Source organism: Phenylobacterium sp. (genome assembly GCF_016124325.1).
GTDB lineage: Bacteria > Pseudomonadota > Alphaproteobacteria > Caulobacterales > Caulobacteraceae > Phenylobacterium.
Window position 1 is genome coordinate 57,672 of the sequence record NZ_WGNY01000017.1, and the last position, 54,553, is coordinate 112,224.

61 protein-coding genes, 4 tRNA genes and 1 pseudogene (2 of these 66 only partly in view) are annotated in these 54,553 nt (G+C 69.2%); 50 read left to right on the forward strand and 16 right to left on the reverse strand.

Features of this window, described 5'->3' with window-relative positions; translation table 11 throughout:
• Positions 1-879: the 5' portion of a flagellar motor protein MotB gene (locus GC203_RS09560; protein ID WP_293453678.1), read on the reverse strand. The gene continues 18 nt to the left of window position 1, outside the view; only the first 879 of its 897 coding nucleotides appear in the window; its start codon is at positions 877-879; the stop codon falls past the left edge of the window.
• 77 nt (positions 880-956) lie between these two features.
• On the opposite strand from GC203_RS09560, the gene GC203_RS09565 reads away from it, so the two are divergent.
• The 3 genes from GC203_RS09565 to GC203_RS09575 are packed head-to-tail and all read left to right on the forward strand — an operon-like array spanning position 957 to position 3,095.
• Complete coding sequence (locus tag GC203_RS09565) at positions 957-1,466, forward strand: GNAT family N-acetyltransferase (protein WP_293453680.1); 510 nt, start codon at positions 957-959, stop codon at positions 1,464-1,466.
• Entirely contained in the window at positions 1,463-2,335 is an 873-nt protein-coding gene (locus GC203_RS09570) for an alpha/beta hydrolase (RefSeq protein WP_293453682.1), read from the forward strand. Before GC203_RS09565 ends, GC203_RS09570 begins: the two co-directional genes overlap by 4 nt.
• A gap of 52 nt (positions 2,336-2,387) precedes the next feature.
• The gene (locus GC203_RS09575) at positions 2,388-3,095 is read left to right on the forward strand and encodes a Coq4 family protein (RefSeq protein ID WP_293453683.1); all 708 of its coding nucleotides are present in this window, start codon (positions 2,388-2,390) and stop codon (positions 3,093-3,095) included.
• Here the strand turns inward: GC203_RS09575 and GC203_RS09580 are convergent.
• Positions 3,092-3,475, reverse strand: a complete 384-nt coding sequence (locus tag GC203_RS09580) for an NUDIX domain-containing protein (RefSeq protein WP_293453685.1) — start codon at positions 3,473-3,475, stop codon at positions 3,092-3,094. The two genes, GC203_RS09575 and GC203_RS09580, sit on opposite strands and share 4 nt — an antisense overlap.
• Before the next feature lie 213 nt (positions 3,476-3,688).
• Here GC203_RS09580 and GC203_RS09585 point away from each other — a divergent pair, with 213 nt between their 5' ends.
• The 3 genes from GC203_RS09585 to GC203_RS09595 all read left to right on the forward strand — a co-directional run bounded on the left by GC203_RS09585 (position 3,689) and on the right by GC203_RS09595 (position 7,314).
• Positions 3,689-4,135 (forward strand): 2Fe-2S iron-sulfur cluster-binding protein, encoded by a 447-nt coding sequence (locus tag GC203_RS09585; RefSeq protein ID WP_293453687.1) that lies wholly within the window; start codon positions 3,689-3,691, stop codon positions 4,133-4,135.
• A gap of 36 nt (positions 4,136-4,171) precedes the next feature.
• A complete protein-coding gene (locus tag GC203_RS09590; protein ID WP_293453689.1) occupies positions 4,172-6,355 on the forward strand; it encodes a molybdopterin cofactor-binding domain-containing protein in 2,184 nt (727 codons plus the stop codon).
• Positions 6,356-6,432: 77 nt separating this feature from the next.
• Positions 6,433-7,314, forward strand: coding sequence for an SMP-30/gluconolactonase/LRE family protein (locus GC203_RS09595; RefSeq protein ID WP_293453691.1), 882 nt, complete (start codon positions 6,433-6,435; stop codon positions 7,312-7,314).
• 6 nt (positions 7,315-7,320) lie between these two features.
• On the opposite strand, the gene hemB is transcribed toward GC203_RS09595, so the two are convergent.
• On the reverse strand, positions 7,321-8,337 hold the full coding sequence (gene hemB, locus GC203_RS09600; protein ID WP_293453692.1) for a porphobilinogen synthase: 1,017 nt from the start codon (positions 8,335-8,337) through the stop codon (positions 7,321-7,323).
• Positions 8,338-8,384: 47 nt separating this feature from the next.
• On the reverse strand, positions 8,385-8,999 hold the full coding sequence (locus GC203_RS09605; protein WP_293453694.1) for a hypothetical protein: 615 nt from the start codon (positions 8,997-8,999) through the stop codon (positions 8,385-8,387).
• Between the two features lie 119 nt (positions 9,000-9,118).
• Here GC203_RS09605 and GC203_RS09610 point away from each other — a divergent pair, with 119 nt between their 5' ends.
• The 5 genes from GC203_RS09610 to hemA all read left to right on the forward strand — a co-directional run bounded on the left by GC203_RS09610 (position 9,119) and on the right by hemA (position 14,458).
• The gene (locus tag GC203_RS09610) at positions 9,119-10,258 is read left to right on the forward strand and encodes an isobutyryl-CoA dehydrogenase (RefSeq protein ID WP_293453696.1); all 1,140 of its coding nucleotides are present in this window, start codon (positions 9,119-9,121) and stop codon (positions 10,256-10,258) included.
• Positions 10,259-10,315: 57 nt separating this feature from the next.
• Positions 10,316-11,365 (forward strand): enoyl-CoA hydratase/isomerase family protein, encoded by a 1,050-nt coding sequence (locus GC203_RS09615; protein ID WP_293453698.1) that lies wholly within the window; start codon positions 10,316-10,318, stop codon positions 11,363-11,365.
• A gap of 43 nt (positions 11,366-11,408) precedes the next feature.
• Complete coding sequence (locus GC203_RS09620) at positions 11,409-12,149, forward strand: methyltransferase (protein WP_293453700.1); 741 nt, start codon at positions 11,409-11,411, stop codon at positions 12,147-12,149.
• 18 nt (positions 12,150-12,167) lie between these two features.
• Entirely contained in the window at positions 12,168-13,067 is a 900-nt protein-coding gene (gene mmsB / locus GC203_RS09625; protein WP_293453702.1) for a 3-hydroxyisobutyrate dehydrogenase, read from the forward strand.
• 161 nt (positions 13,068-13,228) lie between these two features.
• Positions 13,229-14,458 carry a 5-aminolevulinate synthase gene (gene hemA / locus GC203_RS09630; RefSeq protein WP_293453703.1) on the forward strand — a complete coding sequence of 410 codons (1,230 nt, stop codon included), beginning with the start codon at positions 13,229-13,231 and terminating at the stop codon, positions 14,456-14,458.
• Between the two features lie 169 nt (positions 14,459-14,627).
• Here the strand turns inward: hemA and GC203_RS09635 are convergent, their stop codons facing one another.
• Positions 14,628-15,059, reverse strand: a complete 432-nt coding sequence (locus tag GC203_RS09635) for a MucR family transcriptional regulator (protein ID WP_293453705.1) — start codon at positions 15,057-15,059, stop codon at positions 14,628-14,630.
• A 189-nt stretch (positions 15,060-15,248) separates the two neighbouring features.
• On the opposite strand from GC203_RS09635, the gene glyA reads away from it, so the two are divergent.
• The 8 genes and pseudogenes from glyA to GC203_RS09675 all read left to right on the forward strand — a co-directional run bounded on the left by glyA (position 15,249) and on the right by GC203_RS09675 (position 22,727).
• Entirely contained in the window at positions 15,249-16,538 is a 1,290-nt protein-coding gene (glyA, locus tag GC203_RS09640) for a serine hydroxymethyltransferase (protein WP_293453908.1), read from the forward strand.
• Between the two features lie 32 nt (positions 16,539-16,570).
• A complete protein-coding gene (gene nrdR, locus GC203_RS09645; protein ID WP_293453707.1) occupies positions 16,571-17,044 on the forward strand; it encodes a transcriptional regulator NrdR in 474 nt (157 codons plus the stop codon).
• A gap of 385 nt (positions 17,045-17,429) precedes the next feature.
• Positions 17,430-18,683 (forward strand): hypothetical protein, encoded by a 1,254-nt coding sequence (locus GC203_RS09650; RefSeq protein ID WP_293453709.1) that lies wholly within the window; start codon positions 17,430-17,432, stop codon positions 18,681-18,683.
• A 107-nt stretch (positions 18,684-18,790) separates the two neighbouring features.
• The gene (locus tag GC203_RS09655; RefSeq protein ID WP_293453711.1) at positions 18,791-19,363 is read left to right on the forward strand and encodes a hypothetical protein; all 573 of its coding nucleotides are present in this window, start codon (positions 18,791-18,793) and stop codon (positions 19,361-19,363) included.
• Between the two features lie 209 nt (positions 19,364-19,572).
• Entirely contained in the window at positions 19,573-20,037 is a 465-nt protein-coding gene (gene ribH, locus GC203_RS09660; protein WP_293453713.1) for a 6,7-dimethyl-8-ribityllumazine synthase, read from the forward strand.
• Positions 20,034-20,498: a transcription antitermination factor NusB gene (nusB, locus tag GC203_RS09665; RefSeq protein WP_293453715.1), complete on the forward strand. Its 465-nt coding sequence runs from the start codon at positions 20,034-20,036 to the stop codon at positions 20,496-20,498. Before ribH ends, nusB begins: the two co-directional genes overlap by 4 nt.
• Positions 20,497-21,420 (forward strand): annotated as a pseudogene (gene thiL, locus GC203_RS09670) (thiamine-phosphate kinase); the annotation flags it as partial. The gene nusB and the pseudogene thiL, both read left to right, overlap by 2 nt.
• 35 nt (positions 21,421-21,455) lie before the next feature.
• Positions 21,456-22,727, forward strand: a complete 1,272-nt coding sequence (locus tag GC203_RS09675) for a sulfatase (protein ID WP_293453717.1) — start codon at positions 21,456-21,458, stop codon at positions 22,725-22,727.
• Here the strand turns inward: GC203_RS09675 and GC203_RS09680 are convergent.
• On the reverse strand, positions 22,724-23,665 hold the full coding sequence (locus GC203_RS09680; protein ID WP_293453718.1) for a retroviral-like aspartic protease family protein: 942 nt from the start codon (positions 23,663-23,665) through the stop codon (positions 22,724-22,726). The two genes, GC203_RS09675 and GC203_RS09680, sit on opposite strands and share 4 nt — an antisense overlap.
• A gap of 106 nt (positions 23,666-23,771) precedes the next feature.
• Between GC203_RS09680 and GC203_RS09685 the strand changes: the two genes are divergently transcribed.
• Together GC203_RS09685 and GC203_RS09690 are read left to right on the forward strand one after the other, a co-directional pair.
• Positions 23,772-24,212, forward strand: coding sequence for a hypothetical protein (locus tag GC203_RS09685; protein ID WP_293453719.1), 441 nt, complete (start codon positions 23,772-23,774; stop codon positions 24,210-24,212).
• 183 nt (positions 24,213-24,395) lie between these two features.
• Entirely contained in the window at positions 24,396-26,537 is a 2,142-nt protein-coding gene (locus GC203_RS09690) for a sodium-translocating pyrophosphatase (protein WP_293453720.1), read from the forward strand.
• 83 nt (positions 26,538-26,620) lie between these two features.
• Here the strand turns inward: GC203_RS09690 and bamE are convergent, their stop codons facing one another.
• Positions 26,621-27,115 carry an outer membrane protein assembly factor BamE gene (gene bamE / locus GC203_RS09695; protein WP_293453722.1) on the reverse strand — a complete coding sequence of 165 codons (495 nt, stop codon included), beginning with the start codon at positions 27,113-27,115 and terminating at the stop codon, positions 26,621-26,623.
• Between the two features lie 123 nt (positions 27,116-27,238).
• Here bamE and GC203_RS09700 point away from each other — a divergent pair, with 123 nt between their 5' ends.
• The 6 genes from GC203_RS09700 to GC203_RS09725 all read left to right on the forward strand — a co-directional run bounded on the left by GC203_RS09700 (position 27,239) and on the right by GC203_RS09725 (position 31,212).
• Positions 27,239-27,766: a ubiquinol-cytochrome C chaperone family protein gene (locus GC203_RS09700; protein ID WP_293453724.1), complete on the forward strand. Its 528-nt coding sequence runs from the start codon at positions 27,239-27,241 to the stop codon at positions 27,764-27,766.
• Entirely contained in the window at positions 27,763-28,278 is a 516-nt protein-coding gene (locus GC203_RS09705; RefSeq protein WP_293453725.1) for a DUF177 domain-containing protein, read from the forward strand. Before GC203_RS09700 ends, GC203_RS09705 begins: the two co-directional genes overlap by 4 nt.
• Positions 28,279-28,351: 73 nt before the next feature.
• Positions 28,352-29,404 (forward strand): phosphate acyltransferase PlsX, encoded by a 1,053-nt coding sequence (plsX, locus tag GC203_RS09710; RefSeq protein WP_293453727.1) that lies wholly within the window; start codon positions 28,352-28,354, stop codon positions 29,402-29,404.
• Positions 29,391-30,386 (forward strand): beta-ketoacyl-ACP synthase III, encoded by a 996-nt coding sequence (locus GC203_RS09715; protein WP_293453729.1) that lies wholly within the window; start codon positions 29,391-29,393, stop codon positions 30,384-30,386. The genes plsX and GC203_RS09715 overlap by 14 nt, the downstream gene beginning before the upstream one ends.
• A 100-nt stretch (positions 30,387-30,486) precedes the next feature.
• The gene (locus tag GC203_RS09720; protein WP_293453910.1) at positions 30,487-30,786 is read left to right on the forward strand and encodes an integration host factor subunit alpha; all 300 of its coding nucleotides are present in this window, start codon (positions 30,487-30,489) and stop codon (positions 30,784-30,786) included.
• Positions 30,787-30,804: 18 nt separating this feature from the next.
• A complete protein-coding gene (locus tag GC203_RS09725) occupies positions 30,805-31,212 on the forward strand; it encodes a MerR family transcriptional regulator (RefSeq protein ID WP_293453731.1) in 408 nt (135 codons plus the stop codon).
• Between the two features lie 30 nt (positions 31,213-31,242).
• Here the strand turns inward: GC203_RS09725 and GC203_RS09730 are convergent.
• Together GC203_RS09730 and GC203_RS09735 are read right to left on the reverse strand one after the other, a co-directional pair.
• Positions 31,243-31,319 (reverse strand) — tRNA-Pro (locus GC203_RS09730).
• Positions 31,320-31,376: 57 nt separating this feature from the next.
• Complete coding sequence (locus tag GC203_RS09735; RefSeq protein ID WP_293453733.1) at positions 31,377-31,574, reverse strand: DUF2842 domain-containing protein; 198 nt, start codon at positions 31,572-31,574, stop codon at positions 31,377-31,379.
• 90 nt (positions 31,575-31,664) lie between these two features.
• Between GC203_RS09735 and GC203_RS09740 the strand changes: the two genes are divergently transcribed.
• The 8 genes from GC203_RS09740 (at position 31,665) to msrB (ending at position 37,557) form a co-directional block, all read left to right on the forward strand.
• Positions 31,665-32,696 (forward strand): COX15/CtaA family protein, encoded by a 1,032-nt coding sequence (locus GC203_RS09740; RefSeq protein WP_293453735.1) that lies wholly within the window; start codon positions 31,665-31,667, stop codon positions 32,694-32,696.
• A 62-nt stretch (positions 32,697-32,758) separates the two neighbouring features.
• Positions 32,759-33,739, forward strand: a complete 981-nt coding sequence (locus tag GC203_RS09745) for a GlxA family transcriptional regulator (protein WP_293453736.1) — start codon at positions 32,759-32,761, stop codon at positions 33,737-33,739.
• An 81-nt stretch (positions 33,740-33,820) separates the two neighbouring features.
• Positions 33,821-34,405: a cytochrome P460 family protein gene (locus GC203_RS09750; RefSeq protein WP_293453738.1), complete on the forward strand. Its 585-nt coding sequence runs from the start codon at positions 33,821-33,823 to the stop codon at positions 34,403-34,405.
• Between the two features lie 162 nt (positions 34,406-34,567).
• A complete protein-coding gene (gene rplM, locus GC203_RS09755; RefSeq protein WP_293453911.1) occupies positions 34,568-35,041 on the forward strand; it encodes a 50S ribosomal protein L13 in 474 nt (157 codons plus the stop codon).
• Positions 35,041-35,529 (forward strand): 30S ribosomal protein S9, encoded by a 489-nt coding sequence (rpsI, locus tag GC203_RS09760; RefSeq protein WP_293453740.1) that lies wholly within the window; start codon positions 35,041-35,043, stop codon positions 35,527-35,529. Before rplM ends, rpsI begins: the two co-directional genes overlap by 1 nt.
• A 75-nt stretch (positions 35,530-35,604) precedes the next feature.
• Positions 35,605-36,585 (forward strand): N-acetyl-gamma-glutamyl-phosphate reductase, encoded by a 981-nt coding sequence (gene argC / locus GC203_RS09765; protein ID WP_293453742.1) that lies wholly within the window; start codon positions 35,605-35,607, stop codon positions 36,583-36,585.
• Positions 36,582-37,028, forward strand: a complete 447-nt coding sequence (locus GC203_RS09770; protein WP_293453744.1) for a GNAT family N-acetyltransferase — start codon at positions 36,582-36,584, stop codon at positions 37,026-37,028. The genes argC and GC203_RS09770 overlap by 4 nt, the downstream gene beginning before the upstream one ends.
• A 31-nt stretch (positions 37,029-37,059) precedes the next feature.
• Complete coding sequence (msrB, locus tag GC203_RS09775) at positions 37,060-37,557, forward strand: peptide-methionine (R)-S-oxide reductase MsrB (protein WP_293453746.1); 498 nt, start codon at positions 37,060-37,062, stop codon at positions 37,555-37,557.
• Here msrB and GC203_RS09780 read toward each other — a convergent pair.
• The 5 genes from GC203_RS09780 to phaC form a co-directional block, all read right to left on the reverse strand.
• Entirely contained in the window at positions 37,554-38,318 is a 765-nt protein-coding gene (locus tag GC203_RS09780; protein ID WP_293453748.1) for a DUF2807 domain-containing protein, read from the reverse strand. The two genes, msrB and GC203_RS09780, sit on opposite strands and share 4 nt — an antisense overlap.
• An 18-nt stretch (positions 38,319-38,336) precedes the next feature.
• On the reverse strand, positions 38,337-39,176 hold the full coding sequence (locus tag GC203_RS09785) for a DUF2807 domain-containing protein (protein ID WP_293453749.1): 840 nt from the start codon (positions 39,174-39,176) through the stop codon (positions 38,337-38,339).
• A gap of 19 nt (positions 39,177-39,195) precedes the next feature.
• The gene (locus GC203_RS09790) at positions 39,196-39,756 is read right to left on the reverse strand and encodes a DUF1700 domain-containing protein (RefSeq protein ID WP_293453750.1); all 561 of its coding nucleotides are present in this window, start codon (positions 39,754-39,756) and stop codon (positions 39,196-39,198) included.
• Positions 39,753-40,082, reverse strand: a complete 330-nt coding sequence (locus GC203_RS09795; RefSeq protein ID WP_293453751.1) for a PadR family transcriptional regulator — start codon at positions 40,080-40,082, stop codon at positions 39,753-39,755. Before GC203_RS09795 ends, GC203_RS09790 begins: the two co-directional genes overlap by 4 nt.
• A gap of 127 nt (positions 40,083-40,209) precedes the next feature.
• Positions 40,210-42,066 (reverse strand): class I poly(R)-hydroxyalkanoic acid synthase, encoded by a 1,857-nt coding sequence (phaC, locus tag GC203_RS09800; protein WP_293453753.1) that lies wholly within the window; start codon positions 42,064-42,066, stop codon positions 40,210-40,212.
• On the opposite strand from phaC, the gene GC203_RS09805 reads away from it, so the two are divergent.
• The 14 genes from GC203_RS09805 (at position 42,044) to GC203_RS09870 (ending at position 52,436) form a co-directional block, all read left to right on the forward strand.
• Positions 42,044-42,688 (forward strand): hypothetical protein, encoded by a 645-nt coding sequence (locus tag GC203_RS09805; protein ID WP_293453755.1) that lies wholly within the window; start codon positions 42,044-42,046, stop codon positions 42,686-42,688. The two genes, phaC and GC203_RS09805, sit on opposite strands and share 23 nt — an antisense overlap.
• A gap of 160 nt (positions 42,689-42,848) precedes the next feature.
• Positions 42,849-44,069 carry an LL-diaminopimelate aminotransferase gene (locus GC203_RS09810; RefSeq protein ID WP_293453757.1) on the forward strand — a complete coding sequence of 407 codons (1,221 nt, stop codon included), beginning with the start codon at positions 42,849-42,851 and terminating at the stop codon, positions 44,067-44,069.
• A complete protein-coding gene (locus GC203_RS09815) occupies positions 44,066-45,355 on the forward strand; it encodes a homoserine dehydrogenase (RefSeq protein WP_293453759.1) in 1,290 nt (429 codons plus the stop codon). The genes GC203_RS09810 and GC203_RS09815 overlap by 4 nt, the downstream gene beginning before the upstream one ends.
• A gap of 50 nt (positions 45,356-45,405) precedes the next feature.
• The gene (gene glpX / locus GC203_RS09820) at positions 45,406-46,359 is read left to right on the forward strand and encodes a class II fructose-bisphosphatase (RefSeq protein ID WP_293453761.1); all 954 of its coding nucleotides are present in this window, start codon (positions 45,406-45,408) and stop codon (positions 46,357-46,359) included.
• 234 nt (positions 46,360-46,593) lie between these two features.
• Positions 46,594-47,343, forward strand: a complete 750-nt coding sequence (locus tag GC203_RS09825; RefSeq protein ID WP_293453763.1) for a PEPxxWA-CTERM sorting domain-containing protein — start codon at positions 46,594-46,596, stop codon at positions 47,341-47,343.
• A 150-nt stretch (positions 47,344-47,493) separates the two neighbouring features.
• On the forward strand, positions 47,494-49,290 hold the full coding sequence (gene recJ / locus GC203_RS09830; protein ID WP_293453765.1) for a single-stranded-DNA-specific exonuclease RecJ: 1,797 nt from the start codon (positions 47,494-47,496) through the stop codon (positions 49,288-49,290).
• A 63-nt stretch (positions 49,291-49,353) separates the two neighbouring features.
• Positions 49,354-49,428: transfer RNA gene (locus tag GC203_RS09835), tRNA-Glu, on the forward strand.
• A gap of 144 nt (positions 49,429-49,572) precedes the next feature.
• Positions 49,573-50,157, forward strand: coding sequence for a cold-shock protein (locus tag GC203_RS09840; protein WP_293453767.1), 585 nt, complete (start codon positions 49,573-49,575; stop codon positions 50,155-50,157).
• Between the two features lie 35 nt (positions 50,158-50,192).
• Positions 50,193-50,690, forward strand: a complete 498-nt coding sequence (locus GC203_RS09845; RefSeq protein ID WP_293453769.1) for a DUF192 domain-containing protein — start codon at positions 50,193-50,195, stop codon at positions 50,688-50,690.
• Positions 50,683-51,105: a PaaI family thioesterase gene (locus GC203_RS09850; protein ID WP_293453771.1), complete on the forward strand. Its 423-nt coding sequence runs from the start codon at positions 50,683-50,685 to the stop codon at positions 51,103-51,105. The genes GC203_RS09845 and GC203_RS09850 overlap by 8 nt, the downstream gene beginning before the upstream one ends.
• A 47-nt stretch (positions 51,106-51,152) precedes the next feature.
• Positions 51,153-51,229, forward strand: a tRNA-Pro gene (locus GC203_RS09855).
• A gap of 28 nt (positions 51,230-51,257) precedes the next feature.
• A complete protein-coding gene (locus tag GC203_RS09860) occupies positions 51,258-51,566 on the forward strand; it encodes an ETC complex I subunit (protein ID WP_293453773.1) in 309 nt (102 codons plus the stop codon).
• A 12-nt stretch (positions 51,567-51,578) separates the two neighbouring features.
• Positions 51,579-51,655: transfer RNA gene (locus GC203_RS09865), tRNA-Arg, on the forward strand.
• Between the two features lie 19 nt (positions 51,656-51,674).
• Positions 51,675-52,436, forward strand: coding sequence for a pseudouridine synthase (locus tag GC203_RS09870; RefSeq protein WP_293453775.1), 762 nt, complete (start codon positions 51,675-51,677; stop codon positions 52,434-52,436).
• Here GC203_RS09870 and GC203_RS09875 read toward each other — a convergent pair.
• Positions 52,433-53,290 (reverse strand): kinase, encoded by an 858-nt coding sequence (locus GC203_RS09875; RefSeq protein ID WP_366501648.1) that lies wholly within the window; start codon positions 53,288-53,290, stop codon positions 52,433-52,435. The genes GC203_RS09870 and GC203_RS09875 overlap by 4 nt on opposite strands.
• Positions 53,283-54,449 carry a cystathionine beta-lyase gene (gene metC / locus GC203_RS09880; protein WP_293453779.1) on the reverse strand — a complete coding sequence of 389 codons (1,167 nt, stop codon included), beginning with the start codon at positions 54,447-54,449 and terminating at the stop codon, positions 53,283-53,285. The genes GC203_RS09875 and metC overlap by 8 nt, the downstream gene beginning before the upstream one ends.
• Before the next feature lie 84 nt (positions 54,450-54,533).
• On the opposite strand from metC, the gene GC203_RS09885 reads away from it, so the two are divergent.
• On the forward strand, positions 54,534-54,553 hold the 5' portion of the coding sequence (locus GC203_RS09885) for an amino acid ABC transporter substrate-binding protein (RefSeq protein WP_293453781.1). Its footprint extends 1,081 nt past the window's final position; the window shows 20 of its 1,101 coding nt (coding positions 1-20); its start codon is at positions 54,534-54,536; the stop codon falls past the right edge of the window.

The window sequence follows — 54,553 nt, forward strand, 5'->3', positions numbered from 1 at the left end:
CGGCAGCACAGGCGCCTCGCGCAGGAGCACGATCGCGAGGCGGCGGTTTCCGGGCAGCGTCGGGTCGTCGGGATAGAGGGGCTCGGAGCCAGCCTTTCCCGACACCTGATAGATTCGGTCGGCGTCGACGCCGGCGCTTTGGAGCACCTGGCGGGAGGCGTTGGCGCGGCCGGCGGAGAGTTGCCAGTCGCTCTCCGGCCGCGAGCCGTCCGAGTTGGCGCTGGTGTGGCCGTAGAGGCTGATCCGGTTGGGCAGCTGGTTGATCACCTTGGAGATCGCCCGCAGCAGCAGCTTCGCGCGGTCGTTCGGCTGGACGCTGTTGGGGGCGAACATGGACCGGCCTTCCTGGTCCACGAGCTGGATGCGCATGCCCTCGGGCGTCTCGTCGATGATGATGTTCTTGGACAGCTCGGCCAGTTCCGGCATGTCCTGCAGCGCCTGGCGCAGCGACTGGGCGGCCGAGTGGAAGGCGGCCTCTTCGCGCTTCAGGTCGGCGTCGATGTCGGGATCGGCGGGCGCCTGGGCCTTGCTGCCCTCGCTGCTGTCGCCGTCGTTCGGATTCTGGGAGCTCGGAGCCAGCTCCTCGATCACGGCGCTGGAGCCCGAGCTCTTGGAGCCGTCGCTGCCGAGGGCCGTGCCCGCCAGGATGCCTCCGGCGCCCGAGGAGGTCTCGGAGACGCTGGCCGGCGCGAAGTAATCGGCGATGCCGCGCTTCTGCTCGGGGCTGGTGGTGTTGATGAGCCACATCAGCAGGAAGAAGGCCATCATCGCGGTCACGAAGTCGGCGTAGGCGACCTTCCACGCGCCGCCATGGTGGCCGCCGCCGCCGCCCTTCTTGATCTTCTTGATGAGGATCGGCTGGTCGCTGCCCGCGGCCATGGTTCATCCGCCTTAACGCTGTTTGGCGGGCAAGTTGCGCCGGACGCCGTTAAGATGGCGTTGCGGAGGGAGAGGGCGTGTCCAGAACCATACTCAAGACGGAGCGGCTGGTGTTGCGCGAGGCCGAGGCGCACGACGCTTCGTTCGTGCTGGAGCTGCTCAACTCGCCGGGGTTCCTCGAGAACATCGGCGATCGAGGCGTGCGCACGGTCGAAGAGGCCGAGGCCTACATCCGTGATCGGATGATCGCCGGCTATGACAACCTGGGATTCGGCATGTGGCTCGCGGTCCAGCACGATGGCCGGCCCGTCGGCATGGCGGGCCTCGTCCGGCGCGAGGGCCTGGACATGCCTGACGTGGGCTACGCCTTCGTCCCCGACGCGTGGGGGCGCGGCTACGCCCAGGAGGCCGCCGCCGCGGTGGTGGCCCACGCCCGCGACCAACTGGGCGTCGACCGGCTGGCGGCGGTCACCTCGCCTGAGAACTTCGCCTCCATGGCGGTCCTGCGGAAGATCGGCTTCACCCTGCAGGGCATGATCACCCTTCCCGGCGCCGAGCGCGAAAGCACCTATTTCACCTACCCATGACGATCACCACCCGCACCGTGGAGGCCAACGGCTTCCGTTTCGCCGTCGACGAGGCCGGGGAGGGCGACCGGCTGGCGCTTTGCCTGCACGGCTTTCCCGAAAGCCGCTTCTCGTGGCGCTACCAGCTCCCGCTGCTGGCCGAATTGGGCTATCGCGCCTGGGCGCCGGACCTGCGCGGCTATGGCGAGACCGAGCCCAAGCCGCGCGAGGTCAAGGCCTACCTCATCGATCGGCTCATGGAGGACGTGGCGGCGATCATCGACGCCAGCGGCGCGAAGACCGTCACCCTGATCGGCCACGACTGGGGCGCGGGCCTGGCCTGGACCTTCGCGGCCAACCGCGTGCGGCCGCTCGAACGCCTCGTGATCATGAACGTGCCGCACCCGGCGGTGATGAGCGCCGTGCTGCGCCGGTCCTTCAGCCAGCTCGCCAAGAGCTGGTACATGTTCTTCTTCCAGATCCCCGGCCTGCCCGAGTGGGTCACCACCGCGAACGACGCCAGGGCCGTGCGGCGCGCGTTTCACGACATGGCCGTCGACAAGGCGAACTTCACGCCCGAGGTGCTGGACCACTACGCCCGCAACGCCCAGCGGCCCGGCGCGATCACCGGCATGATCAACTGGTACCGCGCCGCGTTCCGCCTGCAGGGCAAGCTCGCCGGGCCCTGGGACCCCATCGAGGTTCCGACGCTGATCGTCTGGGGCGAGGCCGACGCCGCGCTGGGGCTGGAGCTGCTGGACGGGACCGACGCCTACGTCCGCGACCTGACGATCCACCGCCTGCCGGGGGTCTCGCACTGGGTCCAGCAGGAAGCGCCCGAGAAGGTGAACGCCATTCTCAAGGATTGGCTGGGCGGACAAGGCGACTAAACTCGCCCCCGACAACGCACGCCGAATGGCGGCGCGCCCAAGGGAGGCGGCCATGGATGCAACGGTCACCCGAGATCTGGCCCAGGATCGCGCCGCGCGGCGCAAGCCGGACTGGAAGCGGGCGAGGGCGGCGGCGCGGATTCTGCGCGACGATCCGAACCGCACCGAAATGGCGTTCGAGGTCATCCAGGCCCTGAACCCGGACGGGAACGAGCGCGGCTTCGCGCGGATGATGACGGTCCCCGCCGGCCGCCGGCTCTACGAACGCCGTCCCGACCTCATGGCGGCGCTCCAGGATCGCGCCGCGCTGGAGGCGACCCCCGAGGGCAGCTTCGGCCGCGCTTTCCTGGCCCACATCGACCGCTGGAGCCTGTCGCCCACCAAGCTTGTCGAGCTCGGCCGGCAGGCGCGCGGGGGACGCGTTCCCCAGGACGGGCCCGCGTGGTTCGGCGAGCGCAACATCCTGATCCACGACCTGCGCCACGTGCTGACCGGCTACGCCGCCGATCCCCGCGGCGAGACGCTGCTGCTCTGGTTCAGCCATGGGTTGAGCGGTGGCCGTTCGAACCGGTTGCTGATGGTCTCGTCGCTGCAGGCGCGGCTGCGCAGCGAGGGGCCGGGCTACGTTCTCGAATGCCTGCGCGCCTGGTTCCGCGGCCGCAGGGCGAGGGGCCTGGATCTGCTGCCCTTCGAAGACCTGCTGGCGCTTCCACTCGCCGAGGTGCGTCGGATGGCGCGGGTGACGCCCGAGGCGGCCTAGGCCCGAAGCCGGGGCAGGATCTGCTCCGCCAGCAGCGGGGCGAGCGGGACGTCCGGCAGGGCGGCCGGATCGATCCACCGCAGGTCCTCGATCTCGGCGGCCGCGGCGATGTCGCCATCGATTTCCGCCTGGTAGACCGATGACCTGACGCGCGCGCCCGGTTCGTTGGCGGCCTCGGCCTCGAACCGTCCAAAGGGCTCGGCGGCGACGAGGCGCACGCCAAGCTCCTCCGAAAGCTCCCGGGCGAGCGCCGTCAGGTCGTCCTCGCCGGGTTCGCGCTTGCCCCCCGGCAGCATGAACCTGCGCGCGCCGCGCTTGCGGACGGTCAGGATGCGCCCTGCGCCATCGCCGATGATCGCGCCGACGACCTCGACGATCACGTCCGAATGCCACCCTTGAGAAGCCCGGGAGCGCTCGCCTGCAAGGGGAGATGCGTCATCTCGCCGCACACAAGGGTTCCATATTGCTGATCGTTGCGGAAACTTCGCCTTCTACTTCGGTAAACGAGTCGACTGCTCGAATTAACAATCATTCTCAATAAACGACTCAAAGCTTGGCTGTAACAAGTCTCGTATATACAGGAGTCTGAAGGTATGTCGACGAAGATTTCCTTGAACGTGAATGGCGTCGTCCGAACCGCGACCGTCAGTAGCACCGATATGCCTCTGCTCTGGGTGTTGCGGGATGTCCTCGGCCTGACGGGCACGAAGTACGGGTGCGGCATCGAGGTTTGCGGGGCCTGCACCGTGCTGGTGGACGGCCAGCGGGAACACTCCTGCGTCTTCGACGTGGGCTCCGCGATCGGAAAGAAGATCGTCACGGTCGAAGGTCTCTCGACGGACGCGGAGGGCAAGAAGGCCCAGGCCGCCTGGGTCGAACACCAGGTGCCGCAATGCGGCTACTGCCAGCCCGGAATGCTGACGGCGACCGTCGCGGCGATGAAGGGCGGTCACCACGGCAAGGAGATTTCCTCCGAGGTGAATCACCTCTGCGTCTGCGGGACCTACCCGCGGATCAAGGCGGCGCAACAGGGCCTCTAGGCGCCCGACCCAATCAAGACATTCGGAGGGACGTTCATGGAAACGCTTGATCGGCGCGCCATCCTGGCTGGCGGCGCCGCGGCTCTTATGGTGCCTGTCGGCGCGGGCCTGGCGAAGCTCGGCGCCCCGCTCAGCGGCGCCTCGGGCGCGACGGGGACGGCGAGCGCGGCGGCCGCGCTGCCGACGACGGACCTCGGGGCCTATCTCAGGATCGACGGCGCGAACGACGTCACCCTGCTGATCGGCGCGACCGAGATGGGGCAGGGGATCATGACCGGCCTGGCCCAGCTCATCGCCGAGGAGCTGATGCTCGACTGGACGCAGGTGAAGGTCGAGCACGCCGACGCCTTCGCCGGCCAGCCCAATCCGTTCGCCAACCCGCTGTTCCGCGCCCAGCTGACGGGCGGCAGCACGAGCATGCGGGGCTGGTACACGCCGCTTCGCAAGGCGGCGGCCGTCGCGCGCGAACTTCTCCTGGCGGCCGCGGAGACCCTTACGCCCGGCGGAGGCTGGAGCCTGGCCCCGGGCGGGAAGGCGACGAACGGGGTCAAGACCTACAGGTTCAGCGAACTCGTGGAGACGGCGGCCGGCCTGCCGGCGCCGGCCTCGCCGGCCCTGGCGACCACGCGCAACGTGATCGGCAAGCCGATGGCGCGCACCGACATTCCGGCCAAGGTCGACGGTTCGGCCGTCTTCGGCTCGGACGTGCAGGTCCCCGGAATGGTCTTCGCGTCGGTCGTCCACTGTCCGACCTTGGGCGGGACGGTCGCGAGCCTCCCCTCGAAGCCGTCCGGCGCGCTCGCGATGGTCGATCTCGGCAACGCCGTGGCGGTCGTGGCGAACGACACCTGGAGCGCCATGCGGATGGCGGAGTCGCTCGCGTCCAAGATCAGGTGGAACCTGCCGGCGGACACCTCTTCGCGCGACTCGACCAGCATCATGGCCAACGCCCGCGCCCTGGCCACATCGACGTCGGCCGCGCCGCGGATCTACGAGACGACGGGCGGCGTCGACCCGGCCATAGCCCTGGCGGACGCCGCCGTCCGCCTCGACGCCACCTACGAGCTTCCCTATCTCGCCCACGCCTGCATGGAGGTGCTGAACTGCACCGCCGTGGTCACCGCCGACTCCGCGGAGGTCTGGGCGCCCACCCAGGGCCAGCAGCTCTGCATCCCCACCGTCATGGCGATCACCGGCCTGCCTGCGACGGCGATCAAGGTTCACACCACCTTCCTGGGCGGCGGGCTGGGCCGGAAGATCGAGCAGGACTACGTCGGCCAGGCGGTGAAGGTCGCCAAGGCGATCGGCAAGCCCGTCAAGCTGACCTGGTCGCGCAAGCAGGACTTCCAGAACGACATGTACCGGCCGTGCGCGGTCATCCGGGTGCAGGCCGGGCTCGACGCGAACCGGAACCTGTCGGCGATGATCTACCGCAACGTCTCGCCCTCGATAAACATCCAGCGCAACACCAAGCCGGGCAACAATCCCGAGGACACCGGCGCCGTCGCCGGGGCCCAGGGCCTTCCCTACGCGATCGCCAACCGGCGGATCGAGTTCGTTCCGCTGCCGGCGGACATCCCCCTCGGCTACTGGCGCTCGGTCGGGGAGTCGTACAACACCTTCGCCGTCGAAAGCGCCATCGACGAGCTGGCCGGCGCTTTGGGCGCCGATCCGCTGGCGTTCCGCCGGGCGGCGCTGGCCGGGGACCCGCGGGCCGTCGGGGTCATCGACGCCGTCGACGCCCTCAGCGGCTGGTCGACGTCCTCGCCCCGATCCGGCCGGGCGCGAGGCGTCGCCTTCCTGAAGGGCTTCGGCAGCTACATCGCCATGGTCGCCGAGGTCTCCCAGAGCTCGGGGAAGATGCGCCTCAACACGCTCTATTGCGCCATCGACTGCGGCGTGGCGGTCAATCCCGACCAGATCGAGGCGCAGATTCAGGGCGGGGTGATCCACGGACTGTCCGCCGCGATGTGGGGGCAGGTGCTGTTCGCCGGCGGGAAGGCGAACGTCACCAACTTCAACAACTACCGGCTCGCCAAGGCCGGCGATGTTCCGGACATCAAGGTCAGCATCGTGGCGAGCGAGGCCGCCCCGGGCGGCGTGGGCGAGACAGGCGTCCCCTGCGTCGCGCCGGCCATGGCCAACGCCTACGCCAAGCTCACCGGACAGCGGCTCCGCAAGCTGCCCTTCTATCCGGGCGCGACGATGGGCGGCCTTTAGGGAAGATCCGTCCGGCGGGATGACACGCCGGTCCGGCTCAGCGATCTTCCCCCGACGAAAGCCAGGGGAAGATCGTCATGGTTCGGAAGACGCGGGTGCTCACGGGCGGGCTCTACTTCGGCGAGGGGCCCCGGTGGCGCGACGGCCGGCTTTGGTTCAGCGACTTCTACGCGCACGCGGTGAAGTCGGTGTCGCTGGCGGGCGACCTCCGAACCGAGTTCGAGATCGACGACCAGCCCTCGGGACTCGGCTGGCGGCCGGACGGCTCCATGCTGATCGTCTCCATGACCAAGCGCCGGCTCCTGCGCCGCGACCTCGACGGCAAGATTTCCGTGCACGCCGACCTGGGCCACATCGCCACCTTCCACTGCAACGACATGGTGGTCGATGCGGCGGGCGGCGCCTACGTCGGCAATTTCGGTTTCGATCTCGACGCCGAGATGGCGGCGCGCGGCGCTCCGTCGGTGATCGCCGAGCATCCGACCGCCAAGCTGGCCTACGTCACGCCGGACGGAGAGGCTCGGGTCGTCGCCGACGACATGCACTTCCCGAACGGTCCCGTCATCACCCCCGACGGCAAGACCCTGATCGTGGGCGAATCGCTGGCGGCCGCCCTGACGGCGTTCGACATCGGCCCGGACGGGAGCCTTTCGAACCGGCGCGTCTGGGCCTCGACCCAGCCCTCGCTGCCCGACGGCATCTGCCTCGACGCCGAGGGGGCCATCTGGATCGCCAACCCCATCGCCCCGGAGTGCGTGCGCATCGGCGAGGGCGGCAAGGTGCTGGAGACCATCGAGACCGACGGCCAGCCCTGCTTCGCCTGCATGCTGGGCGGCGATGACGGCAAGACGCTGTTCATGATGGTGGCGGGCGGGTCCGACCACGAGGAAGCCGCACGCGAGATGGTGGGCCGGATCCTGGTGGCGCAGGTCGACGTTCCCCACGCGGGGCGGCCCTGAGGAAGATCAGGCCCCCAGCATCCGCGCGGCGCGCGGCGCGAAGTAGGTGATGATCCCCGCCGCGCCGGCCCGCTTGAACGCGCCCAGGCTCTCCAGGATCGAACGCTCTTCGTCCAGCCAGCCGTTCTGGGCGGCGGCCATGATCATCGCGTACTCGCCCGAAACCTGGAACGCGAAGGTGGGCAGGGAGAAGGCGTCGACCACCTGGCGGACGATGTCGAGGTAGGGCATCCCCGGCTTCACCATCACCATGTCGGCGCCTTCGGCGATGTCGAGGGCCACTTCGCGCAACGCCTCGGCGTGGTTGGCCGAATCCATCTGGTAGGTCTTCTTGTCGCCGGGGTTGTCGACCGAACCGGTCCCCAGCTTCCCGGAGCCGATCGCCTCGCGGTAGGGGCCGTAGAAGGCCGAGGCGTACTTGGCCGCGTACGACATGATCATCACGTCCTGCAGGCCTTCGGCCTCCAGCGCCGTGCGCAGCGCGCCGCAGCGGCCGTCCATCATGTCGGACGGCGCGAGGATGTCGCAGCCGGCCTTGGCCTGCATCAGCGCCTGCTGGACCAGCACCTCCACAGTGGCGTCGTTGACGACGCGGCCGTCCTCAAGCACCCCGTCGTGGCCGTGGTCGGTGAACGGATCGAGCGCCACGTCGCACATGATCCCGACCTCGGGGGCGGCGTCCTTCATGGCCTTCACCGCGTTGGCGACCAGGCCGTTCGGATCGAGCGCCAGCTTGCCCGAGGCGTCCTTCTTGGCGCCGTCGATGTGCGGGAAGACGGCGATGGCGGGGATTCCGAGGCTGCGGGCTTCCTTGGCGGCCGCCGCGGCGTCCTTCACCGACAGGCGGCTGATCCCGGGCATCGAACCCACCGGAATCTGGCCCTCGCCCTCATGCACCACCATCGACCAGATCAGGTCGGACGGCGTGAGCACCGTCTCGCGGACCATCCGGCGGATCCAGTCGGCCTGGCGCAGGCGGCGCATGCGCAGCGCCGGGAAGGGGGCGAGGGGAGCTTTGGTCATGCGGCGCGTTTGGACCCACGCGCGCGCCGAGGCAAGGGGGGGATCGGTCAGCAGCGATGGAGCAGCGCGCAGCGCAGGCCCGGATAGCCCGACGTGCCCGGCGCGTCGTGATAGTCGCGCATGGCCCCCTTGTGGCGGGCTTCGCGGGCGAAGTCGTCGTCGCCGTTCTGCGGGTCGTTGTTGCGGTCGATCGCGCGGGCCACGGCCAGCTCGCGCCGGCACGCCGCCTTCGCCGCGGAGGAGTCATCCCAGGGGTCGCACTTGGGACGTCGCAGCGAGGGCGGCGGCGTTGGGCGAGGCCATTGCCCGTCCTTGAACACGGGCGGGTTCAGGTCGACCCGCCAGCGCGGATCGACGGTGTCCGCGTCCTTGGCGGCCGCTTCCTTCGATGGCGGCGGGGGAGCCGGCGGCGCGGCGGTTGGCGCTTCCGTGCTGACGCGCCCGGCTGGATCGCGGCGAGGCGGCTCGCGCCGCGGCCGGGCGGGTGGAGCGAGCCTCACGATCTGGATGCTCAGCGCTGGAACCTCCGCCGCGGGCTCTCCCGGCGCGCGCCGGAACGCCAGCCAGCCCAGGACGACCATGTGCAGCGCGATCGACGCGAGCACGATCAGCGCACGGCGTTCGCCAGGCCCCAGACGAGCGATGCCGGCGGCCACATGCATGGATTGTCCTCCCGCCTGCAGCCAAGCTGTGGATGAGGGCCGCGATGTGGCGGTCCCGAGGCGCAAGGGCGCCGCTACGGACCGTTGACACCCCGCACGCGGCGGGCGACCCAGCGGCCATGGATTTCGACCTGACCGAGGACCAGCGGGCGATCGAGGACGCTGCACGGGCGTTTTCCGCCGCCGAGCTGGCTCCGAACTCGGCCCGCTGGGACGAGGACAAGCACTTCCCGGTCGACGTGCTGAAGAAGGCCGCCGAGCTGGGGTTCGCGGGGCTCTACGTTCGCGAGGACGTGGGCGGCTCGGCGCTCAGCCGGCTCGACGCCTCCATCGTCTTCGAGGCGCTCAGCTACGGCGACGTCTCGGTGGCGGCGTTCATCTCGATCCACAACATGGCCTCGTGGATGATCGACCGGTTCGGCGGCGAGGACCTGCGCCGGCGGTTCCTGCCGAAGCTCACCTCGATGGAGCTGATCGCCTCCTATTGCCTGACCGAGCCGGGCTCGGGTTCGGACGCCGCGGCGCTGAAGACCACGGCTGTTCGCGATGGCGACCACTATGTGCTGAACGGGTCGAAGGCCTTCATTTCCGGGGCCGGGACTTCGGACGTCTATGTGGTCATGGCGCGCACGGGCGGAGCGGGGGCCAAGGGCGTCTCGGCGATCATCGTCGAGAAGGACACGCCCGGCCTGTCGTTCGGCGCCCAGGAGAAGAAGATGGGCTGGAACGCCCAGCCCACCGCGCAGGTGAACTTCGACGACTGCCGCGTTCCGGTGGAGAACCGCATCGGCGAGGAGGGCGAGGGCTTCAAGTTCGCCATGGCCGGGCTGGACGGCGGGCGCATCAACATCGCCTCGTGCTCGCTGGGCGGGGCGGGGCTCGCGCTCGACACCGCCAAGGCCTACCTGGAGACCCGCAACCAGTTCGGCCAGGCGTTGAAGGAATTCCAGGGCCTGCAGTGGCGGCTCGCCGACATGGCGACCGACCTGGACGCCGCGCGCCTGATGGTGCGCCGCGCCGCCCATGCGCTGGACCACAAGAACCCGAAGGCGACGCAGTACTGCGCCATGGCCAAGCGGTTCGCCACCGACGCCGGCTTCGAGGTGGCCAACCAGGCGCTGCAGCTGCACGGCGGCTACGGCTATCTGCGCGACTATCCGCTGGAACGCATCGTGCGCGACCTGCGCGTCCACCAGATCCTCGAAGGCACCAACGAGATCATGCGGGTGATCACTGCGCGGGAGCTGTTCCGGCCATGAGCGCGCAAAAATCCTCTCCCCCGACACGAAGTGCGGGGGGAGAGGCGGAGGCGATCGATGTCTGAACCCGAAGCCATCTGCCGGATCGACGGCCGGGTCGGGCGGATCACGCTGAACCGGCCCAAGGCGATCCACGCCCTGACCACCAACATGATCGGCCTGATGACCGAGGCGCTGCTGGCGTGGCGGGACGATCCGGCCGTCGAACTGGTGATGTTCGACCACGCCGGCGAGCGCGGCTTCTGCGCGGGCGGCGACATCCGCATGCTGGCCGAAAGCGGCGCCGGCGACGGGTCGAAGGCCCGTGCGTTCTTCTTCGACGAATACCGGCTGAACGAGCTGCTGTTCCGCTATCCCAAGCCGACGCTGGCGATCATGGACGGGATCACCATGGGCGGCGGCGTCGGCATCGCCATGCCCTGCCGCTACCGGGTGGCGACCGAGCGCACCACCTACGCCATGCCCGAGACCGGGATCGGCCTGTTCCCCGACGTGGGCGGCGGCTGGCACCTGTCGCGCATGCCCGACCATCTGGGCCTGTGGCTGGCCCTGACCGGCGCGCGGGTGAAGGCGGCCGACTGCGAACTGCTGGGCATCGCCACCGACTATCTGGAGAGCGGCAAGGTCGACGCCCTGAAGGCGGGCGTGCTGGCCGATCCCGCCGCGATCGAAACGCTGCTGACGGAGATGGAAGGCGACGCCGGCCGCCCGCCCGTCGCCCAGCATCAGGACGAGATCGCCCGCACGTTCGGCGGCGACAGCGTGGAAGCGATCGTGGCGGCGCTGAAGGCCTCTGACAGCGACTGGGCGAAGGAACAGCTCGCCGTGCTGGCGACCAAGTCGCCGCAGACGATGAAGGTGGCCTTCCGCCAGTTGAAGACCAGCGCGGGCCTGAAGAGCTTCGCCGACAACATGGCCATGGAATACCGGATCGGCGCGCGGGTGGTTCAGCGCCACGACTTCATCGAGGGCGTGCGCGCGGTGATCGTCGACAAGGACAATGCGCCGAAGTGGAATCCGCCGACCCTGGAGGCCGTCGGCGACGACATCCTCGACGCCATATTTGCGCCCCTGCCTTCCGATCAGGAGTGGTCGCCTCTACCTTGAGAGGCAAGGCGGCCGGTGTGCGGCCGCGGGAGGGATCACCACCATGAAGACCCGAATTCTGCTGGCCGCCGCCGCGGCCATGGCGCTCTCGGCGGGCGCCGCGCTCGCCGCGCCGTCGCCGGCCGTCACAGCCGCCATCGCCGACGCCAACCGGCCCGCCGCCGACACCGAACTGGACGCGGTCCGCAAGCCGGCCGAGATGCTCGAATTCTCGGGCGTGAAGCCGGGCCAGACGGTGATCGACCTGATCCCCGGCGGCGGCTACTTCACCCGCCTGTTCGCCAAGGCCGTGGGGCCGAACGGAACCGTCTACGCCGTCGGCGGTCCGGCGCGCGACCCGGCCAAGCCGCCGGCCCAGGACACCCTCGCCGCCGATCCGGCCTATTCCAACGTCAAGTCGATCCACGTGGCGCTGACGGGCGGGGTCGCGGTCCCGACCAAGGCCGACATCCTCTGGACCTCGCAGAACTATCACGACGTCAAGAACATCCCGAACGTCGATATGCTGGCGTTCAACAAGTCGATCTACGACGCCCTGAAGCCCGGCGGCGTCTACATCGTGCTCGACCACGTGGCCAACGCCGACACGGCGAACGCCACCAGCACCGTGCACCGGATCGATCCGGCCGTCGTGAAGCGGGAGGTCGAGGCCGCCGGCTTCAAGTTCGTCGGCGAGAGCGACGCGCTGCGCAACCCGGGCGACGATCACACCAAGGGCGTGTTCGACCCCTCGATCCGTCACCACACGGACCAGTTCGTCTACAAGTTCAAGAAACCAGCCTAAAGCACGGAAGAAGAGCACATGACCCGCGTCGCGTTCATCGGCCTCGGCAATATGGGCGGCGGCATGGCCGCCAATCAGGCGAAGGCGGGGCGCGAGGTCATGGCGTTCGACCTCTCCGCGGCGGCCCTGGACCGCGCGCGCGGGCAGGGCTGCAAGGCCGCGCCGTCGGCGTCGCAGGCCGTGGCCGGCGCGGACGTGGTCATCACCATGCTGCCGGCGGGGGCCCACGTCCGGAAGGTCTACGCCGAGGACATCCTGCCGCACGCGCCAAAGTCGGCGCTGCTGGTCGACTGCTCGACCATCGACGTGGACAGCGCCCGCGCCGTGGCCGCCCAGGCCAAGGCGGCCGGCTTCCGGTTCGCCGACGCGCCGGTCTCCGGCGGCACGGCCGCGGCCGACGCCGGCACCCTGGCCTTCATGGTGGGCTGCGACGAGCCCGACTTCGCCGCGGTCGAGGCGGCGCTGGAGCCGATGAGCCGAATCACGATCCGCGCCGGCGACCACGGGGCGGGGCAGGCGGCCAAGATCTGCAACAACATGGTCCTGGGCATTTCGATGATCGGGGTCTGCGAGGCCTTCGCCCTGGCCGAGAAGCTGGGCCTGGACGGCGAGCGCTTCTTCGAGATCGCCTCGAAGTCGTCCGGCCAGTGCTGGAGCCTGACCAGCTATTGCCCGTGGCCGGGCCCGGTGCCCGCCGCGCCGTCGAATCGCGGCTACGAGGGCGGGTTCGCCACCGCCATGATGCTGAAGGACCTCAAGCTCGCCCAGGAGGCGGCCGCCAAGGCCGGCGCGGCTGCGCCGCTGGGGGCCGCGGCCGAAGGGCTCTACGCCCTGTTCGATCGGCTGGGCGGCGGCGGCAAGGATTTCTCGGCCATCCTGGAGATGCTGCGCGGCCATGCGCCGCCCCCGGCCGCTTGATCCGGATCAAGGCGCGTTCCACTCACGGATTCTATGCCCGCTTTCACGAAAGCCGCGCCTGACGGGGCGTTCATTTTATGGACATCCGCAAGTCAGGGCGCCAAAAGGCGGTCGTATCCGAAGGTCTGGCAGAGCGCGAAGGCGCCACGGGATTGACGTCGATGGATTACAGGGAAGCTTTCCGCACGGCCCTTGAGCGCGTCCGCTCGGAAGGACGCTACCGCGTCTTCGCCGACCTCAAGCGTCACCGCGGCGAGTTCCCCCGGGCCACCTGGACCAAGGGCGACGGCTCCACCAGCGACGTCACCGTCTGGTGCTCGAACGACTATCTCGGCCAGGGCCAGAACCCCGTCGTCCTCGACGCCATGCATCAGGCCATCGAAGAGGCCGGCGCGGGCTCGGGCGGCACCCGCAACATCTCGGGCACCACCCACTATCACGTGGAGCTGGAGGCCGAGCTGGCCGACCTGCACGGCAAGGAAGCCGCGCTGCTCTTCACCTCCGGCTACGTCTCCAACGAGGCGTCGCTGTCGACCCTCTACAAGATCCTGCCCGGCCTGATCGTCTTCTCCGACGAGCTGAACCACAACTCGATGATCAGCGGCATCCGCGCCGGCAAGCGAGAGCAGCGCCGCGTGTTCCGCCACAACGACCTGGAACACCTCGAACAGCTGCTGATGGAAGCCGATCCGGACGCGCCGAAGGTGATCGCCTTCGAGAGCGTCTATTCCATGGACGGCGACATCGCCGACATGCGCGGCACGGTGGCGCTGGCCAAGAAGTACGGCGCCATGACCTACCTCGACGAGGTGCACGCGGTCGGCATGTACGGCCCCCGCGGCGCGGGCGTGGCCGAACGCGACGGCGTGATGGCCGAGATCGACATCATCGAAGGCACGCTGGGCAAGGCGTTCGGCGTGATGGGCGGCTACATCGCCGCCGACGCGGTGATCTGCGACGCGATCCGCAGCTGGGCCGACGGCTTCATCTTCACCACCTCGCTGCCGCCGGCGCTCGCCGCCGGCGCCGTGGCCTCGATCCGCTACCTCAAGGCGCACAACGAGGTCCGGCTGGCGCACCAGGAGCGTGCCGCCACCCTGAAGGCCAAGTTCCGCAAGGCGGGCCTGCCGGTCATGCCCAGCGTCAGCCACATCGTGCCGGTGCTGGTGGGCGACCCCATCCACTGCAAGATGATCTCCGACATCCTGCTCGAGGATCACGGCGTCTACGTCCAGCCGATCAACTTCCCCTCCGTGCCGCGCGGCACCGAGCGCCTCCGCTTCACGCCGTCGCCGGCGCATACCGACGGCATGATGGACGAGCTGGTCGAGGCCCTCGAAGCCCTCTGGGTCCGCTGCAACGTCAAGCGCGTGGGCGGCTACGCCGCCTAGGCCGGCGACGGCCGCCGCCTGCGACATTCCGCGCCGCGGCGTTTTGGCCTGCACTCGAATCCGTCGAAGCGTGCTCAACTCCAGATCGGGATCCGATCTGGCCCACAACCCGACACAGGCGGTTCCCGGACGCCCCTCGCGAGAGGGGCGTCCTGTTTTCCGGGAAGCCTCAGTTGCGGCGGCGCACGCCGCGACCCAGGCCGATCTTCTTGGCGAATTCGGACCGCCGCGCGGCATAGGCCGGCGCCACCATCGGATAGTCGGGCGCGAGGCCCCAGCGGCGGCGATAGTCGTCCGGGCTCATGTCGTAGCGCGAGCGCAGGTAGCGCTTGAGCATCTTCAGCTTCTTCCCGTCCTCCAGGCACACGATGTAGTCGCGCTGGATCGAGCGCCCGACCGGCACGGCCGGCTTGGGGCGTTCCTCGGCCACCACCGGAGCCGGGTCGGCGAGCTGCCGCAGGGCGGTGTGGACCGAGCGTATGATGTCCGGGACGTCGTCGGTCGTGACCGGGTTGCGGCTGACGTAGGCCGCCACGATTCCCGCGCCCAGCCGCATCAGGTCCTCGCCCGACAGTTCGCTCGAATCGGGAGCTACGCTCATGACTTCCCCTTCTCGACAGACAGCCGCCCGCGCTGACGCCATGGCGCCGCGCCGTCGTCTTTCCGGGTCAACGCTGGGCGGGCGCGATAGTTCCCCCGGCGCGGTTGGAGCGAGGGGCGTTCGGGAGTAAAGGAGGCGCTCCGCGCCCCCGGGATTCATTCGTCCGCCAGAAAGGTCTCGCCCTTGAACCTGCACGTCCAAGCACAGCCCGCATCCGCCGACTTCTTCAACCAGGGCGTCGGCCAGGCCGATCCTGAACTCGCGGGCGTCCTGCAGGGCGAGCTGAAGCGGCAGCAGGATCAGATCGAGCTGATCGCCTCGGAGAATATCGTCTCCAAGGCCGTGCTGGAGGCCCAGGGCTCGGTGCTGACCAACAAGTACGCCGAGGGCTATCCGGGCAAGCGCTACTACGGCGGCTGTGAAGTCGTGGACGAGGCCGAACGCCTGGCCCAGGAGCGCGCCAAGCAGCTCTTCGGCTGCGAGTACGCCAACGTCCAGCCGCACTCGGGCAGCCAGGCGAACCAGGCGGTGTTCATGGCCACCATGGCGCCGGGCGACACCTTCATGGGCATGAACCTGGACCACGGCGGGCACCTGACCCACGGCAAGAGCGTCAACCAGTCGGGCAAGTGGTTCCATCCCGTGGCCTACGGCGTGCGGACCCAGGACCACCTGATCGACTACGATGAGGCCGCCGCCGTGGCGCGCGAGCACAAGCCGAAGGTGATCATCGCCGGCGGCTCGGCCTATTCGCGGGCCATCGACTTCGCCCGCTTCCGCGCCATCGCCGACGAGGTGGACGCGCTCCTGATGTGCGACGTGGCCCACTACGCCGGCCTGATCGTGGCGGGGGAATATCCCAACCCGTTCCCGCACGCCCACGTGGTCACCACCACCACCCACAAGACCCTGCGCGGCCCCCGGGGCGGCATGGTCATGACCAACGACAAGAAGCTGGCGAAGAAGATCGATTCCGCCGTCTTCCCGGGCCTCCAGGGCGGGCCGCTGATGCACGTGATCGCCGCCAAGGCGGTGGCGTTCGGCGAGGCCCTGAAGCCCGAGTTCAAGACCTATGCGAAGCGGGTGATCGAGAACGCCCGCGCCCTGGCCGACGGCCTGCAGGACGCCGGCTTCAAGATCGTCTCGAACGGCACCGACAGCCACCTCATGCTGGTGGACCTGACCCCCAAGGGCGTCAGCGGCGCGGTCGCCGAGGTCGCGCTGGAGCGCGCCGGCATCACCACCAACAAGAACTCGATCCCCGGCGACCCGCTGCCGCCGATGCAGACCTCGGGCCTGCGCGTCGGCTCCCCGGCCGGAACCACCCGCGGCTTCGGCCCGGAGGAGTTCCGCAAGATCGGCCACTGGATCGGCGAGGTGCTGGACGCCGTGGCCACCGGCGAGGACTCCTCGGCCGTCGAGGAAAAGGTCCGCGGGGAGGTCCTGGAGATGACGAGACGCTTCCCCATCTACAGCTGATAGCGTTTATTGGCCGCATAGGGGGCTAGATCATGCGCTGCCCGTTCTGCGGCCACGAAGAAACCCAGGTGAAGGATTCCCGCCCGTCGGAAGACGGCGCGGCGATCCGGCGTCGCCGGATGTGCCCCGCGTGCGAGGGCCGTTTCACGACCTTCGAGCGGGTGCAGCTGCGCGAGCTGACCATCCTCAAGCGCTCGGGGCGGCGCACGCCCTTCGACCGCGACAAACTCGCCCGGTCGATCTCCATCGCCATCCGCAAGCGGCCGATCGAGCCCGAGCGGGTGGAGCGGATGATCTCGGCCATCGTGCGCCAGCTCGAAAGCATGGGCGAGACCGAGCTGCCGTCGTCCACCATCGGCGAGCTGGTGATGAAGCACCTGAAGCAGCTCGATGACGTGGCCTACGTCCGCTACGCCTCGGTCTACCGCGACTTCCGCGAAACCCAGGACTTCGCCCGCTTCCTGGGCGAGGAAGGCCTGAACGAGGTCCTGGCGCGCGAGCGCTAGGTCCGGTTCGCGGGCCCTACAGCGCGTCATCCCGGACGCAGGGCGCGCAGCGCCCGAAGATCCGGGACCCAGCAGCTCAGATGTCGACGCTACGCGGCTGGCTCCCGGCTCTCCGCGCTCTTGCGAGCGCTCCGGCCGGGATGACGAAAATGCGGGGTGAAAGGCCGGTCCTCGGAGCGCCGCCGATGTCTCCATCCTACCCGGAGGCGAGCTCCGTAAGATCGGATCTCGGATTGATCATGCCCACGCCTTGACAGAAAGAACGCGGTTCCGCCTGGCAGACCTCGTGAAGTGGCGCCCCTCGACCTTGAGCTGCTGTTGGGTGCAGAATTGATTGCAATGTTCGAGAACACAAGTCAGGGTATATTAGCGGTGGGGGCGACGCATGTTCAGACTTGTGTTGACGGCGTTTTGTGCCTGGCTTGTGGCGACGCCCTGCTGGTCGCTGAGTTTCGGCGTAAAGGGGGGGCTTGATGGGTCGACCCGCCGTTTCTTAGAGCGGTATCCTGCTACCGTCAGGGAGGAATTTATCAAAGCGCTTGAGCAGGCCCTTCCGCTGCTAGACAAGAGCGTCGATACAGCGTTCGACCGCATTGATTTTTCGGTGGAGAAGGCCACCGATCGCTTGCAGTGTACGCTAGAGACCCTACCGCCGATCGCTGGAAGTGCGGCTGATAGAGTCGTACGGGAAGTTCTAAACAAGCCATCCGGCAACACCGCCACGAGCAATCTTCTGAGATTTGCGGAGAATCGGCGCGAGAAGATCAACGGAAGCACCAGTCCGACCTGGGCGTTCGCACGTTACACGGACGTCATAGCAACGGTACGTGAGGTTAGATGTAGGTTTTCTGGAGTTCCCGATCTCGTGCTTGCGATTGATCAGCTGTCGATTAGCTTTTTTGAGAGTCATGATACCTGGAAATACATAAAAGAAATTGACTGCGATACGGCGAACAATTGCTACGGTCTACTTTATAGAGATACAGTCGCTCTTATTGGTGCTTCCGACCCGCGTGATGTAGTGGCAACAAATGCCAAGGTTCGAATCGAAGCCTTGCCAAAGCCAGGCATCAGGCTGAGCGGCGACGGGTTCGAACGGGTAGGATCCGCTCGGGGAAGTCGTCTGCCGCTCAAAGACTATGAGGCTGACGCACGCGAGCTTCGGTCAATCCAACTCGGAATAGCCTTCGAAAGTTTGAAGCGCGCTGACGCGGCGATGAAGATGCTCGACGGCTACGCCGTCCAACTCGCCGGCGCCGAGAACGCATATGCGAGCATCATCGCCGGCTATGGTTCCAACAATTCCCGTCTCCTCCGAGTAGCCGTTCTTGGTGATGGTTCGGGAATGGGACCCGCGGAGACGCTGGAGTCATCATTGAAAGATATCAATTTTGATCAGGTCCTCGCGACTTCGGATGCAGAAGAAGTGAATGTCCGCGTCGCAAAGATGCGCGGTTCGAGAGACAGCCAACTCGCTGCGGTCAAGGACATACGGGCAGGCTTCGAGAGTCGGTTGAACTCGGTACTCGCTTACGAAGCCGAACTGGCAAGGCGTCAGCGTTTGGCTGAGGAAGCTGCTGCCAGGGTTGACCGAAGAGGCGGAGGCGGCCCTCCAGGCGGCGGGTGTCCTCGCTGTTAGCAGCTGCCTAGGCCAATGCGACCTCTCCACCCGTCCCTGACATTCGCGACGTCCGCCCTCCGCCTACGTCCGTTCCTGACGTACCGGCGTGCTCCACTCCGCGCCTCATGCTGGACGCGCTCGACATCACCGAGGCCGAGGCGGCGGGGCTTTCCGAGCTCGCGGCGCTGGACCTCGCCACGGCCCGCCGCTTCACCGAGCGGGCCCACGCGGCGGAAGACCCCGACGAAGCCAACCGCCTGGCCCGCACCGCCCAGCGCGCCGCGCGCTCCTACCGCCAGTTCCTGCTGCTGAAGGTCCGGCTGAAGCGCGCCCTGGCCGAACATGCGCGCGAACATCCGCAGGTCCGCGACGAAGCCGCCGTGGCCCGGCGCATGGCCACGGTGCGCCGCGCGGTGGCCCGCGTCGCCTGGGCCGAGCGCGAGGCCTGCGAAGGTCCCGACGACGAACGCGACGAGCTGTTCGACGATCTGGTCGGCGGCCTCGTGGAAGGCCTGGCGCGCCGCGCCCCGGACGAGACGTTCGAACGCGCGCCGATCGACGAGGCGGTCGTCGAACTCGCCCTCGAACTGGGCCTGTCCGAGGCCTGCGCCCGCGCCTGGCGCGATCTGCCCGATCCGCCGCCGGAGGCCACGGCGTTCCTCGACGACCTCGACCCGCCCTGGCGCGGCTCGGGCTGAGCCCCGGGACTGGCGGCTCGCGCCCAGCTCCCGCGGGGGAGGGCGACATCTTCGGCGTGAACCTGATCCCGCGCACCCGGGATGCGCCTTCGCATGGCCGCCTCGATTCCGGCGCGCCGGCGGACCTCGTGATCGACAGGCCGGCGCGCCATCTCGCCCGCTGGCGAGAAACGGCCTAAGAGCAGCATCCAACTGTTCAAGGACTTTCGATGAGCGATGAACCGCTGCGCCTCCTGATCGTGGAGGCGCGATTCTACGACGGGCTGGCGGACGCCCTGCTGGATGGCGCGACCCAGGCGCTCGCCGCCTTCGGCGCGGAATATGACGTGGTCTCCGTTCCCGGCGCCCTGGAGATTCCCGCGGCGATCGCGTTCGCGGAGGAGGGCGGTCACCGGCCGGCCGGCAAGCACTACGACGGCTATTTGGCCCTGGGCGCGGTGATCGCCGGCGAAGCCTTCCATTTCGAGATCGTCGCCGCCGAGGCTGTGCGGGGGCTGATGGACCTGTCGGTCGGCCGCCGGCTCTGCATCGGCAGCGGCGTGGTGACCTGTGAAGACGAGGACCAGGCCTGGGCCATGGCCCGGACGAGCGAAGGCGACAAGGGCGGCGCGGCGGCCCAGGCGGCGCTCTCCATGATCGCGCTCAAGCAGCAACTGATGGGGGGCAAGCGATGAGCGCCCACGCTTCGCGCTCTGTGGCGCGGCTCGCCGCCGTCCAGGCGCTCTATCAGATGGAGGTGTCGAGCATCGGCGTCGAGCACGTGATCCGCGAGTTCTCCGAGCATCGCTTCGACCGCGACGTCGACGGGGTGACCCTGGCGGCGGCCGACGAGGCCTTCTTCGGCGACCTCGTGCGCGGCGTGGTGGGCGAGCAGTCCCGCATCGACGCGGCGATCGTGCGGCGGCTGGCCTCGGGGTGGCGGCTGGAGCGGCTGGACGCCACGGTGCGCGCGATCCTGCGCGCCGGCGCCTTCGAGCTGGCCCATCGCCCCGACGTACCCACCGAGGTGGTGATCGACGAATACGTGGAGCTGGCCAAGAGCTTCTTCGAGGGGACCGAGCCGGGGTTCGTCAACGGCGCCCTCGATGGCGTGGCCCGCGACGTCCGGGCGGCCAAGGATGACCCAGCTGGATGAGTTCGGCGAGATCGCCCGGCTCTTCCGGCCCCTGACCCGCGGCGCGGCGGGAGCCTTCGATCTTCGCGACGACGCCGCCGTGGTTCCGCAACGTCCGGGCTACGACCTGGTGGTGACCAAGGACGCCATCGTCGAGGGCGTCCACTACCTGGCCGGCGAGACGCCCGAGCTTGTGGGCCGCCGGCTGGCGCGGGTGAACCTGTCGGATCTCGCGGCCAAGGGCGCCGAACCGTTCGCGGCCTTCCTGGCGGTGGCCTGGCCCAAGGACTTCGGCGACGCCGATCGCGCCGGCTTCGCCGCCGGCCTGGGCGCCGACCTGCGCGAGGCGGGCGTCAGCCTGATGGGCGGCGACACGGTCTCCACGCCGGGCCCGCTGACCGCCAGCCTGACCGCCCTGGGCTGGGTCCCGGAAGGCCGGATGGTGCGCCGCGCCGGCGCGCGGCCGGGCGACCGGCTGATCGTCAGCGGCCACATCGGCGACGGTTGGCTGGGGCTGCTGGCCGCCCGCGGCGAGATCGCCGACCCGGAGGGCCGCCTTGCGGCGCGATACCGCCTGCCGACGCCGCGGCTCGATCTGCGCGCCGCGGTGCTGGAGCACGCCACCGCCGCCGCCGATGTCTCCGACGGCCTGATCGCCGACGCCGGCCACATCGCCGAAGCCAGCGGCGTGGGGCTGATCCTGGACCTGGCGCGCGTGCCGCTGTCGTCGCCCGCGCGGACATGGCTGGCGGCCCAGCCCGATCGCGCGGCCGCCCTGGCGGCCCTGGCCAGCGGCGGCGACGACTATGAGATCGTGGCGACGTCGGCCGTCGCCGTGCCGGGCTTCACGGTCGTCGGCGAGGTCGTCGAGGGGCGCGGGCTGGAGGCGCGGCTGGACGGGCAGGTGATCGATCCGGGCGCGGGCGGCTGGCGCCACGGCTGAACCGGGCTAACGTTCCGGCAAAAGAGGGGGAACGCATGCGCCGGCCGAACTTCATCGTGATCCTTGCCGACGACCTGGGCTACGGCGACGTCGGCTGCGACGGCGGCCGCCATATCCGCACGCCAAACATCGACCGGATGGCCGCCGAGGGCGTCCGGCTCACCGACTTCTACGCGTCGGCCAACGTCTGCACGCCGTCGCGGGCGGGCCTGCTGACCGGCCGCTACGCGATCCGCTCGGGGCTGGCGCACGAGGTGCTGCAGCCGGCCGACACCAAGGGCCTGCCGCTGAGCGAGATCACCCTCCCGCAGGCGCTGAAGCCCGACTACGCCACCGCCCTGGTCGGCAAGTGGCACCTGGGCCACGTGGCGCCGCACTGGCCGCCCACGGTCTACGGCTTCGACCGCTTCTACGGGCTGCCCTACAGCCACGACATGCGTCCGCTCGCGCTCTACGAGGGCCGTGGCGAGGCGGTCGAGCAGCAGGACGGCAAGGTCGAGTTCGCCACGCTCACCCAGCGCTTCTTCGAGCAGACCATCGCCTTCGCCGAGGAGAACCGCGAGCGGCCGTTCTTCGTGCTGCTGGCGCTGACCGCGCCGCACATCCCTCTGGTCCCCAATCCCGACGACCTCACGGGCTCGCCGGCCGGCGCCTATGGCGAGGTGGTGGAGGAGATCGATCTCAACATCGGCCGGTTGCTGGACCGGCTGAAGGCGCTGGGCCTCGACGAGGACACCATGGTGATCTTCACGTCCGACAACGGGCCCTGGTTCGAGGGCTCCTCGGGGCCGTTCCGCGACCGGAAGGGCGGCTCGGCCTGGGACGGCGGGTTCCGGGTGCCGTTCGTCGCCCGCCAGCCCGGCCGTCTCCCGGCCGGCCACGTCGACAGCGGCCTGGCGAGCAACCTGGACCTCCTGCCCACCCTGGCGGCCCTCGCAGGACTGTCGCCGCCCGAGGCCGAACTGGACGGCGCCGACATCTCCGGCATGCTCACGGGTCAGGGCGCCTCGCCGCACGAGGAGATCCTGCTCTTCAACAACAATCACGTGGCGGGCCTCAGGACCGCGCCCTGGAAGCTGGTGGCGCGTTCGTACTACCGGACCTACGACGCCCCGCTCGATGCGCTGCCGCTACTGTTCGACATGCAGGCCGACCCTGGCGAGAACTACAGCGTCGCGCGCCTGCAGCCCGAGGTGCTGGCCGACATGCGCGGCCGGCTGGAGCGCGCTCGGGCCAAGTACGAGCCGATGGCCGACCTCTTCCCGCCTCACGTGGCCCCGGCCAGCGCGGCCGACCACCCCGATTAGGTGAATTCGAACTTCACCTTGGAGCGGCCGAAGTCGAGGGCCACCTGCTCGAACTGGCCCAGCAGGTCCATGCCGATGACTAGCGCGGGCTTGTCGGCCAGATCCCAGATGTCGAACACGTGGGTGTCGGCGCAGGTGACCGGCACGTTGCCGAGCTGCAGCCCGCCCAGCCGCAGGAACGGCAGGAAGACGGACTCGCCGGTGAAGCTCTCGCCGGCCAGCGTCTCCATGCGCACGATGACCGGCTCGGTGCGCCGGCCGCTCCGCAGCTCCTGCGAGCGCGCGATGTCGCGCAGGCGGCTGTTGCACAGGGTGCTCTGGGCGCCGGAGTCGATGATCGCGCTGATGCGCGTGCCGTTGAGGTCGGCGTCGACGATGGTGAGCTGGCCGTGACGGCGGCGCGCGGGCACGATCACGATGCGGCCCGGCACGCCCTCGTCCCGCTGCGAGCGGGTGATCTCCAGCCGACGGGCGCGGAAGTCGAGCACCAGCCGCTGCCCCTTGAGCCAGTCGACGCCCAGGACGCCGTCCACCTCGGGTCCTTTGATCGGCAGCGAGGGCGCGCGCACCCGCTTGCGATTGCGAGGCCCCACCTGGAGTTCGTCCAGCAGCACGATGGGCCGCTCGCGGACTCCGACGACGGTGTGAACCCGCGCCGACTCGCGGGGCTCGAGCGAGAGCTGTTCGGCCAGGCGATGCGAAACGCAGCTGACGTTCGCGCCCGTATCCAGGAGGAAGTTGAAGGGGCCCTGGCCGTTGATCGTCACCGGGGCCAGCATGTGGTCGTAGCGATCCTCGCCCGTGTCGAGCGCGGTGTCGGGCGCGTCTTCGTCGGGCGCCTCGGCCGGGTCGGGTTCAGCGAAGGCGCGCGAGAGGGGCGTCATGGCGCCGGCGGCGCCCAGCAGACCGAAGGCGGCGGCCCGGCGGGTCGGAGACATGCTCCGTCCTCCTCCCTTATTTCGTCGCCGCGACGATACCACCGTTCGGGCAACGCCACCACGCCGTGGCAACCTTACGGCAACAGATTCGGATGATCGTGGGGCCATGCTCCGCCGCGTCCTCATGATCGCCGCGGCCGCCTCGGCGGTCGCCAGCGCCTCGCAAGCCTCGGAAGCGAAGGGCAAGGAGGAGGGCGAGGGGAAGGGCGATGTCGGCCAGTACGTGGACTTGCTGCCTGTGGGCCTGCCGATCGTCTACAAGGACCGGCTGGTCAACTACGTGTTCGTCTATGTGCGCATCAACCTGACGAGCGCGGCCAACGTGTCGAAGTGGCGAGAGAAGGAGCCGTTCTTCCGCGACGCCCTGGTGCGTGTGGCGCATCGCACGCCGTTCTCGCTGCCGTCCGACCTCAGCAAGATCGACACCCAGCGCCTGTCGGCCTCGCTGACCGCCGAGGCCGCGCGGATCGTGGGTCCGGGCCAGATTCGGTCGGTCGTGGTGACCCAGCAGGCCCCGCTGCACCGATACATCCAGCCTGCGGCCTGAGCGACGCGCGCCCTTGTTGCGCGGACCCTTGAAACCTGAGTAGTTTCCGGCCCGTCTTCCGGGGCGCCCGCGCGCGCCGCCGGCAACGTTGGGGAAACATCAAGGGGCAGGGGCATTCGGAAATAGCCGCGAACGAAGGCGGCGCCGGTCCCCTCCGCGCAATCGCAAAGGGGTGCGCATCACATGAGTCCAATGCTTACGCTGGCGATCGTCGCCGGGGCAGGCGCCGTTCTGTACGGCGTGCTCCAGACGATGTCGCTCTTGCGCTCGTCGCCGGGCAACGCCCGGATGCAGGAGATCGCCGCGGCCATCCAGGAAGGCGCGCAGGCCTACCTTCAGAAGCAATATACCGCCATCGCGATCGTCGGCGCCGTGATCCTGGTCGCCGGATACTTCCTTCTGGGCGCGCTTCCGGCGATCGGCTTCCTTATCGGCGCGGTGCTGTCGGGCGCTGCGGGCTTTGCGGGCATGCTCATCTCGGTGCGCGCCAACGTCCGGACCGCCCAGGCGGCGTCGGAAGGCCTCGCCAAGGGGCTTTCGCTGGCGTTCCGCTCGGGCGCCATCACCGGCATGCTGGTGGCCGGCTTCGCCCTGCTGGGCGTCGCGGGCTACTACTTCGTGCTGACCGGGCCGATGGGGCTGGAAAACACCAGCCGTGAAGTCGTGGACAGCCTGGTGGCGCTGGGCTTCGGCGCCTCGCTGATCTCCATCTTCGCCCGTCTCGGCGGCGGCATCTTCACCAAGGGCGCCGACGTGGGCGGCGACATGGTGGGCAAGGTCGAGGCCGGCATCCCCGAGGACGATCCGCGCAACGCCGCGACCATCGCCGACAACGTGGGCGACAACGTGGGCGACTGCGCCGGCATGGCCGCCGACCTGTTCGAGACCTATGCGGTGACCACGGTCGCCACCATGGTCCTGGCGGCGATCTTCTTCCGCGGGACCCCCGACGTGAGCAACATGATGCTGCTGCCGCTGGGCATCTGCGGCGTCTGCATCTTCACCTCGATCATCGGCACGTTCGGCGTCCGCCTCGGCAAGTCGCAGAACATCATGGGCGCGCTCTATCAGGGGCTGATCGTCACCGGCGTGCTGTCGGTGCCGGCGCTCTGGTGGGTGATCCACAGCCTCGCCCCTGAGGCCATCACCGTGGCCGCGGGCACGGCGACCGAAAAGACGTTCGGCGCGAGCCAGCTGTTCTACTGCGGCCTGGTCGGCCTCGTCGTGACCGCCCTCATCGTGGTGATCACCGAGTACTATACGGGCACGGGCTTCCGGCCGGTGAAGTCGGTCGCCAAGGCTTCGGTCTCCGGCCACGGCACCAACGTCATCCAGGGCCTCGCCATGAGCCTGGAGTCCACCGCGGCGCCCGCCATCGTGATCATCGCGGGCATCATCGTCACCTACAGCCTCGCCGGCCTGTTCGGCATCGCGATCGCGGTGACGTCGATGCTGTCGCTGGCCGGGTTCATCGTCGCGCTCGACGCCTTCGGGCCGGTCACCGACAACGCCGGGGGCATCGCCGAGATGGCGGGCCTGCCGCCGGAAGTCCGTGTGACGACCGACGCCCTCGACGCCGTTGGCAACACCACCAAGGCGGTCACCAAGGGCTATGCGATCGGCTCGGCCGGCCTGGGCGCCCTGGTGCTCTTCGCGGCCTACACCGAGGACCTCAAGTTCTTCTCGGCGAACGCCGAGCCGGGCTCGTTCTTCTCGGACCTGGGCGCGGTGGCCTTCGACCTGTCCAACCCGTACGTGGTCGTCGGTCTGCTGTTCGGCGGCCTGCTGCCCTTCCTGTTCGGCGGCATGTCGATGACCGCCGTGGGCCGGGCTGCTGAATCGGTCGTGGCCGAGGTGCGCCGTCAGTTCAAGGAGAACCCCGGCATCATGACGGGCGAGGTGAAGCCGGAATACGGCCGCGCCGTGGGCATCCTGACCTCGGCGGCGATCAAGGAAATGATCGTCCCGTCGCTGCTGCCCGTGGCCTCGCCGGTCGTGCTGTTCTTCGCGATCACCGCCATCGCCGGCAAGGTGAACGGCTTTGCTTCCCTGGGCGCGATGCTGATGGGCGTGATCGTGACGGGCCTGTTCGTCGCGATCTCGATGACCAGCGGCGGCGGCGCCTGGGACAACGCCAAGAAGCTGATCGAGGAAGGTCACCACGGCGGCAAGGGCTCCGAGGCCCACAAGGCGGCCGTGACCGGCGACACCGTCGGCGACCCCTACAAGGACACGGCGGGTCCCGCCGTGAACCCGATGATCAAGATCACCAACATCGTGGCCCTGCTGCTGCTGGCGATCCTGGCGCACGGCGCGGTGGGCTAACCCCCACCCGCCACGGCGGAAACGAAGACGCCCCGGAGAGCGATCTCCGGGGCGTTTTTCTTGGCCGGTGAAAAGGGGGCGGCTTAGCGGCGGTCGCCCGGGCGCGTGCCCGGCACGCCCTCGTCGTCCTGCGGAAGCAGGCCGCCGCGACCCACGCTGCCGAGCAGCTGCTCGAGCACCGTCATCTCGCGACCGCGGGTCGGCGTCTCGCGGTTGTTGTAGGCGATCACCTTGCCGTCCTTCAGCGTGTAGACGTTCACCGCCGTGACGGCCTCGCTCTCCTTGTCGAAGGTAATGGCGGTCACATTGCGGGAGGTCACCTTGGGCTTCCGGAACGCCACGCGCTGCTTGATCTGGTTCACGTAGAACCAGACGTTCGGATCGAAGGTCGAGGTCACCGACGGCGAGCCGAGCTTGGCGCGCACGGTCGACTTGGTGTCGGTCCCGACCGCCACGTCCTTGGGGTCGGAATCGATCGCCTGGAAGCCCGAGTAGCTGGTGATCGGGGAGCAGGCGGAGAGCCCGGCGGTCGCCAGCGTGGTGGCGGCCAATGCGGCGTAGGCGGCGCGTCGGAACATCGGGATCTTTTCTGGAGGCTGGATTCGGCCGATCAAATCGCAAGAGGCTTTGACCTATCGCCGGCCGCCCCTTAGTTCAATGCCGCCTTTAGCTACCCGGTGGGGCGAAATCGAGGCCGCTCAATGCTCAAGAGCCTGTTCAAGCCGAGACCGGCCCTCGCGGCGGGGCGCGCGCTCTACCCCCTGATCGTGGCCCAGGCCCGGACGCCCGCGCTCTACGCCGAGCTGGGCGTGCCCGATACGCCGGAGGGGCGCTTCGAGGCCTACAGCGTCCACGTCTACCTCGTGCTGGAGCGCCTGAAGGGCAAGGGTGATCAGGCCGCCGAGACCGCCCAGGCCCTGTTCGACACCTATCTGTCCGATCTCGACCATGCGCTGCGCGAGCTGGGCGTGGGCGACCTGTCGGTCGGCAAGCGGATGCGCAAGCTGGGCGAGGCGTTCTATGGCCGCGTGCGCGCCTTCGAGGAGGCGCTGGCGGCGCTGCCGGCCGCGGCCGAACTGGAAGCGCTGCTGGCCCGCACCGTCTACGCCGAAGGCGACGCGGCGCGCGCGCCGGACCTCGCCGCCTACTTCCTGCGCCAGCGCCAGGCGCTGGCCGACCAGCCGCTGGAGCGCTTCTTCGGCGGCGAGATCGCCTGGAGCCTCGCTTGAGCTGGGGCCGGCCCGTGAAGCTGCACGAGTTGGACCGGGGCGCGGTTCGTCTGCGGCTGGAGCCCGATGATGCCGAACGCGGCGAGATCGCCCGGAGGTTGGGGCTGAAGGGTCTTCCGGCGCTGACCGCCCAGGTCACCGTCAAGGCGTGGCTGGACGGCGCCGAGGTGTCAGGCCGCTTCGACGCCGTCGTGGAACAGATTTGCGGGGTCACCCTCGAACCCTTCGAAGAGCCCGTGTCGGCGGAGTTCGACGTGCGCGTGGTGCCGGCCGACAGTCCGCACGCGGCCCCGGCGGGCGCCGGCGAGATGGAGCTGGATCCGGACGGGCCCGATGCGCCCGACGTGCTCGAGTCCGACGCGATCGACGTGGCCGGCTATGTTGAGGAACATCTGGCCCTGGAGCTGGACCCATTTCCCCGCAAACCGGGCGTGACGTTCGACTACGTGGCCCCGGTCGCGGAGGCTTCGCCCTTCGCCGCGCTTCAGAAGCTCAAGGACCGCAAGGGCTAGTTTCCACTCTGCAACTTGGCGGGCTATGGTCCTGGCCGCGAATCCGGCCGGGCGACGGGACGAAAGCGCCGATTTGACCCAATCCCTCACGATCTCCATCGACGCGATGGGCGGCGACCACGGACCCTCCGTGGTGGTCCCGGCCTGCGCCAAGGCGTTGGCCGACCTGCCGCACGTGCGACTGCTGTTGCATGGCGACGAGGCGGCGATCCGCGCCGAGATGGAGCGGGCCTCCGGCCTGGATGGCCGGGTGGAAATCCGCCACGCCGAGCGGGTGATCGCCATGGACGAGAAGCCCGCCCAGGCCTTGCGGCGGGGCAAGGGCACATCGATGTGGGCGGCGGTGGAGGCGGTCCGAGAAGGCGAGGCCGATTGCGCTGTATCCGCCGGCAACACGGGCGCCTTGTGGGCGATCTCGCGTCTGATTCTGCGGATGATCGGCGATGTGGAGCGCCCGGCCCTGGTGGCGAGCATGCCCCACGCCTCGGGGATCACCACCTTTCTCGACGTGGGCGCCAACGTGGACTGCGACGCGCGACTCCTCGTCGAGTTCGCCGTCATGGGCGAGGCCTATCACCGCGCGGCCCACGGCGTGGCGCGCCCCACGGTCGGCTTGTTGAACGTGGGTTCTGAGGAGATGAAGGGCCACGAGGAGGTCCGTGAGGCCAACCGCATCCTGCGCGAGGGCGGGGTCGACCTGGACTATCGTGGCTTCGTCGAGGGCGACGACATCACCAAGGGCTGCGTGGACGTCATCGTCACCGACGGCTTCACCGGCAACGTGGCGCTCAAGGCGATGGAGGGCGCCGCGCGGTTCATGTACGGCGAATTGCGCGCCGCGCTGACCAACGGGCCGTTCGCGACGCTTGGCTTCCTGCTGGCCCGTTCCTCGTTGTTGCGATTCCGGGAGAAGATAAGCCCGCCGCCGGCCGCACCGATTCTGGGGCTGAACGGGCTGGTGCTGAAGTGTCATGGCTCGGCCGACGAGCGCGACTTCGCCAAGGCCCTGCGCGCGGCCGCCGAAGTGGCGCAAAGCGGCTTTGCGTCCGAGATCGAACGGAATATGAGGCGGCTTCCCGCCGCGCTCGCGCCCGCGGCGGCCGCATCCGCGGATGGAGCCGCCTGAATTGTCAAAAGTCCTGCGTAGCGTGATCACCGGGGTGGGCGGCTTCCTGCCCGACCGCATCGTGACGAACGAGGAACTCTCGACCCGCGTCGACACGTCGGACGAATGGATCCGCGAGCGGACGGGAATCCGCCAGCGCCGCCAGGCCGACGACGATACGCCCGTGTCGGACCTCGCGGCCGAGGCGGCGCGCAGGGCCCTGGCCGCGGCCGGGCGTACGCCCGAGGACATCGACCTGATCATCGTCGCCACGACGACGCCCGACCTGACCTTCCCGGCCACCGCCACCATCGTCCAGCGCAAGCTGGGCGCGCCGGTTGGCGTGGCCTTCGACGTCCAGGCGGTCTGCTCGGGTTTCGTCTACGCGCTTTCGGTGGCCGACGGCTTCGTCGCGCGGGGGCGCTCGAAATGCGCCCTGGTCATCGGCGCCGAGACCATGACCCGGCTGATGGATTGGTCGGACCGCACCACCTGCGTGCTGTTCGGCGACGGCGCCGGGGCGTTCGTGCTGGAGCCGGGGGAAGGCGAGGGGACGACCGCCGACCGCGGACTGCTGGGCTTCGCCCTGCGGGCCGACGGCACGAAGCAGGATCTGCTCTATGTGGACGGCGGCGTGTCCACCAACCGCCAGACCGGCTACCTGCGCATGCAGGGCAACCAGGTGTTCCGCCATGCCGTGGTCAACATCTCGGAGGCGGTGACGGCGGCGGCCAGGGACGCCGGGATCGAGGTGGCCGAGGTGGACTGGTTCATCCCGCACCAGGCCAACCAGCGGATCCTGGAGGGCGTGGCCAAGCGGCTGGGCATTCACGAGAGCCGTGTGATCTCCACCGTGGCCGAACACGCCAACACCTCGGCCGCCTCGATTCCGCTGGCGATGGACCAGGGCGTCCGCGACGGTCGGATCAAGCCGGGCCAGCTCCTCCTGCTGGAAGCGATGGGCGGCGGGCTGACCTGGGGCGCCTGCGTCCTGCGCCTTTGACCGGCGGCTTCGCCAAAACTGCAAAGCGTGACTTGAAGTCTTTGTCGCAATGGGACAATCAAGACCCATGAACGACATGGCGGCGGGGACCAAGGCGACCATGAGAGGGCCTACGGTGACGCGGGCCGACCTCTGTGAGGCGGTGCACGAACAGGTGGGCCTTACCCGCCAGGACTGCTCGGAGCTTGTCGAGCGGGTGCTCGACATGATGTGCCAGGCGCTGGAGCAGGGCGAACAGGTCAAGCTTTCCGGGTTCGGCGTGTTCCAGGTGCGCTCCAAGCGCGCCCGTATGGGCCGCAATCCGAAGACGGGCGAACCGGCGGCGATCGATCCGCGCCGGGTGATCGGCTTCCGCGCCTCGCAGGTGATGAAGGCCCGGGTCGATCAAGCCCTCTCGTGATGAGGGCCTCGTAGTCCGGTGGCCAAGGGGCCCGACGCCTTCCGCACGATCTCCGAAGCGGCGGATGAGCTTCACGTGCCCCAGCATGTGCTGCGGTTCTGGGAAACCAAGTTCAGTTTCATCAAGCCGATGAAGCGCGCCGGCGGGCGGCGCTTCTACCGTCCCTCCGACATCGCGGTGCTGCGCGGCGTGCGCCGGCTGCTGCACGACGAGGGTTACACCATCAAGGGCGTGCAGAAGCTGCATCGCGAGCAGGGGATCAAGCACCTCGTCGCGGCCGGCGGCGATGCGCCCCCCGAAGTCCCGCGGCAGGCCGATCCGAGGCCGGGAAACGCGCCGGCGAGCGGGGCCAAGGACGCCCTGCTCGAGGCGCTGCGCGACCTGGAGACGGCCAAGGCCCGGCTGGACGGGCTATTGAAGCGCTGAAGTCGGGGAAAATCGCTCGCCGCCGGGCGCTGGTCGGAGCGACAGGATTTGAACCTGCGACCCCTTGACCCCCAGTCAAGTGCGCTACCAAGCTGCGCCACGCTCCGCGAGCCCGGCGGCGAGGCGGCTCTTCTAACCGCTTGCGCCGCAAGAGCAAGGCCCAATCAGGGCTCGGTGTTCATCCAGCGGATCAGCGGGAACAGGGGCAGGCCCCAGAGCGTGCCGGTCAGGGCGTAGTAGACCAGTTTCACCAGCCAATGGTCGGGCAGGCGCTCTCCCACTGCCGCCGCCGCCGCGACGTAGACGATCAGGAAAGCCAGGATGGCGACCAGGCCGATGAGCTTGCGGACGCGCGCGGGCATGGCGCGGTCATAGAGGCCTGGAGACGCGAGCGTAAGCCCGCTAAATGGAGCTCGCCCAAGTTCAGCCGAAAATTGGCGCCAACCCGCCCTATGACCTCGTTTTTGCGTTCCGACCGTTCCAAGCCGGTGGCGATCTGGCTGTTCGTGGTGGCGGCCCTCGTCCTCGGCATGGTGATCCTGGGCGGCGCGACGCGGCTGACCGACTCCGGCCTCTCGATCACGCAATGGAAGCCCGTGACGGGCGCGATCCCGCCGCTCAGCAACGCCGACTGGCAGGCCGAGTTCGCGCGCTACCGCCAGATCCCGCAGTACGCCCAGCTGAACGCCGGGATGAGCCTGGCCGACTTCAAGACCATCTACTGGTGGGAGTGGTCGCACCGGCTGCTGGGGCGGCTGGTCGGCGTGGTCTTCTTCGTGCCGTTCGTGATCTTCGCGGCGCGTCGCGACCTGCCGCGGAGGTTGGTCGCGCGCCTCGCCGGCATCTTCGTGCTGGGCGGCCTGCAGGGCCTGGTTGGATGGTGGATGGTGGCGAGCGGCCTGGCCCAGCGGGTGTCGGTGGCGCCCGAGCGGCTGATGATCCACCTGGGCCTCGCCTTCGCTTTGCTAGGCGCGCTGCTCTGGACGGCGTTCGACTGCTGGGCCGGGGCCGCGCGTCAAACGCTTCCCAGTCCCTGGGGGCGGCGTGCGGCGATCCTGATCGGCCTCGTCTATTTCCAGATCCTGCTGGGCGCGCTGGTCGCCGGCAACGACGCGGGACTCGTCTACAACGACTGGCCGCTGATGAACGGCCGGCTGCTGCCCGACGACTACTGGGCGGGCGGCCTCTGGGCGACGCTGGCGCACAGCCAGGGCGCCGTGCAACTCCATCACCGGTTGATGGCCTATCTCGTGACGGCCGTGGCTCTGGCCATGGGCGTGTCGGCGTGGCGGTCGAGCTATCTTGCGCCGGGCTCCAAAGCCCTGGGCCTGGCTGTCGCAGGCGCGGTGCTGGCGCAGGCTCTGCTCGGCGTGATCACCCTGATGGCCCACGCGCCCCTCGCGCTGGCGATCGCGCACCAGCTTACAGGCGCTGCCGTCTTCGCGCTGACGATCGCATTCGCCTGGCGGGTGCGACGGGTCTGAACCCGAATTCATTCGCCCCCGCGCCGCGCCCATGGGCATCGTCGAAGCTTGAGGGTGGGATCATGGCGACGCGTACGATCGGGATTGTCGGCTATCCGGGCGCGAACGCGCTCGATCTCACGGGACCTGCGGAGGTGTTCGCCAGTGTTCCGCTCGTCACGCCGCCCGGCGAACCGGCCTACGAGGTCGTGGTGTTGAGCCCCGACGGGGCGCCGTTCCGATGCGAGTCGGGCCTGGAGATCGCCGCGCGCTTCGCGCTGGCCGACGCACCGGCGCTGGACACTATCGTCGTGCCCGGCGGGGCCGGCGTACGGGCGCCCGAGGTCTTGGGTCCGCTCGGCGGCTGGCTACGCGAACGGGCGGCGTCGACCCCTCGGATGGTCTCCGTCTGCACCGGGGTCATCGCGCTGGCCGCCAGCGGGCTTATGGACGGCCGCCGGGCGACGACGCACTGGCGCTACGCCGATGAAGTCGCACGTCGGTGCCCGACGCTGCGCCTCGAGCCGGACGCGATCTTCATCCGCGACGGGCGGTTCGCGACCTCGGCGGGCATTACGGCCGGCATAGATCTGGCGCTGGCTCTGGTGGAAGAAGACCTCGGCCCTTCGGTGGCCCTGGCCGTCGCTCGTGAACTGGTGGTCTACCTCAAACGGTCTGGCGGGCAGCGGCAGTATTCCGAACCCCTGCGCTTCCAGGCCCGCGCCGGTGGGCGGTTCGCCGACCTCGCGGCGTGGATTCCGGCGAACCTCACCGCCGACCTGTCGGTGGAAGCGCTGGCCGGGCGTGTGAACTGCAGCCCGCGTCACTTCGCGCGGCGGTTCAAGGCGGCCTTCGATGTTTCGCCCGGGGAATATGTCGAGGCCCTGCGCCTGGCGGAGGCCGCCGACCGGCTGCTCGGCTCGGCCGCTACGGTCGACAGCGTCGCCGCGTCGGTGGGCTATGCAAGCGCCGAAGTGTTCCGTCGCGCCTTCGAGCGCCGCTTCGACATGCAGCCCAGCCTCTACCGGGCGCGGTTCTCGCGGGCGCCGGACGTGGCGGCCTGAGTCCGGAATCATCGCCTCGGCGTCATTGCGGGCCGAGCCGGCCTCCGGCCACCTGCGCCCTGGCGCGATCACGGAGGGCCGATGCGACACAGTCTTGTCTTCAGGAGCGCGATCATCGCCGCGGCGATGATCGGCGTCGGCGCTCAGGCCCAGACCCCGGCCGCCGCCTTCACGACGGACGGCAAGCTGGAATTCCCCAGGGAGTATCGCACCTGGGTCTATCTCTCGTCGGGCATGGACATGGCCTATGTCGAGAACGCCGGCATGGCCGACCAGCATATGTTCGACAACGTCTTCGTGGACCGGGCCTCGTACGACGGCTTCCTGGAAACGGGTCATTGGCCCGAAGGCGCGATGTTCGTGCTGGAGATCCGGGGCGGGCAGGGCCAGGGCTCGATCAACAGGAAGGGCCTCTTCCAGACGGGGCGCATGGGCGTCGAGGTCCACCTGAAGGACAAGCGGTTCGCCAGCGGCTGGGCGTTCTTCCCGTTCAACGGCGAGGCCCCGGCTCAGGCGTTGCCTCAGACATCGCAGTGCAACGCCTGTCACGAGGCGCATGGGGTGGTCGACACCACCTTCGTCCAGTTCTATCCGACGCTCCTCCCGGTCGCGAAGGCGAAGGAGACCCTCAGTGCGGCCTACTCGGCCGAAGAAAAGGCGCGGTAATCAAATACCGTATACATTTTTCTGAATAAAACCCGTAATTTATGTAAATTGCATCGCCGATAGGCGTGTTGACATCGCCTCGGCTTTTCGGCATATGCCGCGCCTCACGTCGGGGGCGCAGCTCGCGAACCCGCCATTGGTACAAACGGATCGTCCCTCATGCTGAAGAGCACCACGGCTTCGCTGAAGCCCGCCGAGGTCGAGAAGAAGTGGATCGTGGTCGACGCCAAGGACGCCGTGGTCGGCCGCCTGGCTTCGTTCATCGCCATGCGTCTTCGCGGCAAGCACCGGCCTGACTACACGCCTCACGTCGACTGCGGCGACGTCGTCGTCGTCGTGAACGCCGACAAGGTGAAGTTCACGGGCAAGAAGCTCAGCGACAAGATTTTCTACTGGCACACCGGCCACCCGGGCGGCGTGAAGCAGCGCGCCATGGGCGAGCTGCTCAACGGCCAGTACCCCGAGCGGGTGCTGCAGAAGGCCGTCGAGCGGATGCTGCCCAAGGAGAGCCCGCTGGCCCGCAAGCAGATGACGCACCTGCGCATCTACAACGGCGCCGAGCACCCGCACGCGGCCCAGAACCCCGAATCCATCGCGTTCGCCGACCTGAACGCCAAGAACGTGCGGAGCGCGTAATGAGCGAAGCCACGACCGAAGCCACCGGTTTCGACGCCCTGAAGGGCATGGGCACGCAGGCGGCCGAAGAGGCCGTCGTCCGTGAGCCCAAGATCGACGCCCAGGGCCGCGCCTACGCCACCGGCAAGCGCAAGAACGCCGTCGCCCGCGTCTGGATCAAGCCGGGCAGCGGCAAGATCACGATCAACGGCCGCGACCAGGAGGTCTACTTCGCCCGCCCGGTGCTGCGGATGATGATCGCCCAGCCGATGCAGCTGACCGATCGCGCCGGCCAGTTCGACGTCGTCGCCACGGTGGAAGGCTCGGGCCTCTCCGGCCAGGCCGGCGCCGTGCGCCACGCGATCTCCAAGGCGCTGACCAACTACGAGCCCGGCCTGCGGGCCCTGCTCAAGCCGCACGGCTTCCTCACCCGCGACAGCCGCGTGGTCGAGCGGAAGAAGTACGGCAAGGCCAAGGCCCGACGCAGCTTCCAGTTCTCGAAGCGCTAAAGCCGCGCGAGCATTCGTGTTTGCGAGGGGCGCTTCGGGCAACCGAGGCGCCCTTTCTCTTTTCCGGAACCTGACATGGCCCACACAGTCTTCATCGATGGCGAAGCCGGCACCACGGGGCTCCAGATCCGCGAGCGCCTGGCCAGGCGTTCCGACCTGGAGGTGCTGTCGATCGATCCGGCCCGGCGCAAGGACGCCGACGCCCGCGCCGAGCTGCTGAACGCCGCCGACGCCGTGGTGCTGTGCCTGCCCGACGACGCCGCGCGCGAGGCGGTCTCGATGATCACCTCCAACAGCGTGAAGGTGGTCGACGCCTCGACCGCCCACCGGGTGGCGCCCGACTGGACCTATGGCTTCGCCGAGATGTCGAAGGATCAGCGCGATGCGATCCGCGGCGCCACGCGGGTGTCGAACCCGGGCTGCTATCCGACGGGCTTCATCGGCCTGGTGCGGCCGCTGGTGGCGGCGGGATTGATCCCGGCCGACTTTCCGCTGACCGTGAACGCCGTGTCCGGCTACTCCGGCGGCGGCAAGGGCCTGATCGCCGAGTTCGAGGACCGGCCCGCGCCCGAACGCAGCAACGACGCCTTCCGCGCCTACGGCTTCACGCTCGCCCACAAGCACCTGCCGGAGATGCAGGCCCATGCGGGGCTGGCGCATCCGCCGGTGTTCGCCCCCTCGGTCGGCCGCTACGCCCAGGGGATGCTGGTGGAAGTCCCGCTCCAGCTCTGGGCGCTGCCCGGCCGGCCGGCGCCGAAGGACCTGCTGGCGGCGCTGGCGGACGCCTACGCCGGCGAGGCCTTCGTCGAGGTGGCCAGCGAAGCTGAGTGCGCCGAGTTGCAGAAGGCGAGGGCCGGCGCGGCCGGCTATGTGCAGGCGCTCGATCCAGAAGCGCTCAACGGCTCCAACCGCATGCGGCTGTTCGTTTTCGGCGCCGCGGACGGGAGCCAGGCGCGGCTCGTTGCCCTGCTCGACAACCTCGGCAAGGGCGCCTCGGGCGCGGCGGTGCAGAACCTCAACCTGATGCTGGGCCTGCCGGAGGCCGCCGGGCTGTGATCGTGCGGCCGGCCCGGCCCGAAGATGCGCCGGCGCTGGCGGTGATCCTGCGGACCTGCTTCCGCGTGAACCTGCCGTTCCTGCCCGAGCTGCATACGGCCGAGGAGGACCGCGCCTTCATGGAGGGCCGCATCGCGGGCAGTGACCCGGTCTGGGTGGCCGAGGTCGACGGCGCGCCGGTCGGCTTCATCACCCTGCGGGAAGGTTGGGTCGACCACCTGTTCATCCACCCCGACCACCAAGGACGCGGGATCGGGCCGTCGCTGCTGCAGAAGGCCTTCGACCAGGGCGGTCCGGTCCAGCTCTGGACTTTCCAGCAGAACGCCCGCGCGCGGCGGTTCTACGAGGCCCGCGGATTCCGCCCCGTCGAGTTCACGGACGGCGAGGGCAACGAGGAGAAGACGCCCGACGTTCGCTATCTCTGGAGCCCACCGGGGTTGTAACCAAACGGCCTCGGCGTTCGTATTAGAAGTCATGAACACCCAGACCCCCGACCGCCGCCGCTTCCTCACCGCCGCATCCGCCGTCGCGCTCGGACTTCCGGCGCTCGCGCACGCCAAGGCAGATCCCTACGCCACGTCGCCGTACCGCAAGATCACCGACGCCGAATGGCGGAAGCGTTTGCCGGAGGCGAGCTACCAGGTGCTGCGTCACGAGGCGACCGAACGCCCGGGCACCAGCGCGCTGCTGAATGAGCACCGGAAGGGCGTGTTCGCCTGCCTGGGCTGCGGCCTGCCGCTCTTCAAGTCGCAGTGGAAGTATGACAGCCACACGGGCTGGCCCAGCTTCTACGACGAGATTCCGGGCGCGCTCGGCAAGAAGACCGACACCCAGCTCGCCTTGGAGGTGCGTACCGAGTACCACTGCGCGCGCTGCCTCGGACACCAAGGCCACGTGTTCAACGACGGGCCCCGGCCGACCGGCCTGCGCTACTGCAACAACGGCGTCGCCCTGAAGTTCGTCCCGGCCTAAAACCCGGCGCGGGTGATGCGCGCCTCGCCGGAGATGTGGGTCTCGACCCGCTTGGGCCGCGTGAGCAGGCGCAGGTTGCTCCAGCCCGCGACGCCCAGTCGCGCGAGCTCGGTCGGCGCCACGGTCACCGCCCCCGATCCGGCCACGTCGATGTTGGCGCGGGCCACCTTGAGCTTGGCGAGGTCGGCGGAGCCTTTCCCCGTGACGTCCAGGTTGAGCTCGCCGGCGACGCCTTCGGCCGTGAGCGCGGCATCGTCGGAGACGTCCGCATTGAGGCGTGGCTGATCGTAGGACTCGATCGAAAGCGCGCTGCGGCGGGAGACATCGAAGCTGGTCACGTTCGGCGCCAGGATCATAACGTCGAGGCGCGGATAGCTGCGGTGGCGACCGCTGCGGTAGCGCAGGGTGTCGCCGCGCACCGCCGCCCGTTCGACGGCCCGGCGCGGCCCCGTCACGACGACGCGTCCCGGCCCATCGGCCTGCACGTAGCGGACGTTCGCCCAGAGGTCGACGACGAGGCGGTCGGCGCCACGCCAGGCCAGCGTGCGGCTGATCGGTTCCAGGTCGCGCTCCGACCAGTGGCCGTCGCCGCGGGCGATCTCGGGCGGGCCGTCCCACCAGCGATTGCCCCATTCGCCCAGGTTCCAGGTCCAGCCGCCCCGCAGCGCCGCCTCGGGCCCCGCGACCATCACGGCGGCCGAGAGCGCGCACGCTGAAAGGACGAGGCCCGCGGCGGCGATCATGACGAGCGGGCGAATCATCGCGCCCCTTTCAGGCGATCAGGTCCGGGCGCCCTTCGGCGGCGGAGCGGGTGACGGGGGCGGGGCGGGGGAGGGGTGAGCGCCGGCGTCCACCTGGCGGACGCGTCCGGCGCCCGAGATGTCCGTGTCCAGCTTCGGCGGATGCGTGAGCAACCGGATATCCCCCATGCCCGAGATTTCAAGCTTGGCCCATTCGCTGGGCGCGATTGTGGCGTCGCCGGCGCCCGAGATCCGAACCTCAGCGCCCTTGACCTTCAGGTCGCCGAAGTCCGCGTGGCCCGTGCCCGAGATCTCCACGTCGATGGTGTCGGCCTCGCCGCGCGCCACCACGTCGCTCGCCCCGGAGAGCCGCAGGCGCAGCTTGTCCTGGCGATAGTCCTCGATGGCGAGCGTGTTGGCGCCCGACAGCTGGAAGCGGGAGATGTTCGGCGCGCGCACGACAATGTCGAGCTTGCGCGGCCACCGGTGGCGCTTGCGGTCGAGGGTGATGCGGTCGCCGCGCACGGCGACGCGCTCCACGATGTCCGCCGGACCGGTTACCTCGACCGAGCCCGGGCCGGAGGCCTGGATGTAGCGGATGTCGGCCGGCAGACCCACCTCGAGCTCGTCGGCCCCGCTCCAGGCCAGCTTGCGGGTCGCCTGGGGACCATCGTCACGCTCGGCGCGACGGTCGTGGTAATGGCGATCCCAATCCCAATCCCAGTCCCACCGGCCCCAGTGGTCGAAGTCCTTATCGGACAGGATGGTCCAGCCGCCCCGGGCGATGGCGTCGGGCCCTCCGATCGCCACGGCGGCGGAGAGGGTGGCGACGCAGAGCACGAAGCCCGCGGCGGCGATCATCACGAGAACGCGGATCATGGCTTGGCCTCCCCGGGGCTCAAGATTCGAGGGCCGGCTTCAGCAGCCGGTAGTGGAGCCGCCCGTACCAGACGAGCGCGTTCATCAGGCCGATCGAGACGATGGTCAGGACCGCGCCGCCCGAGGCCGAGCCGGCCATGATGCCGATGCCGGCCAGGATGGCGGTGACCGGGCCGCCGGGCGGATCGACGAAAGGCCCGGCCGCGAAGACCACGGCGCCGGCGAAGAAGCAGACCACGACCGCGACCGCGAGGCCGAAGATCGCGCCGGCGATGCCCATCAGGATCGGCAGCAGGACCAGGATGTCGATGGCGCCGAGGCCCAGCACCGCGAAGACCGCGGACGCGGCGGCCGAGGGGCTGCGCTCCTCGCGCCAGCGGGCCATGGTGCTCTCGGCGCGGATCTCGCGGGCCAGGCGGTCGGGATCGCCGAGCGCCTTGGCCACGTCGGCCTCGCTGCGGCCCTCGGCCTCGCCGTCGGCGAAGTGGGCCTCATAATCGGCGATGATGTCGGCGACAGCCTGCGGGGGCAATCCGCGCAGGCCTTCGCGCAAGCGGGCGATGAACGCCTCACGAGTCATTTGGCCCCTCCAAAGACGATCTGGTCGACGGCGCCGGAGAAGGAGGACCAGGCCTCCTTCTGGCCGTCGAAGCTCTTTCGGCCGGCTTCGCTGAGCCGGTAGTATTTGCGCGGCGGGCCCGACGAACTCTCGACCAGATAGGTTTCGACCAGGCCGTCGGCCTGTAACCGCCGCATCAGCGGATAGATGGTGCCTTCGCCCATGCCGATCGCGTCGGCCAGGCGGCTGGCGATCTCGTAGGCGTAGCTGTCATGCTGGGAGAGAAGGGCCAGGACGCAGAGCTCCAATGCGCCTTTCTTCAGCTGGATCTCGATGGCTTCGGGCACGTGGTTGCGCCTCCTTGTCGAGCCATGAGGTACGGCAAGGTAGTGAGCGACGCAAGGTAGCTTGCATTAAACCTTAGTAACCCGCGCGTCGCCGTGTGACGGGGCCGCCGCCTCCGCGGTTTTCGGGCTAGCTCTTCACGCGGACGTAGTCGCCGGGGGCATCGCCAAGGGGCTTCAGCGGGCCCTTGGCCGGATCGCGGGCCGGGACCTGCTTGCCCGAATGCGCCTTGAGCCACTCGGCCCAGTGCGGCCACCACGAGCCGGCATGCTCGACCGCGCCGGCCTGCCATTCCTCCAGCGTGGGCGGCAGCTTGTCGTTGATCCAGTGCTGGTACTTGTGGGCCGCCGGGGCGTTGATGACGCCCGCGATGTGGCCGGAGCCCGCCAGGGTGAAGGTGGTCGGCCCACCGAACAGGCGCGCGCCCTTGTAGACCGACCGCGCGGGGGCGATGTGGTCCTCCCGGGACGACTGGGCGTAGATCGGGATCTTCACGTCGCCCAGGTTCAGGGTGACGCCATCGAGGACCAGCTCGCCCTTCGCCAGAGCGTTCTCGCCATAGAATTTGCGCAGATAGAAGGTGTGCAGCGTCTTCGGCATGCGCGTCTGGTCGGAGTTCCAGAACAGCAGGTCGAAGGGCTTCGGCTCCTTGCCGAGCAGGTAGTTGTTCACGAAGAACGACCAGATCAGGTCGTTCGCGCGCAGGGCGTTGAAGGTATCGGCCATCGACTGGCCCGACAGCACGCCGCCGCCCTCGTCCATCTTGGCTTCGAGGTCCTTCAGCCAGTCCTCGTTGGTGAAGAGCAGCAGATCGCCGGCTTCGGAGAAGTCCTGCTGGGCGGCGAAGAAGGTCGCCGCGCCGATGAAGGTGTCGCCCTTGGCCGCCATGTGGGCCAGGGTGGCCGAGAGCAGGGTGCCGCCGATGCAGTAGCCAACCGCGTTCACATGGTCGACGCCGGCCTGCTTCATGGCCGCGGCGACGCCCTCGTAGATGCCCTCGCGCATGTAGTCTTCGAACGTCTTGGTCGCGAGCTTGGCGTCGGGGTTGACCCAGGAGGCCACGAAGACGGTGACGCCCTGCGCCGCGAGCCAGCGGATCATCGAGTTCTCGGGCCGCAGGTCGAGGATGTAGAACTTGTTGATCCACGGCGGGAAGATCACCAACGGGATCTCGCAAACCGTCTCCGTCGCCGGAGAAAACTGCAACAGCTCGATGATATCGTTGCGGAAAACGACCTTGCCAGGTGCGGTGGCGACGTTCTCGCCGATCTTGAACAGGTCGTAGTCGGTCTGGGCGATCGACAGTTGGCCGCCGCCGCGCTGGAGGTCCTGCTGGAAGTTCTCCATGCCCCGCACGAGGCTCTCGCCGCCGCTGGAGAGGACCTCCTTGAGGGCCGTCGGGTTGGAGGCGAGGAAATTCGAGGGCGAGAAGGCGTCGGTGAGCATCTTCACGAAGAACTCGACGCGGCGCTTCTCCAGCGGATCCACTCCATCGACGTCGGCGACCAAGCCCTCAAGCCAGTTGGCGGTGAGCAGATAGGACTGCTTGATGACGTCGAACACGGGATTGTCCGACCAGTCCGGGTCGTTGAACCGCTTGTCGCCACGGGCCGGCTTCACCACGGGCTCGGTCGGCTCGCCGGCGGCGCGGCGGGCGGCGGCCTGCCAGAGGTCGAGATAGCGCGAGAAGAGGTCGGCCTGCGCGCGCATCACGCGGTCGGGCTGCGCCGCCAGCCGACCCATGACCTGGGTCAGCGCCGGCGCGACGTGGAAGGGATCTGGCGAGAGGGCCGCTGGCCGGTCGGCCTGGCGCAACGCCATCTCCGCGATGGCGCCCTGGGCGGTGACGGCGGCCCGCGCGAGGTTGGCCGAAAGGCGCTCGACCTGCGCGCGCTGCTCGGCCGTGAAGGCCACCGGGCCGAAGCCCTCGGGGGACGCGGCCGCCTCGATCTTGGCCTCGACCTTGAAGGTCTTCTCCTCGACCACGGGCTCCGGCGCGACCTTCGCCTTGGCCTTTGCGGAGGCCTTCTTGGTTCCGGCCTTCTTCGCCCGCGCTTTGGGCGAGGACGAGGTATGCTCGCTCATCCGGTCGTTCTCCCGCGTGGCGCGACGAACGTTCGCGCTCTTTCGCACAACTCGATCATCGCATAAGACCTTGCCGCAAATGAATGCGTCGCGCGCACTTTTTCGAACTGTCTCCGCCGGGAGCCGAGCCGTCGGCGTCGGGATCGGCTGCGCGCTGCTCGCGGGGTGCATCGGCAATCCGTTCAAGGACGCCAAGGTCGATCCGGATTCGCCGGTGGCCGCCGACGTGGCGCGGATGACCCGGCAGGAGGGAAAATATCCCACCTTCGCCAGCATTCCCCCCGCGCCGAAGGACATCCGCCCCGCGCGTCAGTACCGCGAGAGCGCCGAGCAGGTGCTGGCGGAGGGCGAGGCGTTGAAGGCGGCCACCGCGCCCGACACCTGGACCCTGGAGGGCACCGAGGCCTTCGCGGAGGCCGCCCGCAAGGACGCCGCGCCGCCGCCGCCCGTTTCGGCGGCTGGACAGACCGAAGCCTTCGCCCGCGAACAGCGGCAACGAGCTACCCCGCCTCCGCCGCGCTGAAGGTCCTCGCCGTCGATCTCCGACGCAGGGCCCGAAAGCCCCGCGGAGGCGCAAATTTCCTCAAACCCGGCTTGGCGGACTCTGCCCCAGAGTCTATCGAAGCCTCACGTCAGCTCACGAACCGGCCGCACGGGCGAAGCGCGGCGCAAGAGCTCTTAAGATGACACCCGAATTCCACCGCATCCGACGCCTCCCGCCCTACGTCTTCGAGGAGGTCAACCGCATCAAGGCGCGCCTGCGCGGGCAGGGCGTCGACATCATCGACTTCGGCATGGGCAACCCTGACATGCCGACCCCGAAGCACATCGTCGACAAGCTGGTCGAGACCGCGCGCGACCCCAAGGCCGGGCGATACTCGGCGTCGAAGGGCATCACGGGCCTGCGCAAGGCCATGGCGAGCTACTATGGTCGCCGCTTCGGCGTGAAGCTGGACCCCGACCGCGAGGTGATCGCCACCCTGGGGTCGAAGGAGGGTTTCGCGAACCTGGCCCAGGCGCTGACCGCGCCGGGCGACGTGATCGTTTGCCCGAACCCGGCCTATCCGATCCACGCCTACGGCTTCATCATGGCGGGCGGGGTGATCCGGCATGTGCCGGCGCTGTCGCCCGAGGACTACCTGTCGGGGATCAGCCGGGCGGTGAAGCACTCGGCGCCGCCGCCCAGCGTGCTGATCGTGAGCTATCCGTCGAACCCGACGGCCCAGTGGGTCGACCTCGACTTCTACAAGGAGATCGTGGCGCTGGCGAAGAAGCACGACATGCTCGTGCTGTCGGACATCGCCTATTCCGAGATCTACTTCGAGGACAACCCGCCGCCGTCGCTGCTGCAGGTGGAAGGCGCGAAGGACATCGCCGTCGAGGTCAATTCGCTGTCGAAGACCTTCGCCATGGCCGGCTGGCGCGTCGGCATGGTGGTGGGCAACGAGCGGATGTGCGCGGCCCTGGCGCGGGTGAAGTCCTACCTCGACTACGGCGCCTATACGCCGATCCAGGTGGCGGCGGCCGCGGCGCTGAACGGGCCGACCGATTGCATCGACGAGATCCGCGGCATCTACAAGGCCCGTCGCGACACCCTGGTCGAGGCGATGCGGCGTGCGGGCTGGGACATCCCGGCGCCGCCCGCCTCGATGTTCGCCTGGGCGCCGCTGCCGAAACAGTACGAGGAAGCCGGATCCATGCTGTTCTCCAAGCTGCTGGTCGAGGAAGCGGGGGTCGCCGTGGCCCCCGGCATCGCCTTCGGCGAGTATGGCGAGGGCTATGTGCGGATCGGCCTGGTCGAGAACGAGCAGCGGATTCGCCAGGCCGCCCGCAACGTGAAGAAGTTCCTGACCAACGCCGACGAGATCCTGGGACGGGCCCACAACGCCCTGGCCGCCCAATGACCGACCGCATGTGGCGTATCGGCGTCGCGGGCCTGGGCACCGTCGGCGCGGGCCTGCTGAACTTCCTGTCGGAGCGGCCCGATTTCGCCCCGGCGGGCGGACGGGCCGTCGTGACCGGTGTATCGGCCCGGTCGCGCTCGCGGCCGCGTCCGTTCGACATCTCCAACCTGCCGTGGTTCGACGACCCCGTGGCCCTGGCGACCTCGCCGGAGACCGACCTCTTCGTCGAGCTGATCGGCGGTTCGGACGGCCCGGCCAAGGCCGCCGTCGAGGCCGCCCTGGCCGCCGGCAAGCCGGTCGTCACCGCCAACAAGGCCCTGATCGCCGAGCACGGCGCCGAACTGGCCGCGCTGGCCGAGACCAATGGCGCGCCGCTGCTGTTCGAAGCCGCCGTCATGGGCGGGACGCCGGCGGTGAAGATGGTCCGCGAGGCGCTGGTGGGTGACGAGATCCGGTCGGTCGCCGGCATCCTCAACGGCACCTGCAACTACATCCTCACCGAGATGGAAGCCTCGGGCCGGGCCTTCGAGGAGGTCCTGGCCGAAGCCCAGCGGCTGGGCTACGCCGAGTCCGACCCCACGATGGACGTCGGCGGTTTCGACGCCGCCCACAAGATTTCGATCCTGGCGGCTCTGGCCTTCGGCTGCGCGCCCAACTTTGCGGCGGCGGAGATCGAGGGCATCGGCCAGATCGAGCAACTCGACATCCGCCTGGCGAAGGACCTCGGCTATCGGATCAAGCTGGTGGCGTCCGCCGACCGGTCGCCGGACGGCGTGCTGGTGCGCGTGCATCCCTCGCTCGCCCCGCTGGGCCACCCGCTGGCCCAGGCGGGAGGCGCGCTGAACGCGCTCTTCATCGAAGGCGAGCGGGTGGGGCGCATCTACGTCCAGGGGCCGGGCGCAGGCTCGGGGCCCACCGCCGCGGCGGTCGCGGCCGACATCGCCGATGTCATGACCGTCGCCACGCGGCCGGTCTTCCAGAAGCCAGCGGCTTCCCTTCGTCCGTTCCAGCCGGTCGATCCGTCCAAGATGACCGGCCGCGCCTATCTGCGCTTCCTCGTGAAGGACGAACCGGGCGTGATCGCGGCGGTGTCGGAGACCCTCGCGGAGGCCGGCGTCTCGATCGAGAGCTTCCTTCAAAAGCCGGTCGAAGACGCGCTTGGCGTGCCGATCGTGCTGACGACACACGCTGTGGCCGAATCCGTGCTGACCGCCGCCGTCGAGCGCATCGCGGGACTTCCATCGGTGCTGGAGCGGCCCCGGCTGTTGCGGATCGCCCGCATCTGAGCCAGAGAAGCGCGCTCGCCCGTGCGGCGCCCATAGGGGTTGGAGACGAGATGAGTTCCGAAATCCTGGATCGCAGTCTGGTGCTGGACGCCGTCCGGGTCACCGAAGCCGCCGCGATCGCGGCCTGGCGACTGGCCGGACGCGGCGACGAGAAGGCCGCCGACCAGGCCGCCGTCGACGCTATGCGCACGGCGTTGAACGACCTCGAGCTCGAAGGCGAGATCGTGATCGGCGAGGGCGAGCGTGACGAAGCGCCGATGCTCTACATCGGCGAGAAGGTCGGCCTGGGCGGCAAGCACAAGATCGACATCGCGCTGGACCCGCTGGAAGGGACGACGCTGACGGCGAAGGCGATGGCGAACGCCCTGGCGGTGATGGCCTGGGCGCCCAAGGGCACGCTGCTGAACGCGCCCGACACCTACATGGACAAGATCGCCTGCGGTCCCGGCTATCCGCCGGGCGTGATCGATCTGGACAAGGCGCCGGCGGAGAACGTGAAGGCCATGGCCGCGGCCAAGGGCGTCGACGCCAGCGAGATCACCGTCTGCATCCTCGACCGTCCGCGTCACGCTGACATCATCGCCTCGGTGCGGGCGTCAGGCGCGCGCATCCACCTGATCACCGACGGCGACGTGGCCGGCGTGATCAACACGGCCGACCCCGAGACAGGCATCGATCTCTACATCGGCCAGGGCGGCGCGCCGGAAGGCGTGCTGGCCTGCGCGGCGCTGAAGTGCGTCGGCGGGCAGTTCCAGGGCCGGCTCGTGTTTCGCAACGCCGACGAGCGGGCCCGGGCGGCGCGCGTGGGAATCACCGAGCTCGACAAGAAGTACGACCTGCACGAGATGGTCCGGGCCGACGCCATCTTCGCCGCGACCGGCGTCACGAAGGGCGCGCTGCTGGACGGCGTGCACATGTCGGGCGGTTTCGTCCACACGCATACCCTGGTCATGAACTCCGCGACCCGCACCGTGCGGGAAGTGCGCATGAAGCGCCCCGTCTGACGCGAGGCTCGAAACTCCAGAACCATCGTTCTGCGAGATAGGCGTCCCGCGCGTGGATATTCCCGGCTGAGGGGATTCGGGACGCGCGGCGCGCAACCGGCCGTCGAGTTGCAAGACATGGTTGTTGTGGGCCCGCCTTGGAGCGCCTTAGGTCGCGGCTGCGCCGCTCGTCGCCCTGGTCTTCGGGGCGAAACGGGACAGGGCGCCAAGCTCAAGTCGTGGGGGAAGCGGAATATGAAGAACTTCATGGTGGGCGCTGCGGCGCTCCTGAGCGCCGCGCTCGTCGCGGGCGCGGCATCGGCCAGCACCGTCGTGGTGACGCCGGGCAGTCCGCAGGGTTGGTCCAATCCGGTGGGCGAGAACGGCGGCGGCGGCTCGGCCTCCATCACCAACGCCTCTGCGCGCTCGGGCAACGGCTCGCTGGAGACGCACGGCGACCGGACGCGCTGGGTGCTGGGCGACCTCTACAGCTCGTCGTCGGACCTCGGGCTGTTCAGCGATTTCACCGACCTGGCGTTCGAGTATCAGATCGACCCGCTGTCCACGACCTCGTGCTGCGATGCGAAGTATTCGCCGGCGCTGCGCCTCGTCGTCTGGGACGGCGCGACCAAGTACGATTTCGTCTGGGAACAGGCCTATCAAGCCGGCGGCTACGGCGCGGCGGGCGCCATCGGCGACTGGAACACCATCGCCAGCGGCGGGACCTTCTATCGTAACGGCACGAGCGAACTCGACGAGCGCACCCTGGCGACCTGGGCGGGCGGGCTGAGCGCCAACGCCTACGTCGGCGCCGTCTACATCGGCGTGGGCAGCGGGATCGGCTCGGGCTACACCGCCTATGTCGACAACATCACCGCCGGCGGTACGACCTACAACTTCGAAACCGGCGCGGTTCCCGAACCGGCGACCTGGGCGTTCATGATCCTGGGCTTCGCCGGGGCCGGCGCGGCGCTTCGGCGTCGCACGCGTCTCGCCAACGCCTGATCGAAGCAACTCTTCGGCTTTGCGACGCCGTCCGCCTGCGCGGGCGGCGTTTGCATGTGCGACCGCTTCTGACGTCGCGAGGGGCCAGGCCATTGGCGACTCGTGGGTCGCCGGTGGATACTGTTGCGATGTTCCAGGACGAACGACCGGATGGCTGACGGCTCGGCCCACGCCGCATTCCTTGGCGTCGACAACTCCCTGAGCGGGCGCCCGTGGCGTCAGCGCGAGGCGGACGGCCGGGTCGCGCGTCGCCATCAGCTGGATCACGGCCTCTCCGAGCCCCTGGCCCGGGCCCTCGCCTCCCGGGGCGTGGGAGAGGGGGAGGGGGAGGATTTCCTGAACCCCACCCTGAAGGCGCTGTTCCCCGACCCGTCGTCTTTCGCGGACATGGACCGCGCCGCGGAGATCCTGGTCGACGCCCTGGCGGACAAGCGGCGCATCGTGGTGTTCGCCGACTACGACGTGGACGGCGCCTCCTCGGCGGCCCTGATCGTGCGCTGGTTCCGGGCCATGGGGCTGGAAATCTCGATCTATGTCCCGGACCGGATCACCGAGGGTTACGGTCCGTCGCCCGCGGCGTTCCGGCGCCTGAAGGACGAGGGCGCCGAGCTGGTGGTGACCGTGGACTGCGGTGCGGCCGCCCACGACGCCCTGGCGTTCGCCGCCGAGATCGGCCTGCCGGTCGTGGTGATCGATCACCACCTGATGCGGCCCGGGGAGACGCCGGCCGTGGCCGCGCTGGTGAATCCCAACCGGCCCGACTGCACATCCGCACAGGGGCACCTGGCGGCGGCCGGCGTCACCTTCGTCCTGCTTGTCGCGCTCAACCGGGAGGCGAGGCGGCGAGGGCTGCTGACCGCCGGCGAGCCGAACCTCATGGCCTGGCTTGATCTCGCGGCCATGGGCGCGATCTGCGACGTCACCCGGCTCACCGGCTTCAACCGAGCGCTCGCGGCCCAGGGGCTGAAGGTGATGACGGCGTGGCGCAACCCCGGCCTTGCGGCCCTGAGGGATGTGGCCAAGGCGCAAGGACCCGCGACGGCGTTCCACGTCGGCTACCTGCTGGGGCCGCGGATCAACGCGGGCGGCCGCATCGGCCGCTCGGACCTGGGGGCGCAACTCCTGTCGACCGATGATGCGGAACGAGCGGCCGCCCTTGCGGCCGAACTCGACGCGCTCAACGCCTCGCGCAAGGACGTCGAGCGCGAGGTCCAGGAAGCGGCGGTCCGCCAGATCGAGCGCGAGAGCAATCAGGCCGACGCCCCGTGCCTGCTGGTCGCCGAAGACGGCTGGCACCCCGGCGTGATCGGCATCGTCGCCGGACGCCTGCGCGAACGCTATCGAAAGCCGGTGATGGTGATCGGCATCGATCGCGCCGCCGGCGTCGGCAAGGGGTCGGGCCGTTCGCAGCCGGGCGTGAACCTTGGCCGTGCGGTACAGGCCGCCTTCGAGGAGGGCCTGCTGCTCTCGGGGGGCGGCCACGCCATGGCGGCCGGCCTGTCGGTGCGCCCCGACGCGGTCCCCGAGCTGCGCGCGTTCCTGTGCGAGCGGCTCGCCGAGGAGGCCCGCATCGCCGCCGACGCGGACGCGCTGGATGTGGACGCCCTGGTCACCGCCCGCGGCGCCGACCGGGCGCTGTGGACCGAGTTCCAGCGCCTGGCGCCGTTCGGCCCCGGCAATCCCGAGCCGATGTTCGCCGCCGCCGACATGCGGGTGGAGCGCCCGATGGCGCTGCGCGGCGGGCACGTCCGCTGCACGCTCACCGACGCGTCGGGCGGGCGGCTCAAGGCCGTCGCATGGCGCTGCGAGGACACCGAAATCGGTCGCCGGCTGATCGTCGAAGGCGCGGCCGTGCATGTCGCGGGGCGCCTGAAACCCGACGACTGGAAGGGGCGGGAAGGGGTCGAACTCGACATCGAGGACGTCGCCGACCCGCGGCGGGTGTGATGTCGCCGCACCCGGCTTGCGCCTCAAAACGAAGGCCGCTATAGAGCGCGCCTCGCGTCACGCGGTCCCTTCGTCTATCGGTTAGGACGTCAGGTTTTCAACCTGAAAAGAGGGGTTCGACTCCCCTAGGGACTGCCACGCGTTCCAGCACTTTCCAGGCCGTAGCGCGGATGGCGCGCCTCGCGTGCTGCGCGAATCAATGATTGACGCGCCCCGCGTTACGAGAACAGTGTTATAGTCGGCCCTTGACCATCAGGCGGGGAGTAGCGGGCCGAGGGGCGAATGTCTGGTTACGAATTCGAGCACGCGGATGTGGCGCCTGCCGTACGCATCTCGGGACGCGTGAAATGGTTCGACGCTGGCAAGGGCTACGGCTTCATAGTTCCGGACGACCCGAGCCAGACCGATCTCAAGGACGTGCTGCTGCACGTCACGAGCCTGCGGAACTCGGGCCGCGAGTCCTGCCTGGAAGGCTCGGTGATCACCTGCGACGTCGTGCGACGGCCGAAGGGCTGGCAGGTGGCCGAGGTCGTCCTCGTCGACGAGAGTTCGGCGACTCCGCCCGAGCGACGGCCCGGTGAGGGCCCGCGCGGGCGCCCCGAGGGCGCGTTTGGCCAAAGGGTTCCCCGTCGGCCGCTCGCCGCCAGCGGACCCCTTCAGCACGCCAAGGTGAAGTGGTTCAACCGGGCCAAGGGCTACGGGTTCGTGATTCGCGACGAGGAGCCGGGTGACATCTTCGTCCACATCGAGACGCTACGGCGGTCGGGGATGGAGGATCTGCAGCCCGGCGAGAGCGTGATGGTGCGTTTCGCCGAGGGGCCCAAAGGGCTTGTCGTCGCCGAGATCGAAGCGTCTAACGTCGCCTGAAGACCGCTTCGGAGCTTAGTCGATTGTTGCATCAGATGACCGGCCGCGCCGGCCTGCTCGTGCTGGCGGCGGCGCTCGCCGTGGGCGCGCCGGCGGCCGCTCAGATCGCGCGCCAGGATCCCGCCCACTGCATCGGCCAACCTGAACTCAAGCCGCTGGAGCCGCTGAAGGTCCAGACCCTCAAGGGCGCCCAGTCGTTCATGGTCGAGGTGGCGGACAACGAGCGCGAGCGCGAGTACGGCCTGATGTGCCGCAAGGCCCTGGCCCCCGACCGCGGCATGCTGTTCCTGTTCAGCCGCCCCGGGCCGCAGGTCTTCTGGATGCGCAACACGCTCATCCCGTTGGACATCGTCTACATCGGGGCGGACGGACGGGTCGTCTCAATCAGCCGCAATGTCCAGCCGCTCGACGAGAGCGGGACCCCATCGGCCGGGCCGGCGCAGTTCGTGCTCGAGATCGCCGGTGGGCGGGCCGCGCAGATCGGGCTCCTTCCGGGCGACCGGGTGCTGCACCGGGCCCTTCCTCGTGGATGAGCTGATCCCGGATCCGCCCCCGGGCTTCGTCCGCGCCGAGGGCCGGGGAGCGTTTTCGACGCTCAACGGGCCCTATTTCCACAAGACAGGCGGCGGCGAGTCGGTCGAGCAGGCGTTCTTCGCGCTTCCGAGACACACCAACGGCATCGGCATCGTGCATGGGGGCATGCTCTCGGCGTTCATGGACGGCCTGCTGGCCATGGCGGTCGGGCGGGGCTCCGGAATGGTCTCGGTGACCATTCATCTCTCCATCGACTTCCTGCACATGGCCCGGCAGGGGGATTGGGTGATGGGCGAGGCGCGGATGACGCGAGCGACCAAGGACGTGGGGTTCGCCGAAGGGCGCGCTCATGTGCGCGGCGTGGACGTGGTGCGCGCATCTGGCGTCTTCAAGCTGATGGCGCGTCACCGTTAGTTTGCGGAAACGTCGAAACGCCCATATTGCAGGGCCGCCGACGCAATCGGGGCGTAGCGCAGCCTGGTAGCGCATCTGCTTTGGGAGCAGAGGGTCGCAGGTTCAAATCCTGCCGCCCCGACCAGCGCTCGGCCGAACAGGGGATTACAGGAATGCTCGCGCGCATCTTCCGTCCGTCAAAGACCGCCATGCAGTCGGGCAGGGCCAAGACCCGCGACTGGGTGCTCGAGTTCGAGCCGAAGGACGCGCGGCGGCCGGATCCGCTGATGGGTTGGACCATCACCAGCGATACGGAATCGAGCCAGGTGCGGCTGTCGTTCGACACCAAGGAGGAGGCCGTGCGCTATGCCGAGCAGCATGGCATCGCCTTCCAGCTGATCGACTCGACCCCGCCCAAGCGGATCCTCAAGGCCTACGCCGACAATTTCGCGTTCGGCCGCAGAACCCCGTGGACTCACTGAGCCGCCAAACGGGCGCCCGTAGCTCAACCGGATAGAGCATCCGCCTTCTAAGCGGACGGTTGCAGGTTCGAGTCCTGCCGGGCGCGCCACCTCGGAGGAGAATTCCGCGTGGCCTGGACCCGCCGCTATGACGAGGCCGAGCCCCAGCGCGTGAACCGCTGGCTGGCCCAGAGCGGCGTCTGCTCGCGCCGCGAGGCCGAGGCGCTGATCGCCGACGGGCTGGTTTCGATCGATGGCGAGCGGGTCGAGGACCCGGGCCGCAAGATTCTGCCGGGCCAGACGCTGACCGTCGCCGATCGGGGCGAGGGCGCCGACTTCGCCGCGATGTTGAACAAGCCGGTGGGCTACGTCTCGGGCCAGCCCGAGCCCGGCCAGACCCCGGCGGCCCGCCTCCTGACCCGCGCGGCGCTGCTGGGCGAGAGCGACCTCATTCCCGACGCCAGGATGAGCCTGCCGCCCCTGGGCCGGCTCGACATGGACAGCCACGGCCTGCTCCTGCTGTCGAACGACGGCGTGCTGGCCAAGGCGGTGATCGGGCCGCAGTCGTCGCTCGACAAGGAGTATCTGGTGCGGGTGGCGGGGCAGATCGCCGAACCGAAGCTTTCGCGGCTGCGGCACGGGCTCTCCCTGGACGGCCGCCATCTGAAGCCGGCGAAGGTGAGCGTCGTCACCGGGCAGACCCTGCGCTTCGTGCTCACCGAGGGCCGCAACCGCCAGATCCGCCGGATGTGCGAGCAGGTCGGCCTGCACGTGGTCGACCTTCAGCGCGTGCGCATCGGGCCGCTGAGGCTGGGCGACCTGCCGGAAGGGCGCTGGCGGCGCCTCACGCCAGGCGAACGCGAGGCGATGATCGCCGCGTCCAAGGGCTAGGGCACGACCGGCGTGCGGTCGGCCGTGAGGGGCACGACCCAGTCGGCGCGCTCGGGCATCTCCTCGAGGATCCAGCGGGTGAGCCGCTCGTAGTGCTGTACGAACCGGCCGATCTCGGGGTCGGTCATGCCCGCGCCGGTCCGCGCCCGGAGCTTGGCCTCCTGCTCGGCGCGCCAGCCGCGGACGACCTCCCAGCCCGGCGCCTGCAACAGGACCAGGCGATCGAAGCGGCCAAAGAGGGCTTGATAGGGACCGGCGAGCTGCTGGTTCACATATCCACGCCAGCCCCGGCTGGGATCGCGGTCGCGTTCCAGCCCGTTGACGGGCTTGGCGAGCCGCTCGGCGGGTTCGGGCCGGGCGCCCACGCACCATCCTTCGAAGATCACCACGTCGGCGGGCCCCTCGAACCGCCGCCACGCGGTCTTGGGGCGGCGCTCGTCGGTGGCCTTGTCGAAGGCGGGCAGGGGGGTGATGGGATCGCCCTTGAGGCTGTCGAGCACTGCGCTGGCGAGCGTGACGTCATGTGTGCCCGGCGGGCCCCGCACCTCCAGCAGCCGGTGGGTCTGGCGGGCCAGCCAGCCTCGGGCCTCGCGCCCCAGGTAGAAGTCGTCGAGCGAAAGGGCCACGGCGTTGAGTCCGCCGAGGCGCAGCAGCCGGACGGTGGCCTCCGCGATCGTCGTCTTGCCGGAGCCCTGGGCGCCGCACAGGCCGATGATCGCGGTGCGCCCGAAATCGCCGCGCCAGTCGACGGCCCGGTCGGCCAGCGGCTGGCAGACATGCTCGAACGTCGTCCGGAAACTGCCGGGAAGCCCTTCCTCGGCCATGAAGGCGTCGAGCAGCGCCTCGCTATCCACCGGCGGCCTTCGCATAGGCGTCGAGCCCCGTCCGCAGGTCGGCGATCAGGTCGTCGGGATGTTCGAGACCGACGTGAAGACGGATCAGCGGGCCGCCATAGTCGCGCCGGGCCTCGCGGACCGACAGCTGCGGATCGCACCAGATCGCGAGGCTCTCGAAGCCGCCCCACGAGAAGCCGAGGCCAAACACCTTCAGGGCGTCGAGGAAGGCGTTCACAGCCGCCTTGGAGCCGGGCTTCAGCGCGAAGGAGAAGAGGCCGCAAGCGCCCGTGAAGTCGCGGGCCCAGAGCTGGTGGTCGGGGCAGCCGGCCAAGCCAGGGTGATAGAGCGCGGCCACCTCGGGCTGGTCGCGCAGCCAGGCGGCGATCGCGAGGCCGTTCGCGCCCTGCTTCTCGAGCCGCACCGGCAACGTGCGCAAGCCGCGCAGCATGGCGTAGGCGTCCTCGCCGGAAACCGCCCAGCCCATGTGGTTCACGCCATCCGCCAGGCGCCTGACCAGCTTTGGATCGCGCGCCGCCGCCGAGCCCATGAAGACATCGGAGTGGCCGCCCACGTACTTGGTCAGCGCTTGGATCGACAGATCCACGCCATGCTCCAGCGGGCGGAAGAGCAGCCCCGCCGCCCAGGTGTTGTCGATGGCCGTGAGGATTCCACGTTCGCGCGCCAGTTCGGCGACGCGGGGGACGTCCTGCATCTCGAAGGTCAGCGAGCCGGGCGTCTCCATGAAGATCATGCGGGTGGAGTCGGAGGCCTCGCCGACCAGGGTCTCCGGGGGCGTCGCCGGGTCGAAATAGGCGATCGTCACGCCGAACCGCTTGAGCACATTGTCGGCGAAGCGGCGGACCGGCTTGTAGACATTGTCGACGATCAGCACCTCGTCGCCGGCCTTCAGCAGCGCCATCATCGCCCCGGATATGGCGGCGATGCCGGAGGGGTAGAGCGAGACCCCGACGGCGCCCTCGAGCGTGGCCAGGCCATCGCACAAGGCCGCCTGGGCCGACAGGCCGGCCCGGCCGTAGGTGGTGTAGTGCGCGTCGTCGTAGAGCGCCTCGGCGCTGGGCAGCAGCACCGTCGAGCCCTTCTGGATCGGGGGCCCGACGGTCTTCGCCAGGGGGCCTTTCGTCTTGCCGGCGTGAATCAGTCGGGTTTCGTCGGACATGCGGGGTTGCGGGCCCAGGCGACGCTGGCGAAAGTGCCAACGGTTCTTAGAGCCCCAAGCGACTCTTCGTTTCAAGGAGCAGTGATGATCCGGCGCCTCGCGGC

Coding starts and splice junctions, on each gene's coding strand:
- GC203_RS09845 (WP_293453769.1), top strand. CDS start 50,193: ATGACCGGCCGCGCCGGCCTGCTCGTGCTGGCGGCGGCGCTCGCCGTG.
- GC203_RS09675 (WP_293453717.1), top strand. CDS start 21,456: ATGCGCCGGCCGAACTTCATCGTGATCCTTGCCGACGACCTGGGCTAC.
- GC203_RS09690 (WP_293453720.1), top strand. CDS start 24,396: ATGAGTCCAATGCTTACGCTGGCGATCGTCGCCGGGGCAGGCGCCGTT.
- GC203_RS09700 (WP_293453724.1), top strand. CDS start 27,239: ATGCTCAAGAGCCTGTTCAAGCCGAGACCGGCCCTCGCGGCGGGGCGC.
- metC (WP_293453779.1), bottom strand. CDS start 54,449: ATGTCCGACGAAACCCGACTGATTCACGCCGGCAAGACGAAAGGCCCC.
- GC203_RS09825 (WP_293453763.1), top strand. CDS start 46,594: ATGAAGAACTTCATGGTGGGCGCTGCGGCGCTCCTGAGCGCCGCGCTC.
- GC203_RS09720 (WP_293453910.1), top strand. CDS start 30,487: ATGAGAGGGCCTACGGTGACGCGGGCCGACCTCTGTGAGGCGGTGCAC.
- GC203_RS09840 (WP_293453767.1), top strand. CDS start 49,573: ATGTCTGGTTACGAATTCGAGCACGCGGATGTGGCGCCTGCCGTACGC.
- GC203_RS09590 (WP_293453689.1), top strand. CDS start 4,172: ATGGAAACGCTTGATCGGCGCGCCATCCTGGCTGGCGGCGCCGCGGCT.
- GC203_RS09585 (WP_293453687.1), top strand. CDS start 3,689: ATGTCGACGAAGATTTCCTTGAACGTGAATGGCGTCGTCCGAACCGCG.
- GC203_RS09715 (WP_293453729.1), top strand. CDS start 29,391: ATGGAGCCGCCTGAATTGTCAAAAGTCCTGCGTAGCGTGATCACCGGG.
- GC203_RS09860 (WP_293453773.1), top strand. CDS start 51,258: ATGCTCGCGCGCATCTTCCGTCCGTCAAAGACCGCCATGCAGTCGGGC.
- ribH (WP_293453713.1), top strand. CDS start 19,573: ATGAGCGATGAACCGCTGCGCCTCCTGATCGTGGAGGCGCGATTCTAC.
- rpsI (WP_293453740.1), top strand. CDS start 35,041: ATGAGCGAAGCCACGACCGAAGCCACCGGTTTCGACGCCCTGAAGGGC.
- GC203_RS09575 (WP_293453683.1), top strand. CDS start 2,388: ATGGATGCAACGGTCACCCGAGATCTGGCCCAGGATCGCGCCGCGCGG.
- GC203_RS09685 (WP_293453719.1), top strand. CDS start 23,772: ATGCTCCGCCGCGTCCTCATGATCGCCGCGGCCGCCTCGGCGGTCGCC.
- GC203_RS09750 (WP_293453738.1), top strand. CDS start 33,821: ATGCGACACAGTCTTGTCTTCAGGAGCGCGATCATCGCCGCGGCGATG.
- mmsB (WP_293453702.1), top strand. CDS start 12,168: ATGACCCGCGTCGCGTTCATCGGCCTCGGCAATATGGGCGGCGGCATG.
- GC203_RS09595 (WP_293453691.1), top strand. CDS start 6,433: ATGGTTCGGAAGACGCGGGTGCTCACGGGCGGGCTCTACTTCGGCGAG.
- GC203_RS09780 (WP_293453748.1), bottom strand. CDS start 38,318: ATGATTCGCCCGCTCGTCATGATCGCCGCCGCGGGCCTCGTCCTTTCA.
- GC203_RS09680 (WP_293453718.1), bottom strand. CDS start 23,665: ATGTCTCCGACCCGCCGGGCCGCCGCCTTCGGTCTGCTGGGCGCCGCC.
- GC203_RS09740 (WP_293453735.1), top strand. CDS start 31,665: ATGACCTCGTTTTTGCGTTCCGACCGTTCCAAGCCGGTGGCGATCTGG.
- GC203_RS09615 (WP_293453698.1), top strand. CDS start 10,316: ATGTCTGAACCCGAAGCCATCTGCCGGATCGACGGCCGGGTCGGGCGG.
- glpX (WP_293453761.1), top strand. CDS start 45,406: ATGAGTTCCGAAATCCTGGATCGCAGTCTGGTGCTGGACGCCGTCCGG.
- GC203_RS09785 (WP_293453749.1), bottom strand. CDS start 39,176: ATGATCCGCGTTCTCGTGATGATCGCCGCCGCGGGCTTCGTGCTCTGC.
- bamE (WP_293453722.1), bottom strand. CDS start 27,115: ATGTTCCGACGCGCCGCCTACGCCGCATTGGCCGCCACCACGCTGGCG.
- GC203_RS09735 (WP_293453733.1), bottom strand. CDS start 31,574: ATGCCCGCGCGCGTCCGCAAGCTCATCGGCCTGGTCGCCATCCTGGCT.
- argC (WP_293453742.1), top strand. CDS start 35,605: ATGGCCCACACAGTCTTCATCGATGGCGAAGCCGGCACCACGGGGCTC.
- GC203_RS09635 (WP_293453705.1), bottom strand. CDS start 15,059: ATGAGCGTAGCTCCCGATTCGAGCGAACTGTCGGGCGAGGACCTGATG.
- GC203_RS09650 (WP_293453709.1), top strand. CDS start 17,430: ATGTTCAGACTTGTGTTGACGGCGTTTTGTGCCTGGCTTGTGGCGACG.
- GC203_RS09815 (WP_293453759.1), top strand. CDS start 44,066: ATGACCGACCGCATGTGGCGTATCGGCGTCGCGGGCCTGGGCACCGTC.
- msrB (WP_293453746.1), top strand. CDS start 37,060: ATGAACACCCAGACCCCCGACCGCCGCCGCTTCCTCACCGCCGCATCC.
- nrdR (WP_293453707.1), top strand. CDS start 16,571: ATGCGCTGCCCGTTCTGCGGCCACGAAGAAACCCAGGTGAAGGATTCC.
- GC203_RS09605 (WP_293453694.1), bottom strand. CDS start 8,999: ATGCATGTGGCCGCCGGCATCGCTCGTCTGGGGCCTGGCGAACGCCGT.
- GC203_RS09790 (WP_293453750.1), bottom strand. CDS start 39,756: ATGACTCGTGAGGCGTTCATCGCCCGCTTGCGCGAAGGCCTGCGCGGA.
- GC203_RS09570 (WP_293453682.1), top strand. CDS start 1,463: ATGACGATCACCACCCGCACCGTGGAGGCCAACGGCTTCCGTTTCGCC.
- hemB (WP_293453692.1), bottom strand. CDS start 8,337: ATGACCAAAGCTCCCCTCGCCCCCTTCCCGGCGCTGCGCATGCGCCGC.
- GC203_RS09745 (WP_293453736.1), top strand. CDS start 32,759: ATGGCGACGCGTACGATCGGGATTGTCGGCTATCCGGGCGCGAACGCG.
- GC203_RS09620 (WP_293453700.1), top strand. CDS start 11,409: ATGAAGACCCGAATTCTGCTGGCCGCCGCCGCGGCCATGGCGCTCTCG.
- nusB (WP_293453715.1), top strand. CDS start 20,034: ATGAGCGCCCACGCTTCGCGCTCTGTGGCGCGGCTCGCCGCCGTCCAG.
- hemA (WP_293453703.1), top strand. CDS start 13,229: ATGGATTACAGGGAAGCTTTCCGCACGGCCCTTGAGCGCGTCCGCTCG.
- GC203_RS09610 (WP_293453696.1), top strand. CDS start 9,119: ATGGATTTCGACCTGACCGAGGACCAGCGGGCGATCGAGGACGCTGCA.
- GC203_RS09810 (WP_293453757.1), top strand. CDS start 42,849: ATGACACCCGAATTCCACCGCATCCGACGCCTCCCGCCCTACGTCTTC.
- recJ (WP_293453765.1), top strand. CDS start 47,494: ATGGCTGACGGCTCGGCCCACGCCGCATTCCTTGGCGTCGACAACTCC.
- GC203_RS09655 (WP_293453711.1), top strand. CDS start 18,791: ATGCTGGACGCGCTCGACATCACCGAGGCCGAGGCGGCGGGGCTTTCC.